This is a genomic window from Sporosarcina sp. SG10008 (assembly GCF_044569405.1).
Classification (GTDB): Bacteria; Bacillota; Bacilli; order Bacillales_A; family Planococcaceae; genus Sporosarcina; species Sporosarcina psychrophila.
The window spans coordinates 2118753-2176423 of the sequence record NZ_CP172607.1 but is presented as its reverse complement, the minus strand read 5'-3'; the positions used below and the strand labels follow the sequence as shown (position 1 = coordinate 2176423).

At 41.6% G+C, this 57671-nt stretch carries 59 protein-coding genes and 1 riboswitch (2 of these 60 cut by a window edge); of the genes, 49 read left to right on the top strand and 10 right to left on the bottom strand.

Going from position 1 to position 57671, the window contains the following annotated elements:
* Together ACGLYD_RS10585 and ACGLYD_RS10580 are read left to right on the top strand one after the other, a co-directional pair.
* Positions 1–507, top strand: partial view of a VWA domain-containing protein gene (locus ACGLYD_RS10585; protein WP_399632846.1) — the 3' portion only. Its footprint begins 228 nt before the window's first position; the window shows 507 of its 735 coding nt (coding positions 229–735); its start codon lies beyond the left edge, outside the window; the stop codon is at positions 505–507.
* Between the two features lie 312 nt (positions 508–819).
* Complete coding sequence (locus ACGLYD_RS10580) at positions 820–1635, top strand: Cof-type HAD-IIB family hydrolase (RefSeq protein WP_399632843.1); 816 nt, start codon at positions 820–822, stop codon at positions 1633–1635.
* 247 nt (positions 1636–1882) lie between these two features.
* Here the strand turns inward: ACGLYD_RS10580 and ACGLYD_RS10575 are convergent, their stop codons facing one another.
* Positions 1883–2212, bottom strand: a complete 330-nt coding sequence (locus tag ACGLYD_RS10575; protein ID WP_067210521.1) for a DUF3889 domain-containing protein — start codon at positions 2210–2212, stop codon at positions 1883–1885.
* A 460-nt stretch (positions 2213–2672) separates the two neighbouring features.
* Here ACGLYD_RS10575 and ACGLYD_RS10570 point away from each other — a divergent pair, with 460 nt between their 5' ends.
* On the top strand, positions 2673–3887 hold the full coding sequence (locus ACGLYD_RS10570) for a NupC/NupG family nucleoside CNT transporter (RefSeq protein WP_187045160.1): 1215 nt from the start codon (positions 2673–2675) through the stop codon (positions 3885–3887).
* Positions 3888–3974: 87 nt separating this feature from the next.
* On the opposite strand, the gene ACGLYD_RS10565 is transcribed toward ACGLYD_RS10570, so the two are convergent.
* The 3 genes from ACGLYD_RS10565 to ACGLYD_RS10555 all read right to left on the bottom strand — a co-directional run bounded on the left by ACGLYD_RS10565 (position 3975) and on the right by ACGLYD_RS10555 (position 6986).
* Complete coding sequence (locus ACGLYD_RS10565) at positions 3975–4253, bottom strand: DNA primase (protein ID WP_338656303.1); 279 nt, start codon at positions 4251–4253, stop codon at positions 3975–3977.
* A 140-nt stretch (positions 4254–4393) separates the two neighbouring features.
* Positions 4394–6202 (bottom strand): sensor histidine kinase, encoded by a 1809-nt coding sequence (locus ACGLYD_RS10560; RefSeq protein WP_399632841.1) that lies wholly within the window; start codon positions 6200–6202, stop codon positions 4394–4396.
* Positions 6203–6206: 4 nt separating this feature from the next.
* Positions 6207–6986: a response regulator gene (locus ACGLYD_RS10555; RefSeq protein WP_340763869.1), complete on the bottom strand. Its 780-nt coding sequence runs from the start codon at positions 6984–6986 to the stop codon at positions 6207–6209.
* Positions 6987–7356: 370 nt separating this feature from the next.
* Between ACGLYD_RS10555 and ACGLYD_RS10550 the strand changes: the two genes are divergently transcribed.
* The 6 genes from ACGLYD_RS10550 to ACGLYD_RS10525 all read left to right on the top strand — a co-directional run bounded on the left by ACGLYD_RS10550 (position 7357) and on the right by ACGLYD_RS10525 (position 13320).
* Positions 7357–8730 carry an ABC transporter substrate-binding protein gene (locus ACGLYD_RS10550; RefSeq protein WP_399632837.1) on the top strand — a complete coding sequence of 458 codons (1374 nt, stop codon included), beginning with the start codon at positions 7357–7359 and terminating at the stop codon, positions 8728–8730.
* 115 nt (positions 8731–8845) lie between these two features.
* Positions 8846–9694, top strand: coding sequence for a carbohydrate ABC transporter permease (locus ACGLYD_RS10545; RefSeq protein ID WP_187047913.1), 849 nt, complete (start codon positions 8846–8848; stop codon positions 9692–9694).
* A gap of 15 nt (positions 9695–9709) precedes the next feature.
* Positions 9710–10591, top strand: a complete 882-nt coding sequence (locus ACGLYD_RS10540; RefSeq protein WP_399632834.1) for a carbohydrate ABC transporter permease — start codon at positions 9710–9712, stop codon at positions 10589–10591.
* Positions 10592–10679: 88 nt separating this feature from the next.
* The gene (locus ACGLYD_RS10535) at positions 10680–11597 is read left to right on the top strand and encodes a dihydrodipicolinate synthase family protein (RefSeq protein ID WP_187045155.1); all 918 of its coding nucleotides are present in this window, start codon (positions 10680–10682) and stop codon (positions 11595–11597) included.
* Positions 11598–11615: 18 nt separating this feature from the next.
* Positions 11616–12602, top strand: a complete 987-nt coding sequence (locus tag ACGLYD_RS10530) for an SGNH/GDSL hydrolase family protein (RefSeq protein ID WP_399632831.1) — start codon at positions 11616–11618, stop codon at positions 12600–12602.
* Between the two features lie 28 nt (positions 12603–12630).
* The gene (locus ACGLYD_RS10525; RefSeq protein ID WP_067210503.1) at positions 12631–13320 is read left to right on the top strand and encodes an N-acetylmannosamine-6-phosphate 2-epimerase; all 690 of its coding nucleotides are present in this window, start codon (positions 12631–12633) and stop codon (positions 13318–13320) included.
* Between the two features lie 285 nt (positions 13321–13605).
* Here ACGLYD_RS10525 and ACGLYD_RS10520 read toward each other — a convergent pair whose 3' ends face one another.
* A complete protein-coding gene (locus ACGLYD_RS10520; protein ID WP_399632830.1) occupies positions 13606–14508 on the bottom strand; it encodes an aldo/keto reductase in 903 nt (300 codons plus the stop codon).
* A 70-nt stretch (positions 14509–14578) separates the two neighbouring features.
* Between ACGLYD_RS10520 and ACGLYD_RS10515 the strand changes: the two genes are divergently transcribed.
* From ACGLYD_RS10515 to ACGLYD_RS10490, 6 genes are all read left to right on the top strand, one after another.
* Positions 14579–15124 carry an NUDIX domain-containing protein gene (locus ACGLYD_RS10515; protein ID WP_067210499.1) on the top strand — a complete coding sequence of 182 codons (546 nt, stop codon included), beginning with the start codon at positions 14579–14581 and terminating at the stop codon, positions 15122–15124.
* A 369-nt stretch (positions 15125–15493) separates the two neighbouring features.
* Positions 15494–16009 (top strand): hypothetical protein, encoded by a 516-nt coding sequence (locus ACGLYD_RS10510; protein WP_399632827.1) that lies wholly within the window; start codon positions 15494–15496, stop codon positions 16007–16009.
* Positions 16010–16103: 94 nt separating this feature from the next.
* Entirely contained in the window at positions 16104–16562 is a 459-nt protein-coding gene (locus ACGLYD_RS10505) for a Fur family transcriptional regulator (protein WP_067210494.1), read from the top strand.
* 204 nt (positions 16563–16766) lie between these two features.
* Complete coding sequence (xerD, locus tag ACGLYD_RS10500) at positions 16767–17666, top strand: site-specific tyrosine recombinase XerD (RefSeq protein ID WP_187047911.1); 900 nt, start codon at positions 16767–16769, stop codon at positions 17664–17666.
* Positions 17667–17705: 39 nt separating this feature from the next.
* On the top strand, positions 17706–18899 hold the full coding sequence (gene deoB, locus ACGLYD_RS10495; RefSeq protein ID WP_067210491.1) for a phosphopentomutase: 1194 nt from the start codon (positions 17706–17708) through the stop codon (positions 18897–18899).
* A gap of 14 nt (positions 18900–18913) precedes the next feature.
* Positions 18914–20212, top strand: coding sequence for a pyrimidine-nucleoside phosphorylase (locus ACGLYD_RS10490; protein WP_231885839.1), 1299 nt, complete (start codon positions 18914–18916; stop codon positions 20210–20212).
* A gap of 64 nt (positions 20213–20276) precedes the next feature.
* Here ACGLYD_RS10490 and ACGLYD_RS10485 read toward each other — a convergent pair whose 3' ends face one another.
* Both ACGLYD_RS10485 and ACGLYD_RS10480 read right to left on the bottom strand, forming a co-directional pair.
* The gene (locus ACGLYD_RS10485) at positions 20277–20765 is read right to left on the bottom strand and encodes a hypothetical protein (protein ID WP_399632824.1); all 489 of its coding nucleotides are present in this window, start codon (positions 20763–20765) and stop codon (positions 20277–20279) included.
* Positions 20766–20886: 121 nt separating this feature from the next.
* On the bottom strand, positions 20887–21255 hold the full coding sequence (locus tag ACGLYD_RS10480) for a hypothetical protein (protein ID WP_399632821.1): 369 nt from the start codon (positions 21253–21255) through the stop codon (positions 20887–20889).
* Positions 21256–21662: 407 nt separating this feature from the next.
* On the opposite strand from ACGLYD_RS10480, the gene ACGLYD_RS10475 reads away from it, so the two are divergent.
* The 6 genes from ACGLYD_RS10475 to ACGLYD_RS10450 all read left to right on the top strand — a co-directional run bounded on the left by ACGLYD_RS10475 (position 21663) and on the right by ACGLYD_RS10450 (position 26966).
* Complete coding sequence (locus ACGLYD_RS10475) at positions 21663–22016, top strand: anti-sigma factor antagonist (protein ID WP_067210483.1); 354 nt, start codon at positions 21663–21665, stop codon at positions 22014–22016.
* The gene (spoIIAB, locus tag ACGLYD_RS10470; RefSeq protein WP_067210481.1) at positions 22006–22452 is read left to right on the top strand and encodes an anti-sigma F factor; all 447 of its coding nucleotides are present in this window, start codon (positions 22006–22008) and stop codon (positions 22450–22452) included. The genes ACGLYD_RS10475 and spoIIAB overlap by 11 nt, the downstream gene beginning before the upstream one ends.
* A gap of 3 nt (positions 22453–22455) precedes the next feature.
* Positions 22456–23244, top strand: coding sequence for a SigF/SigG family RNA polymerase sporulation sigma factor (locus tag ACGLYD_RS10465; RefSeq protein WP_067210478.1), 789 nt, complete (start codon positions 22456–22458; stop codon positions 23242–23244).
* Positions 23245–23248: 4 nt separating this feature from the next.
* Entirely contained in the window at positions 23249–24700 is a 1452-nt protein-coding gene (locus ACGLYD_RS10460; protein ID WP_067210476.1) for a spore germination protein, read from the top strand.
* A gap of 66 nt (positions 24701–24766) precedes the next feature.
* Positions 24767–26095: a diaminopimelate decarboxylase gene (lysA, locus tag ACGLYD_RS10455; RefSeq protein WP_340742330.1), complete on the top strand. Its 1329-nt coding sequence runs from the start codon at positions 24767–24769 to the stop codon at positions 26093–26095.
* Positions 26096–26600: 505 nt separating this feature from the next.
* Positions 26601–26966, top strand: coding sequence for a GNAT family N-acetyltransferase (locus ACGLYD_RS10450; RefSeq protein ID WP_335339500.1), 366 nt, complete (start codon positions 26601–26603; stop codon positions 26964–26966).
* On the opposite strand, the gene ACGLYD_RS10445 is transcribed toward ACGLYD_RS10450, so the two are convergent.
* The gene (locus ACGLYD_RS10445; RefSeq protein ID WP_067210470.1) at positions 26967–27479 is read right to left on the bottom strand and encodes a DUF309 domain-containing protein; all 513 of its coding nucleotides are present in this window, start codon (positions 27477–27479) and stop codon (positions 26967–26969) included.
* Between the two features lie 45 nt (positions 27480–27524).
* Between ACGLYD_RS10445 and ACGLYD_RS10440 the strand changes: the two genes are divergently transcribed.
* The 12 genes from ACGLYD_RS10440 to ACGLYD_RS10385 all read left to right on the top strand — a co-directional run bounded on the left by ACGLYD_RS10440 (position 27525) and on the right by ACGLYD_RS10385 (position 40393).
* A complete protein-coding gene (locus tag ACGLYD_RS10440) occupies positions 27525–28274 on the top strand; it encodes a segregation/condensation protein A (RefSeq protein WP_354313885.1) in 750 nt (249 codons plus the stop codon).
* 1 nt (position 28275) lies between these two features.
* Complete coding sequence (scpB, locus tag ACGLYD_RS10435) at positions 28276–28887, top strand: SMC-Scp complex subunit ScpB (RefSeq protein ID WP_067210465.1); 612 nt, start codon at positions 28276–28278, stop codon at positions 28885–28887.
* Positions 28884–29885: a D-alanyl-D-alanine carboxypeptidase family protein gene (locus tag ACGLYD_RS10430; RefSeq protein WP_399632814.1), complete on the top strand. Its 1002-nt coding sequence runs from the start codon at positions 28884–28886 to the stop codon at positions 29883–29885. The genes scpB and ACGLYD_RS10430 overlap by 4 nt, the downstream gene beginning before the upstream one ends.
* A gap of 322 nt (positions 29886–30207) precedes the next feature.
* Positions 30208–30939 (top strand): pseudouridine synthase, encoded by a 732-nt coding sequence (locus ACGLYD_RS10425; protein ID WP_067210459.1) that lies wholly within the window; start codon positions 30208–30210, stop codon positions 30937–30939.
* Positions 30940–31198: 259 nt separating this feature from the next.
* Positions 31199–31729, top strand: coding sequence for a thiol-disulfide oxidoreductase ResA (resA, locus tag ACGLYD_RS10420; protein ID WP_067210457.1), 531 nt, complete (start codon positions 31199–31201; stop codon positions 31727–31729).
* Positions 31730–31746: 17 nt separating this feature from the next.
* Positions 31747–33396 (top strand): cytochrome c biogenesis protein ResB, encoded by a 1650-nt coding sequence (locus tag ACGLYD_RS10415; protein ID WP_399632810.1) that lies wholly within the window; start codon positions 31747–31749, stop codon positions 33394–33396.
* Positions 33396–34580, top strand: a complete 1185-nt coding sequence (gene ccsB / locus ACGLYD_RS10410; protein ID WP_067210451.1) for a c-type cytochrome biogenesis protein CcsB — start codon at positions 33396–33398, stop codon at positions 34578–34580. The genes ACGLYD_RS10415 and ccsB overlap by 1 nt, the downstream gene beginning before the upstream one ends.
* Before the next feature lie 510 nt (positions 34581–35090).
* Entirely contained in the window at positions 35091–35810 is a 720-nt protein-coding gene (locus tag ACGLYD_RS10405; protein ID WP_067210448.1) for a response regulator transcription factor, read from the top strand.
* Positions 35803–37587, top strand: a complete 1785-nt coding sequence (locus tag ACGLYD_RS10400; protein WP_187045147.1) for an ATP-binding protein — start codon at positions 35803–35805, stop codon at positions 37585–37587. Before ACGLYD_RS10405 ends, ACGLYD_RS10400 begins: the two co-directional genes overlap by 8 nt.
* A 45-nt stretch (positions 37588–37632) precedes the next feature.
* Complete coding sequence (gene sigX / locus ACGLYD_RS10395) at positions 37633–38196, top strand: RNA polymerase sigma factor SigX (RefSeq protein ID WP_338656332.1); 564 nt, start codon at positions 37633–37635, stop codon at positions 38194–38196.
* Positions 38162–39394 (top strand): hypothetical protein, encoded by a 1233-nt coding sequence (locus tag ACGLYD_RS10390; RefSeq protein ID WP_399632806.1) that lies wholly within the window; start codon positions 38162–38164, stop codon positions 39392–39394. The genes sigX and ACGLYD_RS10390 overlap by 35 nt, the downstream gene beginning before the upstream one ends.
* Before the next feature lie 76 nt (positions 39395–39470).
* Positions 39471–39602, top strand: a riboswitch (FMN riboswitch).
* A gap of 209 nt (positions 39603–39811) precedes the next feature.
* Positions 39812–40393 carry an ECF transporter S component gene (locus tag ACGLYD_RS10385; RefSeq protein WP_067210434.1) on the top strand — a complete coding sequence of 194 codons (582 nt, stop codon included), beginning with the start codon at positions 39812–39814 and terminating at the stop codon, positions 40391–40393.
* Positions 40394–40596: 203 nt separating this feature from the next.
* Here the strand turns inward: ACGLYD_RS10385 and ACGLYD_RS10380 are convergent, their stop codons facing one another.
* Positions 40597–40848, bottom strand: coding sequence for a ferredoxin (locus ACGLYD_RS10380; protein WP_067210431.1), 252 nt, complete (start codon positions 40846–40848; stop codon positions 40597–40599).
* Positions 40849–40957: 109 nt separating this feature from the next.
* Here ACGLYD_RS10380 and ACGLYD_RS10375 point away from each other — a divergent pair, with 109 nt between their 5' ends.
* The 5 genes from ACGLYD_RS10375 (at position 40958) to ACGLYD_RS10355 (ending at position 46291) form a co-directional block, all read left to right on the top strand.
* On the top strand, positions 40958–41998 hold the full coding sequence (locus ACGLYD_RS10375) for a helix-turn-helix domain-containing protein (protein ID WP_342538542.1): 1041 nt from the start codon (positions 40958–40960) through the stop codon (positions 41996–41998).
* Positions 41998–43434 (top strand): ATP-dependent DNA helicase RecQ, encoded by a 1437-nt coding sequence (locus tag ACGLYD_RS10370; RefSeq protein ID WP_067210425.1) that lies wholly within the window; start codon positions 41998–42000, stop codon positions 43432–43434. Before ACGLYD_RS10375 ends, ACGLYD_RS10370 begins: the two co-directional genes overlap by 1 nt.
* Before the next feature lie 193 nt (positions 43435–43627).
* The gene (locus ACGLYD_RS10365) at positions 43628–44290 is read left to right on the top strand and encodes a LysM peptidoglycan-binding domain-containing protein (protein WP_067210423.1); all 663 of its coding nucleotides are present in this window, start codon (positions 43628–43630) and stop codon (positions 44288–44290) included.
* A 222-nt stretch (positions 44291–44512) separates the two neighbouring features.
* Positions 44513–45298: a metallophosphoesterase gene (locus tag ACGLYD_RS10360; RefSeq protein WP_067210420.1), complete on the top strand. Its 786-nt coding sequence runs from the start codon at positions 44513–44515 to the stop codon at positions 45296–45298.
* 18 nt (positions 45299–45316) lie between these two features.
* Positions 45317–46291, top strand: coding sequence for a YpdA family putative bacillithiol disulfide reductase (locus ACGLYD_RS10355; protein WP_067210418.1), 975 nt, complete (start codon positions 45317–45319; stop codon positions 46289–46291).
* A gap of 67 nt (positions 46292–46358) precedes the next feature.
* Here the strand turns inward: ACGLYD_RS10355 and ACGLYD_RS10350 are convergent, their stop codons facing one another.
* Positions 46359–47297, bottom strand: coding sequence for an asparaginase (locus ACGLYD_RS10350; protein ID WP_340742323.1), 939 nt, complete (start codon positions 47295–47297; stop codon positions 46359–46361).
* Positions 47298–47356: 59 nt separating this feature from the next.
* On the opposite strand from ACGLYD_RS10350, the gene prsW reads away from it, so the two are divergent.
* From prsW to ACGLYD_RS10295, 11 genes are all read left to right on the top strand, one after another.
* Positions 47357–48040 carry a glutamic-type intramembrane protease PrsW gene (prsW, locus tag ACGLYD_RS10345; RefSeq protein ID WP_067210413.1) on the top strand — a complete coding sequence of 228 codons (684 nt, stop codon included), beginning with the start codon at positions 47357–47359 and terminating at the stop codon, positions 48038–48040.
* 101 nt (positions 48041–48141) lie between these two features.
* Complete coding sequence (sleB, locus tag ACGLYD_RS10340; RefSeq protein ID WP_370570005.1) at positions 48142–48906, top strand: spore cortex-lytic enzyme; 765 nt, start codon at positions 48142–48144, stop codon at positions 48904–48906.
* 102 nt (positions 48907–49008) lie between these two features.
* Positions 49009–50286 (top strand): PepSY1/2 domain-containing protein, encoded by a 1278-nt coding sequence (locus tag ACGLYD_RS10335; protein ID WP_399632800.1) that lies wholly within the window; start codon positions 49009–49011, stop codon positions 50284–50286.
* 125 nt (positions 50287–50411) lie between these two features.
* A complete protein-coding gene (locus ACGLYD_RS10330; RefSeq protein ID WP_340742321.1) occupies positions 50412–51053 on the top strand; it encodes a flagellar brake domain-containing protein in 642 nt (213 codons plus the stop codon).
* Between the two features lie 257 nt (positions 51054–51310).
* Positions 51311–51988 carry a (d)CMP kinase gene (gene cmk, locus ACGLYD_RS10325; RefSeq protein ID WP_067210405.1) on the top strand — a complete coding sequence of 226 codons (678 nt, stop codon included), beginning with the start codon at positions 51311–51313 and terminating at the stop codon, positions 51986–51988.
* A complete protein-coding gene (locus ACGLYD_RS10320; RefSeq protein ID WP_067210403.1) occupies positions 51985–52569 on the top strand; it encodes a 1-acyl-sn-glycerol-3-phosphate acyltransferase in 585 nt (194 codons plus the stop codon). The genes cmk and ACGLYD_RS10320 overlap by 4 nt, the downstream gene beginning before the upstream one ends.
* A 78-nt stretch (positions 52570–52647) precedes the next feature.
* A complete protein-coding gene (gene rpsA / locus ACGLYD_RS10315) occupies positions 52648–53796 on the top strand; it encodes a 30S ribosomal protein S1 (protein ID WP_187045137.1) in 1149 nt (382 codons plus the stop codon).
* Positions 53797–54088: 292 nt separating this feature from the next.
* Positions 54089–54778, top strand: coding sequence for an N-acetylmuramoyl-L-alanine amidase family protein (locus ACGLYD_RS10310; RefSeq protein ID WP_187045136.1), 690 nt, complete (start codon positions 54089–54091; stop codon positions 54776–54778).
* Between the two features lie 236 nt (positions 54779–55014).
* On the top strand, positions 55015–55242 hold the full coding sequence (locus ACGLYD_RS10305) for a transcriptional regulator (RefSeq protein WP_335339499.1): 228 nt from the start codon (positions 55015–55017) through the stop codon (positions 55240–55242).
* A gap of 415 nt (positions 55243–55657) precedes the next feature.
* A complete protein-coding gene (der, locus tag ACGLYD_RS10300; protein ID WP_067210395.1) occupies positions 55658–56968 on the top strand; it encodes a ribosome biogenesis GTPase Der in 1311 nt (436 codons plus the stop codon).
* Between the two features lie 33 nt (positions 56969–57001).
* Positions 57002–57671 carry the 5' portion of an NAD(P)H-dependent glycerol-3-phosphate dehydrogenase gene (locus ACGLYD_RS10295; protein ID WP_067210392.1) on the top strand. The gene runs 353 nt beyond the window's last position, so the window shows 670 of its 1023 coding nt (coding positions 1–670); its start codon is at positions 57002–57004; its stop codon lies beyond the right edge, outside the window.

The following is a 57671-nucleotide window of genomic DNA, read 5'->3' as shown; positions in this document are numbered from 1 at the left end:
TTTGTTGGTACAGCAACAGAAGCGAACCATGCAACATTTGTAAAGGACACTAAAATGACTGTAAGTGGTGGAACGAAATATGCTCCAGTTATGGAATTGATAGTGAGTAAATATGGAATTGCACTGAGTGGGAATCAAGAACCTGCTAAGAAAAGTTTGTTTGGTGGTTTATTCAGTAAGAAAGCAATAGAAATTCCTATTAAGCCTGAACATCCTACTTTTGTACTCTTTATAACGGATGGGAATAACTCTGATAAAAGTGAGGCAACACGGATTGTGCGTGAAAGCGCAAATCAACCTATTTTCTGGCAGTTTGTTGGGATTGGTAAAGAAAAATTTGCTTTCTTGCAAAAGTTAGACGACCTTAAAGACAGGTATGTAGACAATGCAGATTTCTTTAAAATCAGTAATGTTGCAAAGGTTTCCGATGAAGAGCTGTATGATAAGTTGCTTACAGAGTTTCCAGACTGGTTACTTCAAGTGAAAGCCAAGGGGATGCTAAGCTGATAAATTACATCTATTAAGAATACTAGAATTATAGGGGAGAATACAATCACGCAACAGGAACTGTTGGTGAATGGAGTGGGTATAGTAAAATATCAACGAACATCAATTAGAGAATTTCAATGAAATAATGTTGACGTATCGTGACTCGAGGTAGCCACAAAAAAACGCCTGTAAGTTAGTGACATAACTATTTTATTTTCCACCTCTCGATTTTAACATGCAATTATTGCGAGATGAAAAGTATCTTCACTAGACAGTGTAAGTCACAACATGCGACGATAACTAGATAGCATTAAGTAAAGGGGGAATTCCATGTATAAACTAATTGCGATTGACCTTGATGGGACATTACTTACGGATGAATTACTGATTACGCCAAGAACAATCGAGGCTATTCAAAAAGCGGTGGAATTAGGAACAGTTGTCACGATTGCGACAGGGCGTATGTTTCCATCTGCGAAATTATTTGCACAGCAACTTGGCATCAATGTACCAGTTATTACGTATCAGGGTGCAATCATTAAAAGCATTGATGACGATGAAGTGATGTATGAACGACTTATTCCTCCTAACATGGCACAAAAACTAGTTGAGATTGCTCGTGATAAAAAAATACATTTGCAAGTTTATCAAGATGATATTCTTTATGCTGCATCAGAAAATGACAAGATTATTGAGTACTCCAAAAAATCGAAGGTCCCGTATAAAATAGAACCGGATCTTGGCAAACTTGCGAAACTAGGATTTACGAAAGCACTCTTTATCGAAGAGCCTGCCTACCTTGCAACCTTACAGGATGAATTGCGGGCATTGTTTGGAGGGAGTGCACATATCGCCAAGTCTTTAGTAAACTATCTTGAAGTGACGCATCCGGAAGCTAACAAAGGAAGTGCTTTATTGCACCTAGCGAGTAATCTTGGTATCGATCGTACAGAAATTATCGCTATAGGCGACAATCACAATGATATTGAACTGATTAAGACGGCTGGTTTAGGTATCGCGATGGGTAACGGGGTCCAGGAATTGAAAGACCTTGCGGATTATATCTCACTGACGAACAATGAAGAAGGAGTGCTCCATGCAATCGAAAAATTTGTTTTAGAGCCTTTGGGAGCAATGATAGAATGATGGTGAGGTAACTTCCTTTGGTGTTGAAAATAGTTGAATAGGGCTACTTAATGAAAAAACGCCTACGATAGATGCACTTTTAATAAGTGTGTCAATTACGTAGGTGTTTTATATTGTCTCAGTAATTTAGGTAAGGGCATAGTTTTTCCATTTAATTAAGCCTCTTGATTATTTGGATTTAAAAATAATATCCCTTGAAAAATGGGGATTATCAAATTCCGAAAAAAATGGCCACGACTGTGAAGTTTTACCTAGAAGTTTCTTCAAATTCAATAGTAACTACTTTTTCAGTTTCGGTAGTATACTCAATTCTTACAAAAACGCCGAATTCGTGGTCACCATCTTTTAACCATAGCTTAAACTTTTCAATTGTTGAATCCTTTCTAGATTCGCTTCCTTCATGAAGGTAGTCAATAATAGTTGCATTGGGATATTTTGATTGTGTTTCTTTTATAGCGAGTTTACCCCACTTAGCGTAAGCTGGAATTTCTGGTGGTGTATGAGCAATGGTTGGGATATATGTTGGTGCTGAATTAACTGTAATAATAATTCCAAGTGCAATAAATGTTTTTCTCATAATTGATGACATCTCCTTTTTTATAGGATGGGTAATTTTTTGAAAGTCATTCTAAGACCAACTGCTTACCATCGTTTAATCCATTTTTTTGATTACAGTTATTTCTTTTCTTCGTAAAAATAGACATTGGTAACAGGATATAGAAGATGATTGTACTAAGACTTTCTTATAGGTCAGCTGTATTGACTTAAAGGGTAGTCTTTTTTTGTTGTCTTAAAATGTGAGCGTATTCAAAAAACGACGAGTAATTTCGGATAAATGTGGAATACTAACTGCTGAATCATTTGGAAAACATAGTTTTTCCTATTTTCCGCACAATTTATTTACTTATGTCATTTCGTTTGCTAAACTCATTTAGTTGTATGACGTCAGACAACGAAAATGAGCTTTCCATAGTGCGAATTGGCGTATTAGTAACAAAATTATAAATGGAAAACTTCCATATGAAGAGGTGTACTAGTTGAATTTATTGTGGGGGCTTTTAGGGATAGTTGTGGTATTAGGAATTGCATTTCTTTTATCTAATGGAAAGAAATCGATTAATTACCGGACTATCGTTGTTGGTTTAATCATCCAAGTGACATTTGCATTCGTCGTCTTGAAATGGGAGGCGGGGAGAGCTGGATTAATATGGTTTTCTGGACTCGTGCAAAATGTCATTGACTACGCTGGCGAAGGGGTTGCATTTCTTTTCGGTCCGGTAGCGGACGTTGAAGGATTCGGTTTCGTCTTTGCATTCCAAGTGTTGACGATCATCATTTTCTTTTCTTCCTTGATTTCCGTGCTATATTATCTTGGAATTATGCAGGTGGTTATCAAACTGATCGGAGGCGCATTATCGAAACTGCTTGGCACGAGTAAAGCAGAATCGGTTTCTGCGGCCGCGAATATATTCGTCGGACAGACGGAAGCTCCACTTGTCATCCGACCTTTTTTGGCAAACATGACGAAGTCAGAGCTTTTTGCAGTCATGACAGGAGGACTTGCATCTATTGCTGGTTCTGTTCTCGCGGGTTATGCACTCCTGGGTGTTCCACTTGAGTATTTAATTGCAGCAAGCTTCATGGCTGCACCTGCAGGATTGATTATGGCGAAAATATTTATACCGGAAACGGAGAAGTCAGAAGTTGAAGATTTTGAGATGGGTAAGGATCAGGAATCTGTGAACGTTATTGATGCAGCAGCACGTGGGGCAGGAGATGGATTAAAACTTGCCTTGAATGTCGGTGCCATGCTATTGGCGTTCATTGCGCTTATCGCTATGATGAATGGCATGTTAGGCGGAATCGGTAAATGGGTGTTTGGCTTTGAATCGTTGACCGTTGAGGGGATTCTCGGCATTCTATTTGCACCCCTCGCATTCGCCATCGGTGTTCCTTGGTCAGAGGCAGTAACAGCAGGTGGATTCATTGGTCAAAAACTTGTGTTGAATGAGTTTGTCGCGTATGCATCATTCGCACCTGAAATTGCATCACTCAGCCCTAAAACAGTCATCGTCGTGAGCTTTGCACTTTGTGGCTTTGCGAACTTAAGTTCACTGGCAATTCTTCTTGGCGGATTAGGTTCTCTTGCACCAAGTCGACGTCCTGACATTGCAAGACTGGGTGTTCGTGCGGTGGCAGCTGGGATGTTAGCCTCGTTATTGAGTGCCGCTATTGCAGGGATGTTCATTTGAAAATGAAAATTTGAATTCCAAAAAGGACTGGACGGCTACGATGCCATCCAGTCCTTTTTGGTTTAAGTGCTACAGCAGATTATCTAATTAACCGTCGCTGCCATCTTCGATATGGTCGTCATCTTTCTTATCATCAACGACGCCATCGTCATCAACCTCAACATCTTTATCTGTTTCATCATCAGTATCTAAATCTACATCCGTATTTGTTCCATCCTCAGGGTTGACATCTTCTACAGGTTCGTTAACATCCACGTCAACATCGTCGTCATCCCCATCGCCACATGCAGCAAGCATTCCGACTGAGAGCAATGTTGCCGCTCCTAGCTTTAACCATTTCTTTTCGCCTTTAAGTTTTAAATCCATTTAAATCTCCTCCAAGAGTATGTCTAAGATGAATGGTGCATGTTCTTGTAATACCCACATTTTATCGTGTGAATCATTTAGATTTTTCAGATAGGTGAAAGAAGCATAGTAATTAGAGTCCTGTTTCCTAACTAGTAACTTCATGTTCTTGCTGGAATTCGTATGGTTACCGTCGTGCCTACTCCGAGCGAGCTATCAATCTCAATGCCATATTGATCACCAAAATAGTACCGTATTTGATCATGGACATTTTTAAGCCCGATATGTTCTTCGGTTAATGTACTGGAGGATTGTGCAAGGCGATTTTTCAAGTATTGTAGCTGTTCTTCATCAATACCGACCCCATTGTCACTCACCGTTATTAGCATATCCTGGCCGGAAAAAATAGATGAAACTTCAAGTATTCCAGCTCCATATTTACGCTCTAACCCATGGACAATACCATTTTCGACAAGGGGCTGAAGGGAGAAATGCAAAAGTCGTATAGATTCACTAGTTGGAGCTAAGTTTTCGACGTACTGAATTTTATCTCCGAATCGCATTTGTTGTACTTGGATATACAGGCGAATGTGGGTCAATTCTTCTTCCAATGTGATTGTTTCTTTCCCACTTTGGATATTAATTCGAAATAACTGTCCGAGTACCCCAATCATTTCAGCAATATCCCGTTGTTTGTTTAACACCGCTTTCATTTGAATCGATTCAAGTGCGTTAGCTAAAAAGTGCGGATTGATTTGACTTTTTAGCGCGCGGTAATGTGCTAGCTTTTGTTGAGCTTTTAACACAGAGGACCGTTCAATGTAATCTTGTATGTCCGTGACCATTTTGCTAATTCCCTGATAAAGTCCGCCAAATTCATCCTGACGTTTGCTAGTCAAGTTAACATCGAATTTTCCGCGACCGATTATTTTCACCTGCCTACTTAAAAAGATAATTGGTTCAGTTACACGTATGTATAAGATCACCATAAATAACATCGCCATACCAATCGAAAAGAAAGCTAACCCTAAAATAACTTTGCGAAGCATTTCCGCATGCTTAGTCATTTCCTGTTCTTCTATATATTGAATAACTGTCCAGTCTGAGTAGGGAGAAGTGACAAAATTGAAAAATGAATTAACCCCGTCTACCGGTGCGTAAAAATTCCCAGATTCCTTATTTGAATCGGAAAGGAAAGGCTGGATAGCGGGTTTAAATGTCATATTGGAGTCGATTTGATCTAGGTCAGAAGCGTAAATAACACTGCCAAGAGCATCCAAAATAACGAAATTCCGATTATGATTTTCTGATAAATTTAGAATGTTACGTAATGAATCTAAACGGATATCAATAAGCAAAACACCTAACGGTTGTCTGCTTCCATTTTTATTAATTACCCTTGCGATTGATATTACTGATTCATTGGAATTTACCCTATTAAATGGTTGGTGAGTACCAAATAAGACGATTCTACCTTTTTGCTCAATGGTTTGTTTATACCATTCTTCGTTTGTTAAGTTACTCACATCGTAAACGGATTTTTTTAGTGTCGAATAAAATACATGGTCACCTATATAAATTTGGACGCTATCGATATTCTCAATTGTTATTTCAATTGTACTGATAAAATGTTCAATCGCATTTTCGTATTCTAAAATTTGAACATAGTCTCGTTCTGAGTCATCTCCTTGCCAATTTTCAAGCGCATTTTGTAGTTTACTGTCCATCTGTGCAGTAAGCGCCCCCATCTCGATGCTCTGCAAATATTGATCGAAATTAAAAGATAGATTATTAAGAATGAGATTCGAACTATTTTGATACTCTTTTTTAGCTGATTGATTTGAAAACATGTAAATCATTACGGATAAAATCAGCAGCGGGATGGTAATCGTCAAAATCATAAGGACAAAAATTTGATGATTCACATGTTTAAATTGGAAAAATGGTAAGAAGCGCTTCAATTGGTTCATAATATCATAGCCTTAACTGTTTTCTATATTCTGTTGGTGTCATTTGGGTAACACTTTTAAATACTTTTACGAAATGTTTATAACTTTTATACCCACATAAACTTGCCACGTCGGCGATGGAATGTTGCGACACCTTCAGGCATTGTAGCGCATAATTAATTCTTATTTCGCTTACAAAAGTCATGTAGTTTTTATTTAATTTTGTTTTGAATAGCCGACTTAAATAAGAAGGATGATAAAAGAAATGTTCGGCAACCATATTGAGTGTTAATTCTTGATCCAAATGCAGTTTGATATAGGACTCTATTTTTTCGAAAAGTTGAAGGCCTTCTTCAGGCGCAATTCCAACCCCTTGATTTGTACCTGGATCTGTCAGCCGTTCGAAAGATTGTGGCATAAGTTGCTTTAGGCGTATTTTTTCTAAGCAATTTACAATAACTGAAAAACTTTTTTCGTATTGCAATGGTTTTAGTAAATAATCATATACACCGCCATAATGAATGGCTTTTTGCGCGTACTCGAATTCATTGTGGCCAGTCAAAATAATAAAAAGGGTATCGGGCAGTTTTGATCGGAGCTGTCCAATCATTTCAAGTCCATCCATTACAGGCATACGAATGTCTGTAATCACCAAGTGGGGGAGCTCGATTAAAGCTCTATCCACTCCGTCTTTCCCGTTTTCCGCCTCAATAATTGTATGGACCCCTAGCTCTTTCCAATCGAAGTACTGTTTTAATCCAGAACGTATGAGAGGTTCATCCTCAACAATCATCAATTTATACATCGTATTCCCCCAAAAATAATTTGATAGTAGTTGTTGTTTTTTAGGAATGTGTTAAATGACCTCTAAATTTCTATTACTTACTTAAACAGCCATTTTGTGAATCTATTTTAAGTGTACACGATAAAAAAAGTTTCCCCAACAAGGAATTGGGAGAAGATTCAAACATTTTGTGGAGATTAATCTTTAATGGCAGTGTATTGGAGTTGGAATTATAAAATAATTTTAAGGGGTGTGGAGCATTTATGTCAGAATAGGGCTATGAATGTAAAGTTCATGGGATTGTCATGTCTGGTTATTGACTTTATGCTTAAAACAGGAAATGAAAGCGCTTCACCACTATTTCCGGAAATACAAGGAGGGGGGAGATATTATGCGAGGTTCGAAAAAGGTTTCTGTCTTGTTAGTTGTAATGGCTCTTGTATTATCACTATTTTTGACCGCTTGTAGTCAAGATACAGCCGAGGAAAGCGAAGGTGGCAAAGACACAGACAAAAATCCAAGTAACGAAAAACAGGTGGAAATAACGTGGTGGAATTTCCCGAACTTCCAAGCATTAGATGGAGAAGTAGGTAAGTATGAGAAAGAAATTATTGCCGCATTCAATGAAAAAAATCCAGACATTAAAGTGAAGTTAGAGATGCTTACTTTTGAAGGTGGGCCTGAAAAGCTGAATGTAGCAATCGCTACGAACACAGCACCAGATATGATATACGATGCTCCAGGGCGCATCATTGATTGGGGTAAGAAAGGGTTACTTGCACCACTAAATGACATGATGCCTGACGATGTGAAAAATGATATATCTCCAGCGTTAATGAAACAATCGATGGTTGGAGATCAGGTTTATATGTATCCATTCAATACAGGGCCATTCATGATGGCTGTCAACAAGACTTTATTTGAGGACATTGGCGAACTTGATTTGCTACCATTAGATCGACCAGATCGGACATGGACTGTAGCGGAGTATGAGAAAGCGTTACATGCAGTTAAAGAAAAGGCTCCGGGTATCATTCCATCTGGTTTCTATGCAAAAAGCGTTGCGGGAGACCAAGGGACACGAGGATATATTACTAATCTAGGAACTAGTCGGTTTTTGAATGAAGATTATAGCGCTGTTGCGATTAACTCAGAAAGCGGGATTAAAGGGCTTGAATGGGTTGTTCAAGCTTCAAGAGATGGACTGGTGGCACCGGGAGCTGCTTCATTAGATGCTGGGGATCATAATGATTTATTCTTGCAAGGTAAAATGGCATTTGCTATTAACTATTCTGCTGTACTTAAATCACTTTTTGCTCCAAATAAAACAGAGGACTTTGAGGATGTTTTACTTCCTTATCCAACACCGGATGGATCCGATCCGAAGCTTGAACCATTTCTTGGTGGTCTAGCAGTCTTTAATAATGATGACGATAAAAAAGCTGAAGCAGCAAAAAAATTAGTTGACTTCATCGTGAACGATTCTGAATGGGGCGAGAAAAACTTGATTCAAACAGGAGGTTTGTCAGCGCGGAACTCAGTTACAGGCCTATATGAAGGGTCTGAGTATGAGTATTCAGAGCTGGCACGTAAATTCATAACAGATCCACCAACGATTGCAGACGGCTATGCAGAAGTGCGTACTTTCTGGTTCCCAGCACTGCAAGAAGCAATCCTTGAAACGAAATCAGCTAAAGAAGCATTAGATGAATTTGCGGAGAAGTCCAATGCCGCGATTGAGAAAGCGAAAGCAGCGAATAAATAAAGTGAAGAGGAGCAGCATTATTTATTCGCTGCTCCTTTCCATAAAGAATTAGATTGGGGTGAAACAATTGTTAGCTACCATTCGTAAACCAAACAAAAACAAATTACGTGATTGGATGATGAGTTATTTGTTTTTATTACCTGCGTTAACATTTTTCCTCATTTTCGTTGTGTATCCCATGCTGCGAGGAATATACATGAGTTTTTTCGATTACAACATTACGAGTTTTGAATTTATTGGATGGGATAATTATGTAACTCTTTATCATGATAAAACGTTCCATAAATCTATGATTAATACAATTGTACTTGTTGCAGTTGCTGTTCCTATCGTTATTGGTTTTTCTATTTTTGTAGCGATGTCCATCTATAAGAAAAGTGAATTTATAAGATCATTTTGTAGGGGGATATTCTATCTACCTGCTGTAACCTCAGTGGTGAGTGTTACTGTCGTATGGGGTTGGATCTATCATCCTAACTTTGGAATTCTTAATTATATTACTAGTTTTTTTGGAATAGAGCCGGTCTCCTGGCTGGGAGATCCTAAAACAGCTTTGATGGCGATTACAGTTATATTAATCACGACTTCCGTTGGACAGCCAATTATTCTGTACGTTGCTTCACTCGGTAACATTCCGACTACGTATATTGAAGCAGCCCAGATTGATCGAGCTACACCGTGGCAAATTTTCCGGAAAATTATATGGCCATTACTGATGCCGACAAGTTTATATGTGATTGTCATTACGACAATTAATTCGTTTCAGTGTTTCGCTCTCATCCAATTGCTAACCTCTGGAGGTCCAATTTATAGTACATCGACCGTGATGTATGGCGTATATCAACAAGCATTCCTACTTGGTAATTTTGGCTTAGCTTCTGCAATGGGGGTCATTTTAGCTTTAGTCATTGGAGTGATTTCTATCATTCAATTTAAATACTTAGGCAATGATGTTGAGTATTAGGGGGAGGGAAACGTCGTGAAAGCACAATCCCAGTTAAACATGAAGAAAAAGTTTAATCGATCTAGTAATAAAAAATGGTTTCGTGAATTAAGCGCATTCAAAATAATAGCTACACTATTACTGATTCTCTCTGCACTATTCTTTGTTTTTCCGTTTTATTGGATTATCACGGGGGCATTCAAAGCTCAAGTTGTTGCGATAACGATACCACCAGAATGGTTTCCACTAAAACCAATATTGGATAACTGGGTAACACTATTTAGTAATCCGGTTTGGCGCTGGACATTTAATAGTTTCTTTATTGCAAGTAGTGAAATGATTGCTGTCTGTTTTGTAAGCGCTACAGCGGGCTTTGTTCTTGCCAAAAAAGTATTTCCTGGGCGCAAGCTGATCTTTATTGTACTTATTGCTGCAATGGCACTACCTAAACAAGTTATTCTTGTTCCATTGTTCACAATGCTAGCGGATTTCGGTTGGGTAGATACATATAAAGGGTTAATCATTCCGGCAATCGGCTGGCCATTCGGTGTATTCCTTATGAAACAGTTTTCTCAAACGATACCCAATGAACTTTTGGAAGCTGCTAAAATAGATGGCTGTGGTGAAATTCGTACGTTTTGGCATATTGTTATTCCGATGCTAAAACCAGCTCTAGGTGCTTTGGCAATCTTTACATTCATGTTAAGTTGGAACGATTATTTCAGCCAACTTGTTATCACTCGTTCGACGGAAATGATGACCCTACCACTAGGTATTGCTACGATGCAGGGTGAGCATAAGACTGATTATGGGGTCATGATGGCTGGAGCAGCACTTGCATCTGTACCGATGATCGTCATATTCACATTGTTCCAAAAGTCCTTTACACAAGGAATTACGATGGGCTCAGTCAAATAAACACCCGCTTCGTCGCTCTGCGAAAGGCTGCCTCTTGTAGAGCGCCTTCGCTCAGTATACATAGATAGTCAAGAGGGGAGAAAAGAATATGTTACTTGATAAGTATAAAGGAATTATTCCAGCATTCTATGCTTGTTATGATGAAGCAGGAGAAATATCACCAGAGAGAATTAAAGCGTTAGCGATTCATCTTTATGAAAAAGGAGTACAAGGTCTCTACGTTGGTGGCAGTTCGGGGGAGTGTATTTATCAAAATCTTGAGGAGAGAAAGGCGACATTGAAATATGTTGCCGAAAGCCTGAAAGGGCAACTTACGTTGATTGCCCATGTTGGAGCACCATCAACAAAAGAAAGCGTTGAATTAGCGAAGTACGCGGAAGAATTAGGGTATGATGCGTTGTCTGCTATACCGCCAATTTATTTTCAACTGCCTGAAAGTGCAATTGAAAAGTACTGGACGGAAATTATGGATTCAACGGACCTGCCGTTTATTATTTATAACATCCCTCAAACGACCGGATACAATCTTTCCATTAACTTACTCAAGAAGTTATTACAGAACGACAAGCTAATTGGTGTGAAAAACTCTTCGATGCCAGTCATGGATATTGAAAGATTTAAAGCGGCAGCACATGACGACTTTATTGTTTTTAATGGCCCAGATGAGCAATATGTATCCGGAAGGTTAATTGGTGCGGATAGCGGGATTGGCGGAACTTATGGTGTGATGCCAGAGTTGTTCCTAAAAGCGGAAGAGTTTGTATCAGCCGGGGATTTCTCAGAAGCGCGGAAAATTCAACATGACATTAATGATATCATTATGGCATTATGTTCATTGAATGGTTCAATGTATTCCGTTATTAAAGAAATCTATAAACTAAAGGGCGTAAATATTGGTAGCGTTAGAGGCCCATTAGAGCCGGTATCTGGAGACGATATTGAGAAAGTTGAAGGTATTAAGACTAGGATTGACGAAGTAATAATGAACTATCAGACTCAAAATTAAAATGTTGGCGGTGGATAAATGAAACCAATTGTATTGAATTCAGAAACGATTTTGGGCGCTATATCACTTGAAAAAAGTGGAGGGCTTATTAGTCCTTGGAGAATTTTTCATGAAGATAAAGATTTTTATACGCCAAATCAACTTAACCGAACAGCAGAGATACCTGCCGGCGTTCGAATAACGTTTGAAACAAACTCCCCAACGATTAAAGTGGAATTTGCAGCATCTGAAGTTGAAGTAGAATTCGATGTCGTGATTGATAGGGAATTAGTGAAAACGATAATAGTTAGATCTAAGGATACGTCTTTTACAGTGGATGGTCTTTTAGCAAGTAATAAAGTTGTTGAAATTTATTTATCGCAACGACAAAAAATGGCCGTAAGGAATGTTTATATTGCTGAAGAAGCGAATTGGAACGCTTACCCTTCTTTAAGGAGGAAATGGCTGGCCTATGGGAGTTCCATTACTCAATGCCAGGCGGCAGAAAGCCCTTCACAGACATGGCCGGTTATTACCGCGGCCGAATTAGATTTGGATTTAACTTGCCTGGGATTCAGTGGGCAATGCCAGTATGAACCAATGATTGCTAGAACGATTAGGGATACGCCCGTTGACTTTATTTCCCTCTGTGCGGGCATAAATATATACGGTGCAAACAGTTATAATGAACGAACATTTCAAGCGATTATCATTGGATTTATTAAAATTATTCGTGAAAAACAGTCGAAAGTTCCAATAGTTTTAAGTTCTCCTATTTATGGAGCATTTAGAGAGGGGACCCCTAATCTAGTCGGCTTTACGCTTATTAAGATGAGACAACAAATACAAGAAATTGTAGAGATATTTAGAAGAAATGGTGATTATCATCTTTTTTATGTGAACGGGTTGGATATCCTGGGGGAAGACTACGCCGGCTTACTACCGGACGAACTTCATCCGAATGCAGAAGGCTATAAGCTGATGGGGCATAATTTTGCAAATGAATTTAAGGAATATTTTAAATGAAAGCAGGGCTACATGGAGGTGTATTTAACTGAAAACTAAAGCGGAAATTTTTGCTGCTATAGAACATGAACTTATTGTTTCTTGTCAGGCACTTCCAGAAGAACCAATGCACAGTTCGTTTATAATGGGGAAAATGGCATATTCCGCAATGAAGGGCGGGGCTAAAGGAATTAGAGCGAATAGCGTTGAAGATATTAAAGAGATTAAAAAAAATGTGGAATTGCCGATCATTGGCATCATTAAAAGTGTTTACAAGGGATCTGATGTTTTCATCACACCAACTCTAAAAGAAATAGATTTACTTTATCGAGAAGGTGTGAACATTATTGCGTTAGATGCAACTAATAGAATCAGGCCGGACGGTAAACTCATAAGCGAGGTTTTCCCTACTATTCGCGAAAAATATAGTGATCAACTATTCATGGCTGATTGCTCAACGTATGAAGAAGCGAAAGAAGCTTATGCATTAGGATTTGATTGCCTAGGAACAACACTTAGTGGCTATACCGACTATACGCGAGGGACAAGTTTGCCGGATATGGAGTTAATTGAGAGGCTAGTGAAGGATTTTCCTATCCCGATTATCGCAGAAGGCGGTATTTGGACACCAGAACAACTTAAGCGCGTGTTCGAACTAGGGGCTTACTCTGCTGTTGTTGGAACAGCAATAACAAGACCTATGGATATTACAAAAAGGTTTGTTGATGCTATTAAATGAGAGATGTTAATTGAACAGTAAAAAGGAGCTAAAACCATAGCGGTTTATAGCTCCTTTTTGTGTAGGTAACCCGTGGCGGTGATAATACGGCAGATGCCAGTCATAATCGGAGCCATGGCGAGCATAACAGGTCTCATGCCGGTCATAAGTGTGTCTATGGCGAGCATAACGAGCTCTATGCCGGTCATAATCAGATGGACGGTCGCTTTTCCAGCAAGAAATGCCTTGAATCTGAGGTGCAGTAATGTATTTAGTTAATTGTTTGTTTGTTCCTTCAGAAGAGAATCAAACGCGATGCTCTTTGTAATTGTGTATTTTTGCGATATGCCCTAACTGAGTGATTTCTTCGTCAGTCGTTTTTTTCTCGTAAGCGATGATTGAATCGAGCAATTGCTCAGTTGTGCGCGCACCAACGAGGGCTGACGCTACTGTTTTATCATGAAGGGCGAAAGCAATTGCCGCCGCGTGCAGGTCTTCTGATTGTTCACTCAGCGCTTGGACTGTTTGTGTTAATTCACTCGCATTATATTCGACAAATCCATTCGCTTTTGCAGTTCTTGATAAACCTTCCGATGTTAAAAAACCTTTGGCTATGGTCCCACGCGTAATAACAGAGGCACCGGCCTCGTGGATCGTTGGAAACCATTCTTCTGGTCTGCGGTCAAGCAGGTTATATTGCATCATTACAGAGACTGCTGAACTAGTATCCAAGAATCGATTAATAACATTCGGACGAATCGAAGAAATGCCATATTGACGAATAAGTCCATCTTTTTTTAAGCTTTCAAATGCATCAATTGTCTCCTCCACATTGTCTTCCATTGTCCCGCCATGAAGCTGGTAGACATCGATATAATCTGTGTCGAGGCGCAATAGACTCCGTTTGACTGCCTCCATAATATGCTCTTTTGAAGAATCCCATGTCCATCCTTCACCATCCGGATTCATCTTATTGCCGGCTTTCGTCGCAAGGATAATATCATTCCGTCTTCCTTTTATCGAAGACCCCAGGAGTTCTTCATTTTTACCGCTATTATACAAATCGGCTGTATCAAAGTAATTGATGCCTGAGTGAATCGCAGCGTCGACGATGTTTTTCGATTCGGTTAAATCATCTGGCAGTGACATACATCCGAGTCCGATTTCGGAAATGTATAGACCGCTTTTACCCAATTCTCTTTTCTTCATGAAAGCACCCCCTGTTTTGTTCATGGTACAATGACGTCACACTATTATCCATAAAAAGGAGTCGGAAATGATGAATAAATATGAAGAAAAAACAATTTCAGGTGAAACACTTTATGAAGGTAAAATTATCACACTGCGTGTTGAGGAAGTGGAACTTCCGGATGGTAAGAAAGCGACACGTGAATTGATCAAACATCCGGGGGCAGTTTCCATCATTCCGATTACTGCTGATGGAAAAATTGTACTCGTTGAACAATATAGAAAAGCGCTGGAACGTACGCTGATTGAAATTCCAGCGGGGAAAATTGATCCGGGAGAGGAACCGGCAGTGACGGCGGTCCGCGAACTGGAAGAAGAAACGGGATACGGCGCGAAAGAATTTACTTATATCCAGTCCTTTGCAACGTCCCCTGGTTTTGCAGATGAAGTAATTCATATGTATTTAGCACAAGATCTATATAAAATCGAAAACCCGGCAGCGGGAGATGAAGATGAATTCATTGGACTACTAGAAGTGACACTCGTAGAAGCGCAAGAAATGGTTGTGTCAGGAGAAATTTTCGATGCAAAAACTGCGTTCGCTGTTCTTTATGCCAAAAACCTTTTAACAAAGTGACCTAATTTTGCACGGACAAGCATATGTTGTATAAGGTGACACTTCAATCGATGGGGGAAGTCTTATCCCCCCGCGGATTGAGGCAGGACTCAGACTTATTACGCCGTGTTCTATGGCAAAAAGGAGGGATGAATTTCAATCCCTCCCTTCTGAGTGACCGACAGGGAGGAATGAACTGCAATTCCTCCTCGTTGGCCCGAACCAATCGGGCTTTTACGGACAGTTGACCCCCATTTACGTTTATTCTTACGCCAAAACTTAAATGGGGTTCTTTTGACGTACTAATGCCGATGATGCCACAGGAAGTGGTGTTTCTAGTCGGCTTGTCTGTCATCGTTAATGCAGGATAAACTATGCGGAGGTGAAGCTTTGGTCCGTTCTTTATCGTTCATCCACTTATTTGTCATTCTTGCAATTGGCTTTATCGGTGGAGCGCTCTTATTTCGCGAGATGCCTACAACTGCGGTAGAGAGGGTAGTTACATTTTATGATGCTCGGGTCGTTCTAGGGCATGATGCAGGTTATATAAAACCTGTGGGTATGGCAGCACTCTTTTTTATCATTGCGTTTATACTGGCGATGTTTAGGAAAACAAGATTCACCGTATTACTTTTCGGAGCAGTGAAATGTGTTCTTTTCGGATTGTCTTCTTCCTATTTACTAGCTTCAGGCACGAAAATAATGGCTTATTCAATTTGGTGGTTTCCGTTTCAGTTTCTTATTTGTTTTCTGTTTTTAGTGTATTGCGCAATCCTAAGTCCACCTTACTTTATGCGTTCAACGATGGGGAAAGGCCCTAATACACGCGCATTACCGATGATTGTCGGCATTTCGATTGCCATACTTGCTATCGAAATTATCGTCTTTCAATTCATTTTAAAGTAGAATATTTTCGTCTTTAATTATCTGTCTGCTCCCTTTCTGTTGTCATAAGGAAAGCCCATTTGTTATAATGGATACAGTTTGAGGGGGGCGTCGTATGGAGAGCCGAATCGATCGGATAAAAAAACAATTGCATGGGGCCAGCTACAAGCTGACACCTCAGCGCGAAGCGACGGTTTTGGTCCTCCTTGAGCATGAGGAAGATCATCTGAGTGCTGAAGATGTATTTTTGCTAGTCAAAGAGAAAGCACCGGAAATCGGGCTTGCTACCGTGTATCGTACGTTGGAATTGCTGACAGATCTTAAGGTAGTCGATAAAATCAATTTTGGTGACGGTGTATCGAGGTATGATCTGCGGCAGGAAGGTGCTGCCCATTTCCATCATCATCTTATTTGTATCGAATGTGGAACAGTGGATGAAATTCAAGAAGATCTTCTCGGAGATGTCGAAAAGATTGTTGAAAGTCGCTTTGAATTCGCTATTAAGGACCATTGGTTAACGTTTCACGGTATTTGCAAAAGATGTAAATCGGATGTAGATGAAGGTGAGAAGTAAGAAGAGGGATGGCATAATGCTGTCCCTTTTGTCGTTGGGTAGGAAATTATAAAATTTAGGTCTGTAGAAAACTTGAGGAAAAGCTATTCCACGTTCAGATTCCAGCACTTTTGTCTTGGACTCAAACCTGTAACAATCGAAGGGGGGAAGGGATTTGTTCAAATTAAAGGCAAATGGAAACGGTTTTTCTGTTTCCCGCTTGTTATGAAAGACATCCGTTTTGCGCTTGAAGATTACATGCACTTTTTACAAGTGGAGCGGCAGTTGTCAGGAAATACAATTATTTCATATAAGCGTGACCTTGCCGAATATCTAGACTATATGGAACAGGCAGGTTACGAATCATTGGATGACGTAGATCGTCCTGTTATAGTGGGGCATTTACATCGATTGAAAGAAGGCGGGAAATCGGCTAGGACCATATCCAGACATATTTCATCAATCCGTTCATTTCATCAATTCCTTCTTCGGGAAAAGGTCACGACCCAGGATCCAACAGTCCATTTGGAACTGCCGAAACTTGAGCAGAAATTACCACGTGTTTTGTCAATGGACGAAGTAGACAGACTAATCGAGGCGCCAGATCGTTCAAAGCCACAGGGTGTCAGAGATACTGCGTTGCTCGAAATTTTGTATGGGACAGGTATGCGTGTAAGTGAACTGATTGGACTTAATATGAATGATATTCATCTCACGATGGGGTTTGTCCGTGTATTCGGTAAAGGTGGGAAAGAAAGAATTATCCCTCTCGGGGGGAAATCAATTACGGCGTGTAAGCGTTATATCGAAGAAGCACGTCCAATTTTTATAGAAAAACAAAAAGGTGCCGATGCATTATTTGTCAACATGAGGGGAACAAGACTTACTAGACAGGGTTGTTGGAAACTGTTGAATGGACATGCCCTAAAAGCGGGTATACAGAAAGAGTTGACGCCACATATATTGCGTCATACTTTTGCTACTCACCTCATCGAAAACGGGGCGGATCTGCGGGCAGTACAAGAAATGCTCGGACACGCCGATATTTCCACTACGCAAATTTATACACATGTCAGCCGTTCGAGGTTGAAAGAGGTCTATGTGAAATTCCATCCAAGAGCATAGAATTCTACAGGAAAGATTATTTTTAAGGAGGACTAACTTATGGGGAAACAACAATTCAAACGTATCCATCTAATCGTGCTCGACTCTGTGGGCATCGGAGAATCACCGGATGCTTCTGCATTCGGCGATGAAGGTGCTGATACGCTGGGACACATCGGGGAAGCAATGGGAGGCCTGCATATGCCGAACATGGGCAAACTAGGTCTTTCTAATATTAGGGAAATTCAAGGTATTTCCGTTGCGGAAGAACCACTTGCTTTTTACGGTAAAATGCAGGAAGCATCTGTAGGGAAAGATACGATGACGGGGCATTGGGAGATCATGGGTCTTAACATTGACACGCCATTTAAAGTATATCCAAACGGCTTTCCGCAGGAATTGATCGCGGAACTTGAACAAAGAATAGGACGTAAAGTAATCGGCAATAAACCGGCTAGTGGCACCGCAGTCATTGATGAATTTGGCCAGGAACATATGGAGACGGGCGCAATTATTGTCTATACGTCTGCAGATCCTGTGCTACAAATTGCGGCGCACGAGGGGATTATTCCAATTGAAGAACAATACCGGATTTGTGAAATCGCACGTGAGTTGACATTGGAACCAGAATATTTAGTTGGTCGCGTCATTGCACGTCCATTTATTGGAGAACCGGGCAACTTTACACGAACAACAAATCGACATGATTATGCACTTAAACCATTTAATCGTACAGTGATGAATGAATTGGTGTCTGCGGATTATGATGTTATGGCGATTGGCAAAATTGCTGATATCTTTAACGGTGAAGGCATTACCGAATCCGTTCGCACTGTGAGTAATATGGACGGCGTCGACAAATTACTTGATGTTATGAAAAAAGATTTCAAGGGCCTCAGTTTCACGAATCTCGTTGATTTTGATGCGTTATTTGGACATCGGAGAGATCCGCTTGGTTACGGTAATGCACTACAAGAATTTGATGTCAGGTTGCCAGAAATTTTAGAATCACTGCGTGATGACGATCTACTTATTATTACAGCGGATCACGGTAATGATCCAACTTATCCTGGAACGGATCATACCCGTGAATATGTCCCACTCGTGGTCTACTCGCCTTCATTAAAAACTGGTGAGGAAATGCCACTGAACGAGACTTTCTCAGATATTGGTGCTACGATTGCGGAAAACTTTGAGGTGGAAATGCCTGAGTTTGGTAAGAGTTTCTTGCGTTTATTAAAAGAAAAGGTGTGATGAAATTGTTCAGAATGGTAGATGTAATTGAGAAAAAACGAAACGGTGAAGTCCTTACAAAAGAAGAAATCACCTTTTTTGTGAACGGCTATACAGTTGGTTCGATTCCGGACTATCAAGCGAGTGCATTCCTTATGGCAATTTACTTTAAAGGGATGACTGCAGAAGAACAGGGATATTTGACGATGGCGATGGTCGAATCTGGAGATCAGATTGACTTATCCGCAATCGAAGGGATTAAAGTCGATAAGCATTCTACGGGCGGAGTTGGCGATACGACTACGTTAATCCTTGTCCCTCTTGTCGCGGCGTGTGGCGTTCCTGTCGCGAAAATGAGTGGTAGGGGTCTTGGTCATACAGGCGGGACACTCGACAAGCTAGAGGCCATAGAAGGGTTCCATATCGAATTGACAGAAGAGCAGTTCGTCAAGCAAGTGAATGATTTAAAATTAGCGGTCATCGGCCAAAGTGGCAACTTGACACCTGCTGATAAAAAACTCTATTCATTGCGCGATGTGACAGCAACTGTTGACAGTATCCCGCTAATTGCCAGCTCAATTATGAGTAAGAAAATTGCTGCAGGTGCAGATGCGATTGTCCTCGATGTTAAAACGGGTGACGGTGCATTCATGAAGACTGAGGCAGACGCAAGAGCTCTGGCTCATTCGATGGTGGCGATTGGTAAACAAGTCGGTAGAAATACGATGGCGGTTATTTCGGATATGAGCCAGCCGCTTGGGTTTGCAATTGGGAACTCGCTTGAAGTGATTGAAGCGGTTGAAACGCTAAAAGGGAATGGTCCTGAAGACTTGACGGAACTATGTCTAGTTCTTGGTAGCAAGATGATTGTTGCAGGCGAAAAAGCTACTTCAGTTGAGGAAGCTAGGGAAATGTTAAAAGCGGTCATTACTGACGGTTCAGCACTTGAACTGTTTGGTAAACTGATTGAAGCGCAAGGCGGAAATGGGGCAATCATTCATGATACATCTCTATTACCGACAGCGAAATATCAGATTGAAGTACCTGCACTTTCATCGGGTTATGTAACGAAGATGGAAGCGGATGACATTGGTGTTGCCGCAATGCTTCTTGGCGCGGGTAGAGCAACAAAAGATGATGAAATCGATCTTGCGGTAGGTATTGTGCTTACTAAAAAAATCGGAGATGCTGTGCAAGAGGGAGAACCACTTGCCATTATCCATTCGAATACTGAAGCTGTAGAACAATCCATGACACTGATCCAGAAACATATTACGATTGGAAAAGAAGCTGTGGAAAGCCCGCGCCTTATAGGCGACATGATTACAGGCTAAATAGTAGTTGAAAATAAAAGCTACCCTATCAACCGAGTTTGGTTGATAGGGTAGATTTTTGAAATTAATCATACCCGGAGCCAACCGAGCATATCCGGCCCACCCAATCATACCCCCAGCCAACCGAGCATATCGGAGCCCACCCAATCAAACCTGCAGTCTGGCCGAGCATATTCGGCCCAAACCAATCATACCCCCAGCCAACCGAGCATATCGGAGCCCACCCAATCAAACCTGCAGTCTGGCCGAGCATATTCGGCCCAAACCAATCATACCCCCAGCCAACCGAGCATATCGGAGCCCACCCAATCAAACCTGCAGTCTGGCCGAGCATATTCGGCCCAAACCAATCATACCCCCAGCCAACCGAGCATATCGGAGCCCACCCAATCAAACCTGCAGTCTGGCCGAGCATATTCGGCCCAAACCAATCATACCCCCAGCCAACCGAGCATATCGGAGCCCACCCAATCAAACCTGCAGTCTGGCCGAGCATATTCGGCTCAAACCAATCATACCCGCAGCCCGACCGAGCATATCCGAGCCAAATCAATCATACCTGCAGCCCAACCGAGCATATCCGGTCCAAACCAATCATACCTGCAGCCAACCGAGCATATCCGGTCCAAACCGATCATACCTGCAGCCAACCGAGCATATCCGGTCCAAACCGATCATACCTGCAGCCCAACCGAGCATATCCGGTCCAAACCAATCATACCTGCAGCCCAACCGAGCATATCCGGCCCAAACCAATCATACCCGCAGCCAACCGAGCATATCCGAGCCCACCCAATCATACCCTCAGCCCCACCGATCATATCCGTCCCCACCCGATCATACCCGCAGCCAACCGAGCATATCCGAGCCAAACCGATCATACCCACAGCCCAACCGATCATAATCGTCCCAAACCGATCAAACCTGCAGCCAACCGAGCATATCCGTCCCCACCCGATCATACCCGCAACCCAACCGAGCATATCCAGCCCAAACCAATCATACCCGCAGCCAACCGAGCATATCCGAGCCCACCCAATCATACACACAGCCAACCGAGCATATCCGAGCCCACCCGATCATACCCTCAGCCGACCGATCATATCCGTCCCCACCCGATCATACCCGCAGCCAAACCGAGCATATCCGTCCCCACCCGATCATACCCGCAGCCAAACCGAGCATATCCGTCCCCACCCGATCATACCCGAAACCCAACCGAGCATATCCGAGCCCACCCAATCATACACACAGCCAAACCGAGCATATCTGCCCCAAAACATTTCTTTTTTTATCGGATGTGTAAATCGTATGGAAGACGTACATACTTTCATCAGTAGTGGGCAATGTCGAAACATAAGAACTTTACGCTGACTGTGACTAGTTCTGTCAGGCGAAAGGGTTTCGGCCTCCAAATGTGGAATATTTCGCAGGAAGGAGGGGGTTCAGCATGGCTGACATCGAAATTATTGACAATGGGATTTTAATTGCAACACTGCAAGGGGAATTGGACAATCATGAGGCAAATCGAATCCGGTCCCACATTTCTTCATCTATTTATAGCGGACAAGTCCGAGCGATTATTTGGGATTTGTCGAGGCTTGGTTTCATGGATAGCGCAGGAATCGGGCTCATTCTTGGAAGGATGCGCGATTTAGCACCTGTGGAAGGGGAAACGCTCATTTTGAATCCGTCCACGACAATGGAGAAGATATTCACATTTTCCGGTCTTGGACCAAATATAAGACATAGTACGGTCGATTTAGCGATCGGTGAAATCGGAGGGGTATTACATGAACAATGAAATGACGTTATCATTCGTCGCAATTGAGGAAAACGAAGCACTGGCAAGGATGGCAATGACTTGTTTTATAACGCCGTTGGACCCAACTATTGAAGAAATTTCAGAATTTAAGACCATTGTGTCGGAAGCCGTGACGAATGCAATTATTCATGGCTACGAATGTGATGGGAAGAGTCTTGTCACAGTCCGCGCTGTGATTGAAGAAAACAAAGTTACAATGACGGTCCGCGATGAAGGAATGGGTATTTTTGACGTAGAACAGGCGATGGAACCGATGTTTACGACACGCCCCTTCATGGAGCGTTCAGGAATGGGATTTACGATAATGGAAAGCTTTGCCGACAGTTTGTCCGTCGAATCAGTATTGGGAAATGGAACAATCGTCAAGTTCGAGAAAACGTTTTCTCCGGTCCCGGAAGCAAGCAGAATGAGGTGACCCATGGACGCATCCGTTGAAGTGAAACCTGCATTGTTGACCCAAGAAAAGATGAGAGAACTCATTAAAGTTTCTCAAGAAGGTGATAAAGAAGCGAGAAGAATGATGGTGGAGGGAAATACGCGGCTTGTCTGGTCTATTGTCCAGCGGTTTGCTTCCCGTGGCGCAGATCCCGAGGATTTGTTCCAAATTGGTTGTATTGGGCTTATGAAATCAATTGATAAATTCGATTTGTCGTATGAAGTGAAATTTTCTACTTATGCGGTACCTATGATTGTCGGAGAAATTCAGCGTTTTCTAAGGGATGATGGAATGGTGAAAGTGAGTCGATCCATCCGTGAACTTAGTTTCAAAATCCGGCATGCAACTGATGATTATATTAAATTGCATGGAAAATCGCCATCGATTTCAGAGGTTGCAGCAGTCTTGGAGGTATCCGTCGACGATATTGTTCTCGCATCTGATGCTTTACGTGATCCTGCATCACTTCATGAACAGCTATATGAAAGCGAAGGGGATAGCTTAACGCTGATGGATCAGTTGCGAGATGATCGGTCTGAAAGAGTGTTCGACCATATCCCACTTCGGGATGTCATTTCTAAATTAAATAAACGAGATCAAACGATCATTTATATGCGTTACTATTTGGATTGCACGCAAAGTGATATTGCAGAAAGAATTGGCATATCACAAGTCCAGGTGTCACGGCTTGAAAAGAAAATTTTAGCCCAATTGAAATTATGGATGGGCGTTGATTCGGAAGAAATTATACTAAATGTGAGGACGGATTGAACTAATGGAAAAGCTATTCCAATCGGTGAATGAAGGGGAAGAGTGGTTCTATACCTGTTTCGGTAAAGACAAGACGTTCGATGCTACTGCCAGATCATTGCATCTTTGGGATATGCCTGCTCTGTTGCTTTATATTAATGGACTCATAGACAGTGAAACAATCACGACTTTATTGACTGAAATGCAAGGGGCTAGAGGAAAAGAGGACGAAAACCAGGAGGATGGAGGGGAACGATTCCTCTCCTTTTTCCCGTATCACGCCGTTTCCAATGTGAAAGATAGGGACGAATTACTTACTTCAATATTAAGTGGACAGGCAGCCTTCATCACGCCTGATGGCTATGTGTTTACCATTGATATTCGGTCTTATCCAGGCAGGCAACCTGAAGAGCCTGACAATGAAAAAGTCGTCAGAGGATCGAGAGACGGATTTACGGAGAATCTTATTCAAAATACCGCGCTTATTAGAAGGCGGCTTCGTACTGAGGATCTACGATTTGAAATGCATAAAGTGACGATGAATGGGAAAACAGATGTTACAATCACCTACATGCAAGGGGCAGCAAGTAAAGAACATCTTGATTATATTCGTGAAAGACTGGATGCTATTCACCATGATGGGCTGACAATGACGGATAAGTCGCTTGAAGAATTTTTGTTCAAACAGCGGTTTCATCCAATGCCTTTCGTTCGTTTTACAGAGCGTCCTGATATATGCGCTGCGCATTTATTGGAAGGGCATGTCGCTATCATCGTGGATACATCACCTTCTGTTATACTTGTTCCGGCTCCACTATTTCATCATTTACAACATGCTGAAGAATACCGTCAAGCCCCGCTTATTGGAACATTTGTCAGGATTATGCGTTTGTTTGCAGCTACCATGAGTCTTGTTCTTTTACCATTTTGGTACTTGCTCGCAACGAACCAACACTACTTACCCGATTTCCTCAGTTATATAGGACCGAAAGATATCGGGGAAATCCCATTACTTGTTCAGCTTCTTATCGCAGATGGCGGAATCGAAATACTTCGAATGGCGGCTATTCATACACCGACACCGATGTCGACCGCGATGGGGCTTGTTGCAGCGATTGTCATTGGACAAGTAGCGATAGACGTTGGTCTTTTCACCCCAGAAGTTGTTTTATATGTGGCGGTAAGTGCAATTTTCACATTCTCAATACCTTCTTACGAATTAAGTCTTACGACAAAAATCTTCAGGATTTGTATTCTGTTGTCGACTGCATTATTAGGAGCACCCGGATTTTTCTTGTCCATCACCGTACTTTTCTATTACTTATGTGCATTGAAGCCAATGGGGGTACCGTATTTGTGGCCCGCTGTACCATTTTTTCCAAAGGCAATGTTACGTGTTCTTATTAGGTTTCCAATGACTGCCGATGCACCTAGACCGTTTATAACGGATTCTCCTGATCGAGACCGTGTCTCTTAGATCATTGCCTCAACCCTTCTTTATATGATAAAATTTTAGTTATCTAATTCGAGAGGGGCAGGCAACATGCATTTATATGGAACACAATCAGTCAACGAACGTGGCCATCTGACAATTGGTGGCACAGATACGGTTGATCTCGCACATACTTATGGAACACCACTTAACGTCTATGATATTGCCTTGTTCCGTGAACGGGCAAGCGCCTTTAAGAAAACATTTGAATCGATGGGCATCCGTGCGCAAGTCGCTTATGCGAGTAAGGCATTTTCGTCTATTGCTATCTACGAAATCGCCGAACAGCAAGGACTTTCTCTAGATGTTGTTTCTGGAGGGGAATTGTTTACAGCGGTGTCTGCGGACTTCCCGCGTAATCGAATTCATTTCCACGGTAACAATAAAAGCTTTACCGAATTACAATATGCTTTTGATGAAAAAATAGGATGTATCGTTATTGACAATTTTTCTGAAATCGAACTGGTTAAGGAAATCGCTGAATCTCGTAAAGAGTCTATGAACGTACTTATCCGTGTAACACCGGGAGTGGAAGCTTCTACACATGATTATATTACGACAGGCCAGGAAGATTCGAAGTTTGGTTTTGATTTGAAAAATGGCCAGACAGATGAGGCTTTCCTTCAGTTGTACAATCATCCTTACATCAATTTGTTAGGTATGCATTGCCATATTGGTTCTCAAATATTCGAAACAGATGCGTTTCGTTTAGCGGCAGAGGCGCTTATGAATAAGATGGTTGCCTGGCGCGATAATTATGAATTCATCTGCACAGTTCTGAACTTAGGTGGCGGATTTGGTATTCGTTATACTGAAGAAGACAAACCGCTTGAACCGTCAGTATATGTCGAAGAAATGGCGACGGTTGTTCTTTCAATGACGCGGAGCCATAACTACCCATTGCCAGAAATTTGGATTGAACCCGGCAGATCGCTAGTCGGAGATGCAGGTACAACTTTGTATACTGCTGGTAGCTCAAAAGAAGTGCCTGGTATTCGGAAATATGTCGCAGTTGACGGTGGAATGTCGGATAATATTCGACCGGCGTTGTACGGTGCAAAATATACTGCCGTTTCGGCAAATCGTATGAACGAACCTCACGTCGATAAAGTGACGATAGCGGGGAAATGTTGTGAATCCGGTGATAAGCTTATTGAAGAGGCTCAACTCGCTGATCCAACTGAAGGAGACATCATCGCTGTTTTCTGCACAGGTGCTTATGGCTATTCGATGGCTAGTAATTACAACCGTCTTCCAAAACCGGCAGTTGTATTCAGTGAAAATGGACAACATCAGCTTGTCGTCCGCAGGGAAACTTATGAAGACATTGTCAGATTAGACATTCCGTTGCAACTAGTAAGACGGGAGGAGAGGATTTGAGAAAACGCAACATCCTCCTTTTCATCTTCATTGTAGTTGCAGCTATTATGTGGGGAGCGGTATACTGGAAGTTCGTCATGCCAATTATTGATCCGCGATAAAGTGAAACTTCAATCAGTAGGGGGCTTTTCTTCCACTGATTGTTAGTTGCGGCCACAGGGATTATGTTCCGATTGATCTGGCTTTTCCGGAAGTGGGTCCTCCACTTAATGTGTTAAATCACTATATATATTGAACAAATGAATACCTATATAAACTGAGCGAAGGCGGCCTTTCAAGGGGTAGCAGAAGCCAAAAGAATGGCTGCGCAGCTGCCTGACTGATGGCGGAAGGAATCCCCTAGCGCCGCAGCGAATACGGTGGGATTTCTGTATGTCAATATATATAGGCCTTAAATGGGCTCTTACTGCCCATTTAAGGCGCGATAAAGGAAACTGCTTATCATTGGAAAACGTAGTTAGTTCTATCCAATGACCAAAGTGTTTTCAGAAAAGAAGGGATTCAATTGATACTTTTGCGTTATAAGAAAACGTACGAAAAAATTGCGATGGGGCTGCTTTCTTATATGCCCGGCGATAAAACCGTCAAGAAATTGCAGGAATGGATTCAACGATATGAAACAGATGATAGTTGGCAACTATATCTTTTGAAAAAAGATGAGGACTTCATCGGTTTGATAGGCATCGAATTAGGGGAAGAAGACTACACTTTACAGCATCTCTCTGTCAATCCATCTTTCCGTGGTGAAGGAATTGGTCAAGAAATGGTCATGAAGCTGCAAGCGCTCTTCCCTGATAAAACATGTATTGGAACTGAAGAAACTGATTTATTCATACAGAAATGTAAGCCTAAAGAAGAAGGTTCAGACTAATTAACGTCTGCCCTTCTTCTTTTCTTCGCGTTCCCGAAGAATATCACTACGGTCTCTGAGCATATGTTTATGAATGACAGCATCACTGCCGAATGGTAGAAGTGTCATAGATTGTTCCAACTTACTAGCCAGGTCAGTAACGTTAGCTGATAGGATAGTGATGGGGAACGATTCGAATGGCAGATCTTGCTCCAAACGGTTGACTGCTTTTGTAACATCGTAAACTAATTGGTCAAAATCAATTTCTTCCGTGTATTTAGGGTAGTTAGCAAGGAAAGTCGGAAACTTTGTCATTGCTTTGTTAAGTGTACGGGATGCTCCTGGTTTATTGCCTCTACGCCAATGATACATTCCTGTCGCAAGGAGGATATAGGCTGTCAACGGGTGATCTTTATCGCTGTCAGGAATAGACTTCCAATACTCCTCCAGTACTTCGTGGCATTCAAAATAGTCTTGATTGCCATTGAAATAAACAATAAAATTTACGAATAGCGGATGATGATACGGATGCATGTAATCAGCCCTTTCCATAGTCTGAAAGATAGGTAGGTGTCACGAATGACATATCAAGTAAAATTAGAGGCTTTCGAAGGGCCACTAGATCTATTATTGCATTTAATCAACCGACTTGAAATTGATATATATGATATCCCGATGGCGGAACTGACAGCGCAGTACATAGAACACCTCCAAGCGATGCGAGTACTGCAATTAGATGAGTTAAGTGAATACCTCGTCCTCGCTGCGACGCTGATTGAAATTAAGAGCAAAATGCTTCTACCAGTCCACGAAGGAGATGAGTTTGATGACGACTTTGATTTTGACATGGAAGACGATCCACGTGACGAGTTAGTTGCGCGCCTGATTGAATACAAAAAATATAAAGAGGCAGCAATTAGTCTGAAAGAGTCTGCAGATGAGCGATCCGGTCATTTTACCAAACCACCCGAAGATCTTACGGAGTTTGGTGAAATTGTGGCGAGTGAATTAGATGAAAGTTTGAACGTTTTCGATTTAATTGGCGCGTTTCAAAAGATGCTTAACAGAAAACGTTTGAAGGCACCTATGATAGCAAGTATATCTAAGACGGAAGTTTCTATCAGTGAAAAGATGGATGAAATTATGGCAATACTAGAAAAGGGCGGCGGGAAATGTGATTTCTACTCCTTATTCGACAAAGGCGAAACAACAGATCTTGTCGTAACTTTTTTATCGTTGCTTGAATTGATGAAACGGCGGGACATCATTGTCAATCAGGAAGGTAATTTTGACGATTTGACAGTATCGTACCGACGGGAGGATGAGTGAAATGGAATTTAAAGACCGTTTGCCTGGGATGATCGAAAGTTTTTTATTCATAGTAGGGGATGAAGGGTTAACGATTAAACAGTTAACATCTCTAGCTGAGCGTAAAGAATCAGAGGTTACTGAGGCAATTGACTGGCTACGTATGAGTTATGAAGAGCGCAAAGAGAGCGGCATTATGCTGAAGCAGTTTGGAGGGGCATATCGTCTTGTGACGAAAGCTGACTTCGCGGAAGATATAAAACGGTTGTTGGAAAATCCATCTCCGAAATCCATGACCCAGGCATCACTTGAAGTATTGGCAATTATCGCATATAGGCAACCTGTGACACGTGTTGAAATTGACGATCTTCGGGGTGTTAAATCCGAGGGACCTATCAATACGCTAATTGCCAAGGGACTCATAATGGAAAAAGGTCGATCGGAAGGAAGTGGACGAGCGATTCTCTTTGGCACAACAGACTTGTTCCTGGACCGTTTCGGTTTGGCATCACTAAATGGATTGCCACCCCTTTCGCAGGAAGAAGAAGGCGAGACAGTTGAAACAGACTTGTTCATGACAAAGTTCCAAGAAGCGTTTGCGATGGAAAATGATGGAGGAGGAAGCATTTCTTGAAACGGGCGATAATCGTTGTCCTATTTTTCACGTTACTAGTTGGCGGAGGTTTGAAAGAAGTCGCTGCGTCCGGCCAAGCATGGGCTGTTATTGACGCTGATACAGGCAGATTGTTGGAAGGTCATAATGAAAACGTTAGACTGCCGATAGCCAGTCTAACAAAAATCTGGACGGCTTTTACGTTCCTTGAAAGTGTTACAGAGCCCGGAGACGTCATAATTTCGCCACAAGCTGCTTCGGCCGAAGGTTCGTCCCTTTATTTACCGCAAGGGATGAAGATTGAAGCAGATGCCCTGCTAACTGGTCTAATGCTACGGTCAGGCAACGATGCAGCGCGTGCGTTAGCAGAACACGCGGGCGGTTCAATGGACGGCTTCGTGGACCTGATGAACGACAAGGCACTGTTGTATGGATTGAATGATACTGTCTTTTCGAATCCGTCAGGTCTGCATGATGAACGTCACTTGTCTACTGCATACGAAACAGCGCTCATGCTACATTATGCTATGGAAAATGACCAGTTTCGTACTATTGCTACCACAAAGAATTTTAGTTATCAGGGGAAGGTTCAAGCTTATAGCTGGCGTAACAAACACCGCCTCCTACATTCCGAATCGACTGCGATTGCAGGAAAGACTGGTTTTACAAAAGCCGCGGGCAGAACGCTTGCAACTTATTTCGAGAAAGATGGCAAAAACATCATCGTTGTCACTCTGAACGATGGTGACGACTGGAATACACATAAAAGTTTGGCCAATAACGTGTTTTCCTCATTCAAGTTGGTGACTGTCGCTAAAAAAGGGGTATATGATATTCTACCCGGTGTAGAAGCAGAACTGTCCAAGCCAATCCGTTTGTTATTGAAAAAAGGGGAGAAATCGAAACTATCAAATGTTATTATTATCCCCCGTGGAAAAAATGAAAAAAGTACAGGGCATTGGACCGTGTCACTCAGTAATGAGCCACTTATTACGACGGAAGTACTTATAAAACAATGAACTTGTTACCAATGGCAAAAAACACAGCAAACTTCAAGCGAATATTAATCGAAAATATGCAATTGTGACGGTTTGGGGAAGACTGACGCCATATAGGTCAGTCTTCTTTTCATTTGCTACAAAGTGTGACATAATTTTTTCAAAGGTAAGAAAGTATAAGTTTCTTGACATGGAACAGTGTCTAGACTTCAGGCGCCAGCCGCTTGGCTCATAAGCAATCCAGCTATGTGGCAAAGAGTGCCACGTCGCTGGATTGACTTATGACCATCGCGTCTAGCGGGCGCCTTCCGCTTTTCTTACAGAATGAAGATGGGGTGACTTAATGGAAAGATTACAGAAAGTGTTGGCACAAGCAGGCGTGGCATCACGTAGAAAATCAGAAACACTAATTGTTGCAGGAAAAGTGAAAGTGAACGGTGTCGTCGTAACAGAGCTTGGAACAAAGGTATCTAGTTCGGATCGTGTAGAAGTTGAAGGAGTTCAGCTTGTTAAAGAGACTTACGTCTATTTCTTATTATATAAACCAAGAGGAATCATTTCGACAGTGGATGACGAGAAAGGCAGGAAGACGGTGTTAGACCTATTCCCGCAAATCGAACAACGGATTTTTCCGGTTGGACGTCTAGACTATGATACATCCGGTGTTATTATCATGACGAATGATGGCGATTTCTCTTACTTAATGACGCATCCGAAATTCGGTATTAAGAAAAAGTATATTGCAAAAGTAAAAGGAATCCCTAGTCGTGAAGCGTTGCGCAAACTTGAGACTGGAATTGACCTGGAAGACGGTAAAACTGCCCCTGCACATATAAAAATGCAGTCAGTAGATAAAAAAACTGAAACTGCGCTTATTGAGATTACAATACATGAAGGAAGAAATCGTCAAGTACGCCGTATGTTCGATGCAATTGGATGTCCGGTCCAAAAACTTCGCAGGGAATCATTTGGTAACGTAACAACTCACGGAATGAATGCTGGAGAAGCTCGGGAATTAACAAAACATGAAGTGAAACAGCTACGTGTACTCGCGGAAACAGGTAAAATAGGCTGATTGTGAGTCAATTGCGCCTCGATTTAATTGCGCCTAAATTTTGAATTGCGCTTGTAGCCGCAGGACGCGGCGAACTCAGGTTGCCTTCCCAAACTCCTGTCAAAATTTGTGACATCCGCCTGGGGCTTGCCGTAACTAGTAGGAGACTTCTACTGATTACGGCAATTGTTCACAATCCCTTCAATTATGATGCGTTTATACAAAGGTCTATTTGTTATAATTAAAGGCAGAACTTATTTATTGTAAGGAGGCATTACGTATGGCTAAGGCGGATCAAAAGAAAACACGTCTTATTATAAGGACAATCGTCCTGTTACTTCTCGTCTCGGCAGTTGTCTATACAATCGCTTCAAAAGATAAAGTGAAGGTATTAGCAGTTGGAGATAAAGCACCCGATTTTGAGCTTGTCGATTTGGAAGGTAACAAACAACGACTTTCTGATTATAAAGGTGAGGGAGTTTTCTTGAATTTTTGGGGAACTTGGTGCGGACCATGTAAAAAAGAAATGCCATACATGGAAAATCAACATAAAGCATTCGAAGAAAAAGGTGTCAATATCCTTGCCATCAATATCGCAGAGTCTAATTTGAAGGTTGAAACGTTCAGAGACCAGTATGGCCTGTCTTTCCCAATCGCTATTGATAAAGATAAGAGCGTTAAGGAAGTCTATAATATAGTGCCACTTCCTACGACCTTCCTTATCAATAAAGACGGCAAAATCGAACAAATTATAACAAGGGAAATGTCTGAAAATGAGATAATTTCACTCATGGAAAGCATTCAACCCTAATAAGGAGTAAATCCAAAATGAGCAAAATCAAATGCCAGTGCGGTCATGATAATCCATTTGGCACAGTGCTTTGTGAGCGATGTGGTAGACCGCAGACTGAAGAAGCGAAAGAAAGCAAACTTGTCGACATGCGTTACGAAGGTGCGGCAAGAAGATCGCAGACATATAAACGGTCGATCATCGATAAAATATGGAATTTCTTTTCGAGTGTAAAAATTGGAATTAGTATTATCGTTGCCGTTCTCGCAACTGCTGCGATAGGTACTATTTTTCCACAGAAACTGTATGTAGCCGCGTCAACTGAGGCGGAGTATGCAGCTTACTACGAACGGCTTTATGGATTGGCAGGCACGATTTATTACAAACTTGGTTTTCATGACATGTATAATAGCTGGTGGTTCATCACGTTGGTCGGGATGCTTGGAACTTCCATCATTATTGCCAGTGTCGACCGAGTTATACCGCTTTATAAATCATTGAAAAGGCAACGTACAAAACGCCATCCTTCATTCATGAAAAAACAACGAGTCTATGGTGAAGGACCGTCGGAAGACCCAGAAGCTGCACTTATAAAAGCTGAGGGGAAACTGAAGGAACTTCGTTACAATGTGAAAATCGAAGACGGAGCTTTGCTTGCAGAGAAAAACCGTTTTTCAAGATGGGGTCCGTACGTCAATCATTTAGGACTTATCATTTTTCTGTTTGGTATTCTACTGCGCGGTATCCCTGGGTTTTATGTTGATGAAACAATGTGGATTCGCGAAGGGGAAACACGCTCTATTCCAGGTGCAGAAGGTTATTATTTGGAAAGCAAAAATTTCATTATGGAAAACTACACGAAAGAGGAAGCTGATGAGGTATTCGGCGATGCGCTTGAACGTGTCGGCATGATTGCGAAAAACTATCAGACGGATGTCGCTCTATATCAGACACCTGAAGGCGGTCTTCCAGGATCTGATGAAATGGACTTCGTTAAAGAATACTCTATCATTGTTAATAAGCCATTGAAATTTGATGGATTCAACGTTTTCCAAATGGATTTTCGTTTAGATGAATTAAAATCGATGACATTCCAATTAACTGAAAAAGCTACGGAATCTTCACTTGGGGAGTTTACAGTCGATCTTACTAATCCGGAACGTGAATATGAACTTGATAATGGCGCGCGCGTTATTTTGAGCGATTATTATCCGGATTATGACGGGATTGAAGACGGAGAACCGAAATCGAAATCTCCAGTACCGAATAATCCAGCATTCATCTTTAAAATGGTGACCCCAGCCAAGCCGGACGGCGAGATGAGTTTCGTCGCCATCAAACAAACGCTTGAAACGGAAGTCAACGATTATAAGGTGAAATTCGTTAGTGCAGAAACCCGTGATATATCTGGGCTGACAGTACGCAAAGATAAAACATTATATCTCCTTTTACTAGGAGGAATTATCTTTATGATTGGTGTTTCGCAAGGATCTTATTGGAATCATCGACGAATCTGGATTCAAAAAGGACCTAATGGAGAGCTACTAGTTGCAGGACATACGAATAAAAACTGGTTCTCCTTGAAAAAAGAGTTAGATCAAGTGAAAGACGTTGCTGATTTACCGTCCTATGAAGACAGACAGGACAAGGAATCTATCTTGCGAGATAAGGAAGTGGACAAAGTATAATGGGACTTGCATCGTTAAGCGCTAACTTGCTGTTAGTTTCATTTATCGCTTACCTCGTCGCGACGCTATTTTTTGGCGGCGCGGTGAAAGGCGCTAAATCTGAAGCATCTTATAAAAATAACCGTTGGGGAAAAATTGCGATTACCATCACGGTCATCGGATTCATTACCCATGTAGGTTACTTCATCACACGCTGGATTGCATCAGGTCACGCACCAGTAAGTAATATGTTCGAATTTACGACTGCCTTTGGGATGATGCTCGTTGGGGCATTCATTCTTCTGTATTACTTATATAGAACACCATCACTCGGCTTGTTTGCTTTGCCGATTGCGATTATTATTATCGGCTATGCAAGTATGTTCCCGAAGGAAATTACACCACTTATTCCAGCACTGAAAAGTTACTGGTTGACAGTTCATGTAATTACAGCTGCACTTGGTGAATCGATCCTCGCGATTAGTGCCGTAGCTGGGTTAATCTATTTATTGAAGAATATCGATTTGACGAAAAAGTCGAAACAGCGGTTCTGGCTAGAGGCGGTTATTTTCACGCTTATCTTAGTAGTCGGTTTCGTATTATCTTCGTCAACGTTTAAATTGACTGGCTATGAAGCACATTTCACTTATATTGATAAAAATGAACAAGCTGCTAAAATTGAGTACAATTATCCACCACTTTTCGGTATGTCTGGCTATGAATCGCTAACACCGGACGCGATGACGCCTTGGGCTGAAATGCCACCAATCGTCAATGCGAAGACGCTGACGACGTTCGTCTGGTCAATCGCAAGCGGAATCATTCTCTACTTGATTCTTAGACTCATTTTCCGTCGTCCAATTGCGGCATTGTTGCAGCCATTCGCTAAAAAAGCGAATTCGCAACTAATGGATGAAATTGGATACCGTGCGGTTATGATTGGTTTCCCTATCTTTACACTAGGTGCTCTCATTTTCGCAATGATCTGGGCTCACGAAGCGTGGTCAAGGTTCTGGGGATGGGATCCAAAAGAAGTATGGGCCCTTATCACATGGTTATTCTATGCTGCATTCCTTCACGTGCGTTTATCACGCGGTTGGGATGGCGAAAAATCGGCATGGCTTGCGGTTATCGGTTTCGTCATCATTATGTTTAACCTGATTGCCGTGAATTTGATCATCGCAGGGTTGCATTCATACGCTTAAGCGAGAACTGCCTAGTAGTTAACTACTAGGCAGTTTTTTTGTTTTATAAGTGGAAATAAAAAATCCCTTCAAATCTACTTCGGTGCTTAGTTTATGCTATACATTGGCTCAACATATATAAAGGGGGATTATAAGATTCGGTAATGTCAATGTGTTGTAACTTCGAGGTATCAAGTTAAGTGCTTGGGGCCGTTTATGATCGGTTGGTAAGGGTATATGGTGGGTGTGTGTCGATTATGATCGGTTGCAAGGTTATGCTCGTTTGTGTGTCGTTTATGATTGGTTGCAAGGTTATATGCTCGTTCATGTGGGGTTTATGATCGGTAGTCAAGAGTATATGCTTGGTCATGCGTCGATTATGATCGGTTGTGTGTTCACTTTTGATCTTACTAGACACCGGTTCGCCATTTTGAAGTTGCGCTTAAGAACGTCGCTACGGCTTTTCTGTTTCTTTTTTGCACAACGACTTGTACAATGAGGATAGTAGCTAGTTGAAAGGGGTAATCATTTATGGAAGAAAAAGTGACGTTGTTAGTAGTAGACGACGAGGAGAGAATCCGTCGTCTGTTAAATATGTATCTTACTCGTGAAGGGTATGAAGTCGAAGAGGCTGTCGATGGCGCGGATGCACTCGAAAAAGCGCTTGTGAATAACTATGATTGTATTTTACTCGATTTAATGATGCCTGAAAAAGATGGATTAGAAGTGCTAGAAGAACTGAGAGAAAAGAAAATTATGACGCCTGTCATGATGCTGACGGCAAAAGGCGAAGAGTCAGACAGAGTAACTGGTTTTGAGTCTGGTGCTGATGATTACATAGTGAAGCCTTTTAGTCCGCGTGAAGTTGTTCTGCGGGTTAAAGCAATTCTTAGAAGGTCTGTTACGTTTCCAGGTGCCGCTTCATCATCTACATCGAAGGACTTGGTCGTCTTCCCTCAATTAACGATAGATCACGATGCACACCGGGTTACAGCTGAAGGAGAAGAAGTTGGGCTGACGCCGAAAGAGTACGAATTGCTCTATTTTCTTGCGAAGTCGCCTGACAAAGTATTCGACAGAGAGCAGCTATTAAAAGAAGTGTGGCATTATGAATTTTTCGGAGATCTCCGTACAGTAGATACGCATGTCAAACGGCTACGTGAAAAGCTAAGCCGCGTTTCTGAACAAGCAGCAAAAATGATTGTTACTGTTTGGGGAGTCGGTTACAAGTTCGAGATTCCTAATGAATAGAATATGGAATTCAATTGTCGGGAAGCTATGGGCAACCATATTGCTTCTCGTTTCTTTTGTATTATTTATTGTTACGGCCTTGCTCCTTGAATTCCTAGATGACTTCCATACACAACAGGCTGAGGAATCATTGCGAAGGGAAGCAACAACGATCGGGAAAATTGTTAATGATCACGAAAGTCAAACTTCGATGAACTTGATTATTGATGACATTCTTGACGACGAAACGAATGCGATGATCGTCGATACCAATGGGGAAGTTACGCATTCATTCCATAAAGGATTGAACAAGGATAGAATAGAAAATAAAGTGCTCTATGAATCCATGTTTTACGCCGCTGAAAAGAATAATAAACAAGTTGTAAAAGAGATGATCTTACCTTCGATTAATGAAGAGAATGTCATGGAACAATACCTTGTTCTATCCTATCCACTTGAAAAAGGAGAGCAACTCGGTAGCTCAGTTATCATTTATCAAAGCCTTGAAGCCGTCCATAGGACAACAGAAAGTACTACACGTATCGTATTCTTATCAGCATTTATTGCCTTTATTTTAACAACATTTTTCGCCTTTTTCCTGTCAACAAGAATTACTTCCCCTTTACGTGGATTGAGGCAGGCGGCATTTGAATTATCGAAAGGGAATTTCGATACAAGATTGCCTGTAATGCAAAATGATGAAATTGGCCAGCTTGCAACTGCATTCAATCAGATGGGTAGACAGCTTAAATACCACGTTGAACTTATTAATCAGGATAAAGAGCAGCTTTCAAGCATCCTTACATCGATGACTGATGCTGTCATTACATTTAATCGAGATTATACAATCCTGCTAAGTAATCCACAAGCTGAACAGTTATTGCAGAATTGGTATTTTAAAAATGGCGCACAAGAGGGTAACCATCATATCCCACCGGCGATTTTTCATATGCTTGAACATGTTATTACGTTCGCTGAGGAAGTTGAAGATGAATTAGAATTAGGTGGACAGTTTTATGGAATCTCTATTAGCCCGTTGTATAGCGGAAATAGTATTCGTGGGGCAGTTGCTGTCTTACGTGATATGACAGATCAGCATAAGCTTGAGAAACTTAGATCCGACTTCATAGCAAACGTATCCCATGAACTTCGGACACCGATATCTATGTTGCAGGGGTACAGTGAAGCCATTATTGATGGAGTTATAACAAGTGATGAAGAGCGCGACGAAATGGTACAGATCATACACGATGAATCGAAAAGGATGGGCCGACTTGTGACGGATCTTCTCGATCTCGCAAGGATGGAATCAGGACATATGCGACTTTACAAAGACGATCTATCGATGATTCCTTTTCTCGACCGGATAGTCAATAAATTCATGCAAGTTGCGCGTGAAGCAAATGTCGATTTGACTTTCGAATTCTTGGAAGATACAGTACTCATTTCAAATGTAGATGAAGACCGTATGGAGCAAGTATTGACGAATTTAATAGACAATGCAATCCGCCATACACCTGATGGGGGAAGTGTTAGACTTGGAATACAAAAACAAGTTGATATGATTGAAATAACAGTGACAGATACAGGTGTTGGAATTCCGCAAGAGGACTTACCGTATATCTTCGAACGTTTTTACAAAGCAGATAAAGCGAGAACTAGAGGAAAAGGTGGAACAGGTCTTGGACTCGCCATCGCGAAAAGCATTATCGACTCACATGGTGGCAAGATCGCTGCAACAAAAGGCGACACTGAAGGAACGATTTTCAGTTGCATATTGCCCTTAAAAAAGATGTAACTTAATAGCTTGAAATACGACTAATTGATAGAACGGGGGTATTTCATGGACGACTCCGTTTTCCATCGGCTTTACGAACAGTACCATCAGGATGTGTTCAAGTTTCTTATCTATTTGACGAGAGACCGTGACCATGCTGAGGACCTCATGCATGAAGTCTATGTGAGGGTACTGCGTGCCTACGCCGGTTTTGAGGGGAAAAGTTCCGAGAAGACATGGCTCTTTTCAATTGCTAAAAATGTAGCAATCGACCATTTCAGGAAAAATACAGTTCGTAAAAAGCATCTGTTCGATAAATTCGACTGGGAAAAGAGCGAACTCGTATCGACAGGTATCCTGCCGGAAGAAATCGTAACACTCAGTGAAGAGATGCAAGAGCTGCTGCAAGCACTTAATACATGTACTGGTGATCAGAAAATGGTTATCATCATGCGCTATTTCCAAGATCTTTCCATAGCTGAAACAGCCGAAATTCTTAGCTGGACAGAAGGCAAAGTGAAGACAACACAACATAGGGCGATCAAAGCATTACAAAAGAAATTGAATGCTCTTCCGACAGAAGGGGGGAAACTAGATGACCCACAAAGATTGGAACGACAACAAGATTGAAAAACTCCTCGGTGATGTGCCTGACATATCAGATAATCGTCCAATGTCGGAAATACTGGCACGGCTGAAGCAAGATGAACGGCTGAATACGCCTCACCGTAAAAAATCAAAGAAATGGATGCCAGCACTTGTCGCTGTTGCTGCTTTGCTTGTTATCGGCCTGTTGGTTCCTTCTATGTTTGGTGAAAATGAATTGTCAATGAAGGATCAAAGTACCGACAATAAAATGATGCAAAGTGAGGACGCCGAGCCTTCTGCAAGAGGTGCGAGTTTGGAAAATGAATCGAGTACGGATGAAGAAGCGGAAATGGGCACAATGGATGGATTTTCTACTAAGATGGCATCTGAAACAGGGAGGACACACCATTTTGCTGTCTACTCCGAAGACGTTATCGATAGTACACTATTCCATTTAGGTCTTGCAGGTGATCAAGCTTTAAGCATTCCCATTACATTTATCATTCCGAACAGTCAAATCAAGAAGGATATTGGTTTCTTGGAGCCAACGAGTTATGATTTGTACAAAAAGTATGCGAGTCGTCTCGATGAAAGTGCACTAGGTTTTCAAGAGTACCATCCTTATAAAGGCAATATAGCCGCAGAGGATCATGTAATTATCCACCAGCTACCGCAAGGTCATGGTTATGACATAGGTTCGGGATCGATGGAAGTCTATCTCGACTCTTTACAAGATACGTTTTACGGTTATCAGGAGGTCCGATTTGAGAACGAGGATGGAACTGCGACCATGTTCTCTGAAGTAGGTCAACCGAGCACACCGTTGATTTTGAAAAGTGGTCGTAATCATTTGAATTACTATATGTTTGAACAACAAGATGGACAGCAGTTTCTTACATCGAACTTTTCCCAACCGCAGCCATCGTTGAACGAGGCATTACAGCAGATGAAAGTGAAGCCGAATGATGTTTTCAAGCCAGTCATTCCAAGTACTTTAAATTTTGAAGTAAAGGCAGATGACAAATTGACGACCATCAAATTCACACAACCACTGGATTTGGACGCGATGGAGCCGGAAAAAGCGATGCAAATGGTTGAGGGCATGCTCCTGACAGCAGCTGATTTTGGTGAACAGCTTCAATTCGAAAATGTCGTTCAAGAAGAATGGAACGGTTTTAACTTCAGCCAGCCTTTACCGGTACCGGTTGGATCTAATCCACTTCCACTTATATTGAAGTAAATAGAAAGACCTTTGTAAACAGCCTTGTTTACAAAGGTCTTTTTTTTGTATACAATAAGGTTGTAACAAAATATTGATTCATCTTCGGGGCAGGGTGTAATTCCCGACCGGCGGTAAAGGAAAGTCACTTTCCAAGCCCGCGAGCTTAACAGCTGATACCGGTGTAATTCCGGAGCCGACAGTATAGTCTGGATGGGAGAAGGTGAAGGTGCGGCCATCTTTTTGTGTTGTCTACAAAAAGAGGTGCTTATTTAAATGTGGGTTAAAAGAGAAAGAAATAGTCTCTTTTCTACTCTCTATTTGAGTATACCTTTCAAATCCCTCGAGCTTATTTGCTTTTGGGATTTTTTGTCGACATATACAAGATGGAACGGCCTTTCCTCTTTTGAAGTGAATCGCAAAAGGAGAGAGGAACAAATGAATAACAAAAAGTTGCGAAAGATGATTCTCATCGCGATGTTAGGGAGTATTGCAACTGTTTTGATGCAGTTTAACTTCCCACTACCTGCACTACCTGGATTCCTGAAAATTGATTTCAGTGAGATTCCAGCGGTTTTGGCAATAATGACGATGGGACCTGTAGCAGGTATTGCGGTCGAACTGCTTAAAAATATAATGCACTGGTTCATGTCAGGTAGCCCGACAGGTGTTCCTGTTGGTGAAATTGCAAACTTTGCAACAGGCGTGCTTTTCATAATGCCGATTTATTTTATCTTTAATAAATTTAAAACATCTATTGGTCTAGCGGGAGGCCTCATTGCTGGAACTGTCTCGATGGCTATTGGCATGAGTGTCTTGAATTACCTACTGTTTTTACCAATGTATACGTATTTCATGAATTTCCCAGCCATGGCAGGGAATGAGTTAGCTACTTTTATTGTTTTAGGAGTTCTACCATTTAACTTGATCAAGGGAATTATGCTAATGATTATTTCCATGCTGCTTTTCAAGAGTATGAAAAAATGGATTGCACAACAGCGTACCCAATTAACTTCATAATATAAAAAAAGGTCGTCCCGGGATTTTCCAGGACGACCTTTCCACGTTCGATTTATCTAGCTTCGTGACAGTGGTCTCTCAGCCAATTGGTAGAGCCACTCACGTGTCTTTAACACTATTGTAGAGTAACGTCTGTCTGGGAACCCTCACGACAGGTTGTCGTAGTTTTAAAGCGACTTCTGTTATCGACAGCGCTTGCCTAGTTAATCTTCGTATTTAAGTGCATCGCCATCAAATGGTGCGTCGGCGGTTTTGATAGAATCGGTTGGACAGCCATCGAAAGCGTCTTCTAGGTCTTCCATCAGTTCTTCTGGAACTTCAGCTGTTCCCATGTTATCATCGAGGATAACATAAGCAATTCCTTCATCATCATAATCGTATATATCCGGGGCAGCAGCTCCACACGCACCACACGCTATACATGTATCCTGATCAACGATTGTATATTTAGGCATAGTCTTTCTCTCCTCTTTTCTCCGTACAAACAATTTACTTCACCTTTCATTCTAATGATGTTGACAAGAGTTTTCAACAAAAAACATTTGTTAATCGGAGGAATTCAAAATGAAACTATCTTCAATACTATTAACCATCATAGGCAGAATAGACGGTGAACGAACAATCTATGCGGGACTTCACCTATTACGCGGCAAACGATCGGGACAAACACTGCAAGATGTTGAATACTACGGTTTGAAGGAATTCTTTGGTATTGTACCAAAACTGACAGCTGAACGATTCGATGAGGCGGCTAAACAGTTAAGTGATAGGGGTTTCATCTCAACAATGGATGATTCTTTCGTCAAACTGACGGAGCAAGGTCGCGTGGAAGTTGGCAAATTACCGTCCTACCGATTTAACGGCTGGGATTATAGAGGAAGGGAAATGATTTTTTTCGGAAGGTTATCGCTTGTTGTGCAGACGGTTTCGAATTTCAAAGCAAAGGAAAAATCGTTTATGCCCGCTCAAAAAGACCGTGATATTCAAACTTTTGTTAAAATGCTACTACATAATCAGCGAATCAGTGATCCAGTATTTGCTAAAGGCGTCAGCGAAGAAATTCGGCTATGTATTACTCGAAGTGAAATGGATGAAAGACAAAAAACAATTATCACTCATCGCTTAAGTGGTTTCGGACTGACAGGCTGGACATGGGATCAGTTAGCAGATAATTTGAAACTAAATCCATTCGATATCCGTCTACTATTTATAGAAGGTCTACATATGATGCTTGCTGTCATTATTCTGTCTCCTGATTTGCCTTTTTTGCGAAAAATAGCTGAAAGCGTCAAGGTTTCGACATATTTGACGGATTCCTCTGTAAAAACGAAGCAACTTTTTGATTGTGGCTTTTCTCTTGAAGAAATTGCGATGGCGCGCAACTTGAAACAGAGTACAATTGAAGATCATTTTGTAGAAATGTCTATTAATGATACAGAATTTCCGCTAACACAGTTTGTTTCTGAGGAAGATGCAGAAGCAGTAGCTGGAAAAGTGAAGGAAATTGGAACCCGTAGACTTCGCTTGCTGAAATCTGAATTCGAAACGCTTTCCTATTTTCAACTTCGTCTCATCTTAGGTGCGCGGACGGGAGGGGGCAACTAATGGCTATTCACAAATTATTAAAAGAGAGATTCGGTTTTGATCAATTCAGGGCAGGACAAGAAGATGTCATTCGAGATGTGATTGCGGGCAAGGACACGATTGCAATTTTACCTACAGGTATAGGGAAGTCACTTTGCTACCAATTACCTGCCTATGTACTTGAAGGTACTGTCTTAATCGTTTCACCACTCGTTGCGTTGATGGAAGACCAGGTGGCAATCATGAAAAGGAACGGTGAAAAAAGGGTTGTTGCGTTAAACTCATTTCTTTCTTATTCGGAGAAAAACAGAATAATGGGGGAATTAGGCAGCTATAAATTCATTTTTATATCACCTGAAATGTTGTTGCAAAAAAATGTGACTGCTCATTTTCGTAACATTCAGTTGTCGTTAATTGTTGTTGATGAGGCTCATTGTATTTCTCAATGGGGATTTGATTTTAGACCAGAATATTTGAGGCTAGGAGAATTTTTTGAAGGATTGAATCGACCAGGTATTTTGGCTCTTACCGCAACGGCCGATGATAAAGTAAAGGCTGATATTTGCAGGTATCTGCAACTTCAAATGCCTGCAATTCATCAACATTCGTTGGACCGCCCTAATATTTCTTATTCAATTGTCAAAGTTGATAATGGGATGATGAAAACGGAGTGGATTAAGAATCGTATAGTAACGACGGCGGGTCCTGGAATCATTTATGTGGCATCGCGAAAGCGGGCTGATGAACTATCTCAGCTTCTTCAGCTGGAGGGTGTTTCTGTGGCATCTTATCACGCCGGCAAAGAGCAAGAAGATCGAGCGTTCATTCAGGAACAATTTATCACTGGTGAAATTAGCTGGATATGTGCTACAAATGCGTTTGGAATGGGTATACATAAAGACGATATCCGTCAAGTGATCCATGAACATGTACCTCAAGCTATCGCAAGTTACATTCAGGAAGTGGGGCGTGCGGGACGTGATGGTGATTTAGCGGCAGCGACGTTACTTTTTTCGTCCGATGACGAAGGAAGAACGCGTTTCATTATCCAAGACGATCTCCCTCAAGAATGGGAAATCAAGCACTATAAAAGTCTTCTCGTAGAGAACTATCCGCCTGCTGAAGCAGCTGAACTGGCACGGATTAGCGAAACAGGAAAACGTGTCATAGACTACTACATCGAACGGATGCCGATTGAAGATGTCATTATTCGTATGTCTGAATTGATACGTGAAAAAGAAGCGCAACTACAGACGATGCTTCGATTAGTTCATTCTGAAAGATGTATTCGGGAAGAGATTTTAGGTTTTTTCGGCGAGGCATGTGGAATGAAACCGAAGTTTTGCTGTTCGGTTTGTGGAACAGCGGATGGTCTAAAGCTTGATGTACAAAAAACAATCGTGTTGGATAAACGAATGGTGGATTGGGAGGAAAGGTTGACGGGGCTTCTTGGATAACAGATCCGTTGTCCATTTAACTTCATTCTGAAGAACTATGCCTGATGACTCGTGGAACAAGGAAAGTTGCAGTTCAATCGCCCCTCTGAGTAACCAATATCCTGTTGGTGCAAATACAGCAAGGTGTATTTGATTTTTACGACAAAATTCGTCATAATGAAAGAATAGCACGATGTGATAGGAGAATGTAGCGATGAAAAATGATGATTATAAGACTGACTTTGAAGAGCACAGGAAGGAAATCGGTCTAGACGATGGTCATGAGGTTAGCAAGCTTCCATCGCGTAGCGAATTGCATAGGAAAGGTCGTAAACCTAAAAAGAAATCCAGCCATACGATGATTAATGTTATTCTTGGGTTATTCACACTTATTCCGGTACTCATTTTAGTGTATATTATTTCCGATTTTTATACTCCGGGTGATCGTACGTCAGCAAAAGGTGGGGAAACCGGCACGCTCTTTGAAATGAACAGTGAAAAGCCAGTTGAAAAAACTGCTGATGCTGATAAAGACGATGAAAAAAAAGCAACTAGTAATGAGGACGAAAAGAGTGCTGTGAAAACTGAAGCTGAAGCAAAAGTTGAGGAGAAGCCAGTATCTAAACCAGTAGTGAATGTCAATCCAACACCAGAAAAGAAACCAGAAGTAAAAGTAGAAACGAAGCCGGAGAAGAAACCGGAAGTAAAACCGGAGTCTAAACCAGTAGCAAAAACGCATACGGTTGGTAGTAATGAAAACCTTTATCGTATTTCTTTGAAATATTATGGTAACGGTGGAGGCGTCGAAAAAATCAAAAGCGCAAACGGCTTAACATCGAATGAAATTGGGGTTGGACAGAGACTTGTCATTCCTTGAGGAATAGCAGTATGAAAAAGGCGAAGTATAGATTCTTTGCCTTTTTCTTATGATAATAGGGAAATCTGGGTTTTTTGACACGGAACTGTGTCAAGCTCCAAGCGCCAGACGTTCGGGTCATAAGTGAACCCGGCTAATCGGCAAAAGAATGCCGCTTCGCCGGTCCGCCCTGTGCCTGTCGCATCTACACGGCACTTTGCGCTTATCATATGAAAGGTGGGCATGATTACGGTTAATAAAATGATATGGTCATCTGTTTCGCTGATGATTGGATTTTTAATATATATGTTTATGAGTGCTAGAAGACGGAATGTTATTTACCATAATATGAATGTCGCGTCTGATAGTCAGGCTGACAAAAAAATGTCGGTATTTTTCATTTCAGATATCCATCGGCGTAAAATCGATGATAAATTGCTAGCGAAAGTTCAATCTGCCCATGATATCGATATTGTTATCATTGGCGGTGATCTAGCTGAAAGAGGAGTACCACTAGTACGGATAGCTGAAAATATCCGTAAGTTAGCGCAATTGGGACCGTTATTTTATGTTTGGGGTAATAATGACCGTGAAGTTGGAGAAGAAGAAATGCGAGAGATTATTACTCGTTATGGCGGGAAAATCCTTGACAACGAAAGTAGTGTTATTCCTGGACATCCGCGTTGGGGTATAGCTGGAACGGACGATCCGTCAAGTCGTAATGTCGATATTGACTCGACCCTCCGTGTTGTCAGTCAGTATGACAATGTTATTTTGGTCACGCATACGCCTTCGCTTTTTAGGAAAGTGGAGCAGTTATATGAGCCTCGATTGATGCTTGCGGGGCACACACATGGCGGACAAATTCGAATCGGGAAATACGGTCTACAGGAAAAAGGATCGTTCCGATTGAAGAAGGGTAGAGCGAAGCTAATCAGTAATGGATACGGCACGTCTACGTTGCCACTGAGGCTTGGTGCGGCGCCTGAATGTCACGTCATCGTCATAAATTATGGAGAAGTGTACTAAAGGAGTGTATTAAATAAAATGATACAAAAAGATGTAATAGTGGTAGGGGGAGGTCCATGTGGCCTGTCAGCAGCAATAGAACTGCAAAAACAGGGACTGGATGTTCTTGTTATCGAAAAGGGCAATATAGTCAATTCGATTTATCATTATCCGACGCATCAGACGTTTTTCAGTTCAAGTATGAAGTTGTCTATAGGGGATATTCCATTTATAACGGCTATAGATAGACCAAAGCGGAATGACGCACTTGTTTATTACCGGAAAGTTGCGGAACTGAAAGAAATTCCTATCAATAGTTTTGAAAAGGTAGTTGATGTTGCGAAAATAAGTACGGGATTCCATGTTTTGACGGATAAAGACGAGTATTTAGCAACTAATGTGGTAATCGCGACTGGCTACTACGACAATCCAAATCATCTCGGTATTGAAGGGGAGGACCTCCCGAATGTCTTCCACTATTTTGAAGAGGCACATCCTTACTTCAGAAAAAAAGTGGTTGTAATTGGAGGGAAGAACTCTTCCATCGATGCTGCTCTCGAATTGGAACGTGCTGGGGCACTGGTTTCAGTTGTTTACCGCGGTTCCGATTATTCACCAAGTGTTAAGCCCTGGATTTTACCTGGTTTCGATAGCCTTGTTCGTAGTGGTGAAATTGCTATGCATTTTAATGCGGATGTTGTCAAAATCACGGATGTTTCCGTCACGATTGATATCGCAGGGGAATTGTTTGACATTGAAAATGATTATGTCTTCGCAATGATTGGCTATCATCCCGATCACACTTTCCTAAAAAAGGTTGGTATTTCGATTGAAGAAGAAAGCGGTCGCCCTTCTTTTGACGAAGAAACAATGGAAACGAATGTCGAAGGGCTCTTTATTGCAGGTGTTATTGCTGCGGGGAATAATGCCAATGAGATTTTCATCGAAAATGGTAAGTTTCATGGTGAAATAATTGCGCGTACGATTGATGCAAAACAAAATAGTATAAAATAAAAGCTACCCTTCAATCTAGGAAAACAGGTTGAAGGGCAGCTTTTTGACATTTACATCTACAACAATTTTACTTCGTACAAAGTTCGAGTAATAGTTTTAAGCGTGCTTTCTGGCCACTGAGCCCGTGTTCAAAGCGCACACCCATATCTTTCAGCATCTTACCTCCGCCTTCATACGCATAAATATCCTGTGCAATCCCATTGAAGCATCGGGAAACTAGGATGACTGGAAGACCTTCAGAAAGTAGACGTCTGATTCCGCCGACCACATCAGGTGGGACGTTCCCTTGTCCTAGTCCTTCAAGTACGACACCGTCATAGCCAAGAGAAGATATCGAAACAAGCAAGTCGGATTCCATTCCCGCATAGATTTTAAACATGGCTACTTTTTTGTTGATGGACACGACAGGGAGATAGGTTCTTGATAATGGTGCATGGTGGAAATGAATGGCTGACTTCGTTACAATGCCGATGGGTCCATATTGCGGACTTTGAAAAGTAGAGACACTGCTGCTATGTGTTTTCGTCACATTCGTCGCTGTGTGGATTTCATCATTAAGTACGACGAGTACCCCTTTATCGTTTGCGTCGTCTGCTGCGGCAACTCTGACAGCTGACATCAGGTTATAGACGCCGTCCGATCCAATTTCATTGGAAGAACGCATTGCACCCGTCAATACAATTGGGATATTGAAATTTGTTGAGAGTTCAAGGAAATACGCTGTCTCTTCAAGCGTGTCTGTGCCATGTGTAATGACAATACCATCAAAGGAATTATTCTCCGTCAGACGGGAGATCAGCTCTTCGAGTTCAAGCATTCGTGCTGGTGTAATATGTGGAGAAGGTAAATTAAAAGCTTCCACTTCTGTTATGTTGGCGAATTGCTGGATGTTGTCTATTTCTAATGCGAGAGGATTTGCAGCACTTAACATTACTCCGCCGGTTTTGGTATCCAGTTCCATTGAGATCGTACCGCCTGTATGAACAAGCAGAATGTTTTTCTTCATAGTAGTTCCTCCTGTTTAAGGGAAATCATGGTATAATAAAGCAAAATGGGGGCCGGCCGATGTTCATATTGTTCACTGTAGCGATTGCGCCGGGATTGGCGCTCTTTAGCTATTTTTATTTGAGAAAACAGATTGCGAAAGAACCATCACTTACATTATTTCATACATTCATATACGGCGCTATCATGACTTTTCCGATAATGTTTATCCAACACGTATTTGAAGAGGAAAACATCTTCTCCCACTTTTTCATCCGGAATGTTATTTTTACAAGTGGACTTGAGGAGTTCTTTAAATGGCTCATCCTGTTGCTTGCCATTTATAGGCATGTTGAATTTGAAGATGCATACGATGGGATCTTATATGGTGCCAGCGTGTCATTAGGTTTTGCGACGGTTGAAAATATTATTTATCTACTTACATTTGGAGCGGACACCGCATTTCTTCGGGCTTTATTGCCGGTTTCCAGTCATGCACTATTCGGTGTAGTAATGGGCTATTATTTTGGCCGAGCAAAATTTGCAGTAGAATCAAACATCAATATGTATTTGTTTCTAGCATTCCTTGCCCCATATAGTCTTCACTTCATCTATAATGGCATCCTCGCTGTAGATAATCTCTGGCTCTATCTGATTATTCCTTTCATGCTGTTTCTTTGGTGGTTTGGCTTAACTAGAGTTAAATATGCACATACGTTCGCAATGCAGCAATTCAGACGCAAAGCACGAACAAACACAAAATGATTCAGCTTTAGCTGGATCATTTTTTATTTGTTAATAATATTGCTGATTTTGGACAAACTATAGAAAAAGGAGGAATGAAAGTGAAAAAACTGGTCATCCGTATGATAACAATCATCTTGCTCCTTGGATGTGCTTATGCAACCTCACCTGTCCAAATAAAAGCATTCAGTTCCCAAAATGTCGCACGCGGCGCATTTGGAGATGATGTAATCGAGCTGCAGTCGAGACTTCAGTATATTGGTTATTACACTGGGACGATTGATGGAACATTTGGCTATGGAACCTATTGGGCATTGCGCAATTTCCAAGAGAAGTATGGACTTCCGGTAGACGGAATTGCAGGATTGAAGACTCGGAAAAAATTGGTGGATGCATCACAGTATGATGAGAAGTTCGTAAAAGATAATTTGAATAAAGGGAATAAGTTCACGTATTACGGAAGTAAACCGCTTGCATCTCAGGTAGGTCAAGGAGCGGGTAAAACGGAAAATATCCAATTGCCAGCAAAATATTCGGATCAGGATCTTAAGCTGATGGCGAATGCTGTCTATGGTGAGGCAAGAGGAGAACCGTACGAAGGGCAAGTTGCAGTAGCTGCAGTCATATTGAACCGGGTTGAACATCCAGATTTTCCAGATACAGTTGGCGGTGTCATCTTTCAACCGCTTGCTTTCACAGCGGTCGCTGACGGGCAAATTTGGCTAACACCGAACGAACGGGCAAAAGAAGCCGTTCTCGATGCTATTAATGGATGGGATCCTTCCGAAAATGCAATTTACTACTTCAATCCAATTACAGCGACGAGCAAGTGGATTTGGTCACGACCTCAAATTAAAAAAATTGGTTTGCATATATTTGCCAATTAATCAATACGGAAAAGTATTGAAAACTAGTGATAAAGGAGGGGAGGCGGAATTTTCCGGAAACAACGAAAGTTTCCGGCGATATTTTGCCGAAATATGAAAAAAATGATTTTTGTATTAGTGTACTCAATAGCAGCACTTTCAATCTTTTCTTACGGTAAAGCAGCTGAAAATGAACAATTATCTATCGCACTAAGTGGACAATACGCCAGTAAAATGACAGATGCATCGGAGAAACTGGAAGAATTGGATAATGCGGTGAAAAAGACTTTATTATTTAATGAGGCGGATGGATCCTCAAAAGCGCGAGATGACATTTGGCGTCTGTCATCCGATATTAAAAACTCTGTTTCTTCATTACCGATGGATCCAAGCTTTTCAACATCGTGGTTGAATTATCTTGGACGTCTTGGTAATTATGCCAAGGAAGCAACTCGTGTAGCCGATAACGTCGAATATCACCGGGTTATGGAGCTGGCTTCTAAGAACCTTCGCTCAATGGCGGATGAGTGGCAAGTGGCAACTGCGGGCATGGTAAGTGGGAATTTATCGATAGACGGTTGGAAACAGAGATTGGATGTTGCTGATTCAGGCCATGATTGGACCGCTATGGGTACTAGTGTTAAACAGTATACGGAGAGTGATTTCCCACTGACAGCAAGTGAGTCGGATTCTATGAAGAAAAAAGATTTGAAAAATATTGCGGATCCTGAAGTGACTCGTGAAGAGGCCATAGCTGAGTTCAAAAAACTTTTTCCACACCTATCTAATGAGACTATCGGTGTAGAAATGAGTCAACCAGGCTCACCTTATCCGTTTTATCACATTCGTTTTGCCGAAGCTGAGTCAGTCGGTTATATTGATATCACGGAAAAAGGGGGGCATGTCCTTTCATTCCTTACAGAAAGGCCATTTGGCAAGGAGATTCAGCCGTTTGACGAACTTAAAAAGAAAGCAGAGACGTTTTTAAAAGATGCAGGTTATAAGGACCTTGTTTACGAGGAAGCAAGGGAAAATAATACGGCTTGGCATATGGTATTTGTCAGAGTAGAACCGGAATATGGAGCGAAAGTATTTTCAGATGTAATCCATTTAAAGATTGCAAAAGATAATGCGGGCATCGTTGGTCTGGATGCTTCCGAGTATATTCGGAAAGAGAAGACTGAACGACAGCCGATCACGAAGAAGAATTGGAAGACATTTTTCCATTCGGGCGTCGAAATTGTCAAAGAAGAATATGCATATGTTGAAAATGATCGGTTAGAACAAAGGCTAACGCACTATTTGACAGTTACGATAAATGAGAATGGGCAAATAGGCACATATGCAGTAATCGTCGATACGGAGACCTCTGAAGTGATCAAAACCGAGAAATTACAGTAAAATGAAGTGTAAATAGTCATTGGAATTTCCATCCCGTCATGACATAATAGTATCTATGAATAGCGACACGCGCCGATAGCGCCTGAAGCTAGACCATATGACATAGGGATGGCGGGTGCTTTAATATGCTACTTTCGATTGGGACGATTATTGTTATCGATAAAGACTTTACAAAAGATAGCGAAAAGTTCAAAAGTAAAGTGGTTGATATAGGAGACGGTTTCGTAATGATTGACTACCCAAGCCATATTGAGACGGGACGGACAGCATTTTTTATGGATGGCACGCAGTTGCACGTTACATTCATAGATAGTATGAAAATGTCTTATGCTTTCCGGACTGAAGTGAGCGGCCGCCTTAATAAGGGAATTCCAATGATTAAATTATCCTATCCTGGTGATGAACAGCTTATCAAGATTCAACGACGTGAATTTGTACGGGTAGAATCAGCAATTGATATTGCTGTTGAGAAAGATGGACGCTTCAGCCAGTTTGTGGCGGCAGACCTTAGCGCAGGCGGAGTCGCGCTAACTCTCCTTAACCCCGACACTTTCAAAGAAGACGAGCTGTTATCGCTGACCATCGTGCTCCCTTTCATGAACCGTGAAATTAAATATGTCAAAGCTGATGCACGGGTTATAAGGGTTTTTGAGAAAGATGGCAGACTAATTGCCTCATTACAATTTGAGACAATCAATCAAGTTGAGCGTCAATACGTTATCCGATTCTGTTTTGAACGGCAGTTGCAAATGAGAAATGAAAAATAGAATTTAGTTGGGGAGAGTCTGTGTGAATGAGACTTTTCCCTTTTTAATTGCCCAAACTCCAGCCAGTTAACAAAGGCGCTTACGCTTTTCTTGGTGTCTAGACTCTAGGCGCCTAGACCCTCGAGTCGCTTCAGTCCTTAAGTTAAAGGCAAAAAGCGCCTTTATCTTAAGGCCCTCCAGCGCTTTTCGGGTCTACCCAGGCGCTTACGCTTTTCTTGTGATACAATATTGTCTAATTGACTACGGGGGTAGATGAAATGGCATTAGAGATAAAAATCGCGATTGATGGTCCGGCTGCGGCTGGAAAAAGTACAATTGCTAAAATCACAGCTGAAAAATTGGGCTATACGTATATCGACACAGGTGCTATGTACCGCGCACTAACGCATAAAGCGTTAGTTCACAACATAAATACTAGGAATGGACAAGAACTTGAAAAGTTATTGGAAGAGACGGAGATAGTTCTTAGGCCATCAATAAACGGCCAAGCGGTCATTGTAGATGGTAAAGACGTAACAGAAGACATCCGTTCACAATTAGTGACGGCTTCTGTATCCTCTGTCGCTACTCATATGGGTGTCCGTCAGCTGATGGTTGATAAACAGCGGATTCTAGCTATAGGTGCAGGTGTTGTAATGGACGGGCGCGATATCGGGACGGCTGTCCTGCCGGATGCAGAACTAAAGATTTTCATGACAGCCTCTGTTGAGGAGAGAGCGATGAGACGTCATATTGAAAACGAAAAACGTGGCTTCACAACGTCTCTTGAACAATTGAAAGCTGAAATTGCTGAACGTGATCGCGCGGATAGTGAAAGAGAAGTGTCTCCACTCAGACAAGCGGAAGATGCTGTTCTTATCGATACGACTTCGATGTCAATTACAGATGTGGCGGAAAAAATCAGTGAACTTGCAGAAAAGAGGATGAACTTATGAACTTATATCCACTTGGTAAAATGCTCTGCAGTGCAATATTTTATCCGTTATATCGCATTAAAGTAATTGGTGCGGAGAACTTCCCGAAAGAAGGGGGTGTTCTGCTTTGCACGAATCACATCGATAATGTCGATCCTCCGGTTGTCGGTAGTACTTGTCCTAGGCCTGTTCACTTCATGGCAAAAGAAGAGTTATTCAAAATGCCATTGCTAAAAAGTATTCTTCCGCAAGTGAATGCATATCCTGTGAAACGGGGTATGAGTGACAGGGAAGCATTCCGGAATACATTGAAAATCCTTAAATCGGGAAAAGTTGTCGGGATGTTTCCAGAAGGAACGAGAAGTAAGACGGGGGAACTTGGTAAAGGGCTTGCAGGCGCAGGATTCTTCGCGCTGAAGGGTGGCGATGCGGTCGTTATGCCTTGTGCAATTATAGGGCCTTACAAAGTGTTTAGAAGATTGAAAGTTGTCTATGGTAAACCGTTAGATCTGACAACTTATCGTGAAAGTCGGACTTCAGCTGAAGACATGACAGAGATCATCATGAGTGAAATTCAAAAACTTATCGAACAAAATAAATAAGATAAGGGTAATTTTTTGTTATTTTGAATAGATTCGAATAATATAGAAGTAGGATTCTTTATGAAGGAGGACTACATAATGACTGAAGACATGAACTTAGAAGCAGCGAACATCTACAATGAAGGTGACCGTGTTACTGGGAAAGTGACTAAAATCGAAGAAAAGTCTGTGACAGTTGAAATTGCGGGAGCACCTTTTGATGGTGTTATTCCAATCAGCGAACTATCGAGCCTTCACATTGAAAAAGCTGAGGATGCAGTTGCAGAAGGCGATGAAATTGAACTGATTATCACTAAAGTGGAAGAAGATAATTATGTCCTTTCAAAACGTAAAGTCGATGCAGAAGATGCATGGGGTTCTCTTGAAGAGAAATTCAATAATAAAGAAACAATCGAAACGGAAGTAAAAGACGTTGTTAAAGGCGGACTAGTTGTTGACCTTGGTGTACGTGGTTTCATTCCGGCATCACTTGTCGAAGATTATTTCGTCGAGACTTTTGAAGAGTATAAAGGTCGTATGATGACATTTAAAATTGTTGAAATGGATAAGGAAAAAAATCGTTTAATTCTTTCTCATCGTGCAGTTATCCAAGAAGAAAAAGCATCACAAAAAGGTGAAGTTTTGGATAATCTCAAAGAAGGTGAAGTACTGGAGGGGACTGTTCAACGTCTTGCAACATTCGGTGCTTTTATTGATATCGGTGGCATTGATGGACTTGTTCATATATCTCAACTTTCTCATGATCATATCGAGAAAGTTTCAGACGTTCTAAAAGAGGGCGACAAAGTGAATGTGAAAATCCTTTCAATCGACCGTGATTCAGAACGAATTTCACTATCCATCAAGGATACATTGGCTGGTCCGTGGGAAGGAATTGAAGAGAAGGCTCCTAAAGGATCTAAGTTTGAGGGGACTGTGAAACGTCTCGTCTCATATGGTGCATTTGTAGAAGTGTTCCCTGGCGTCGAGGGCCTTGTCCATATTTCGCGTATTTCCCACCAACACATCGGTACTCCGCATGAAGTGTTGAAAGAAGGTCAAAAAATCAATGTCAAAGTACTAGAAGTCAATACGGACGATAAACGTCTATCTTTAAGCATTAAGGATCTTATTGAAAAAGAAGACAATAACTCTTATGGAAATTATGAGATGCCAGAAGAAGCATCAGGTTTTTCACTGAGTGATGTCATCGGAGATCAGCTGAAGAACTTTTCAACTAAAGATTGACTAAGAAATGTTGTTTAATTTACTTGATGTGACTAATTTGTGAACTTAATGAACGAGAATTTGAAAAGATGATGATGCCCCTTATGGGCATCATCATCTTTTTTGTTGCATAGGAAATGATACTATTCCCGATCCCGGGATAATTAATAACGTAGGAATTGTCATAGGGGTTGTCTAAATAGTTGCATATAATAGTAAGCAAGGTATTTTCTTGTCGGCGTGATAAGTGGGGGATTAGTAAGAGGCCTTTATTCCGCCGACAGGGCTTTAGTAAAAAAAGAAGGTGAATAATATGCCATATACAATAATCAACAACTACATTCCGACGTCTCTTTATCCTCTGAAAGCAACGTATCCGATGACGCCGGAATACATCACCATCCACAATACAGCCAATGATGCGACGGCAATCAACGAGATTGCTTTCATGACGCGGAACACAACTGCGACGTCGTATCATGTAGCAATCGATGATAAACATGCAGTGCAAGCTATCCCGTTTACACGCAACGGTTGGCACGCTGGGGATGGTCAAGGGGCAGGTAATCGGAAATCCATAGGGATTGAAATCTGTTACTCACAATCAGGCGGTCCAAAGTATGTTAATGCGGAAGCGAATGCCGTCGACTATATAGCACGCATACTTAAGCAATACAGCTGGGGTATAGATCGTGTTAAATGGCATCGGGATTGGAGTGGTAAAGAATGTCCGCACCGTATCATAGATGAGGGGCGTATGACGACCGTTCGCAATGCCATAGTTAAACGTCTGGCAGAATTGAATATCCCAACGCTACCAAAGGAGGATGCACGCATGTTTAATCCAAGCTCAGCAACGTTAAAAGTTGCTTATGAACAATACTTGTCGGATGCCGTAAAAGAAGGTTTAATTTCCGACAAATGGTTAACGGACTTTAGGGCAGGTAAGTTGTCACTAGATGATGCACTCGCACTAAAAGTCTTTATTGACCAGCGCAGATGAGGTAATTAAGGTAGGGAAGATCAAAAGGCGGTAAATCCATCAAGGACAGTCGTCATTTTCAAAAGAAAAGAACGTATAAGATTTCAGCGGAGCGGTGTCTAGATTCCAGCACCTAGCCTTCCTTTATCTTAAGGCTCTCTAGTGCTTTTCCGGTCTACCAAGCGCTTGTGCTTTTCTTATTTGTCATAATAAGAACGTTCGCTCCATATGTTGGTGGAAAGGGAGGGGGGGAGGGAATGAGTGTGCGTAATCAATTGGTCAAGTCGATGAAGTATAATGAGTCATTAGATATGATGTACCAGGCGAATGACGGTCAAATTAGTAAGAGGCGAATAAGGGTGCTGGATGTCGGTGAGGTATCGTTCAGAGCATACTGTTTTCTGCGTAAGTCGAATCGTACGTTTACAAACGACAACGTGTTGGCGCTTGTTCCCATCATTATAAAAGAAAGATCCGTGATCTAACAGTTAGACGTTTACAGATTGTAGTATGAAGTGTTGCGTTATTAATAGAAGAAATAAATTTAAAATTCGCAAAGTATAGCGCTGCAGGTTTCATTTATGCTTCGCGAAAATCAGTAGCAGTGATAGTGGATATGCGGAAAATTAATTGGTAATAATAAGAAAGAGCGACTTCTCAGAAATGGGATAGTCGCTCTTTCGATTATTAATATGAATTGTAGGACTTACTTCATTTTCAAAGTTCTCAAAAAGCCCCACATACAAATAGTTTAGTCTTGCGTAAGTTAAATTCACGTAAAAATGATATACTGTCGTAGTGTGACAAAGACAGTGTTTACAGTTATAAATGTGCCTGTTTAGACGTGTTAATGATTATTGTGTATAATATGCAGAAGATAAGCTGGAAGGATGTTAGATTATGAATAAACCAACAGTAGCGATCGTCGGTAGGCCGAACGTCGGGAAATCGACAATATTTAACCGAATCGTTGGTGAACGAATTTCAATCGTAGAAGACGTTGCGGGTGTTACACGTGACCGTATTTACAGCTCCGCAGATTGGCTCGCACATGAGTTCAACCTTATTGACACAGGAGGAATCGATATTGGAGATGAGCCTTTTCTTGAGCAAATCCGATTACAAGCGGAAATTGCAATAGACGAAGCGGACGTTATCATTTTCCTTGTGAATGGTCGTGAAGGGGTAACAGATGCTGATGAGCAAGTTGCCAAGATCTTGTACAAAACGAAAAAACCTATTGTACTTGCTGTAAACAAAGTTGATAATCCAGACATGCGGGACATGATTTATGATTTCTATTCCCTTGGATTCGGAGAACCGTATCCGATTTCTGGTGCGCATGGACTAGGTTTAGGGGATTTGCTTGATGCAGTAGCGAATGATTTCCCAGAACCAGGTGCTGAAGAAATTGAAGATGATGTCATCCGGTTTTCGTTAATTGGGAGACCTAACGTTGGTAAATCATCACTTGTCAATGCATTTTTAGGTGAGGAACGGGTCATAGTTAGTGACATACCTGGAACAACAATAGATGCTATCGATACGGCTTATGAATATGATGGACAGAAGTATAAAATTATTGATACTGCTGGTATGCGTAAAAAAGGGAAAGTGTATGAAAATGTAGAGAAATATGCTGTTCTTCGTGCACTAAAAGCGATTGATCGCTCTGATGTCGTTCTTATCGTTATCAATGGTGAAGAAGGCATACGTGAGATGGACAAGCGCATCGCCGGCTACGCAGAAGATGCTGGAAAAGGCGTCATGTTTGTTGTTAATAAGTGGGATGCTGTCGAAAAAGATGATAAGACGATGAACAAGTTTATTGCGGATATCCGTGATAATTTCCTATTCCTCGATTATGCACCGATTGCTTTTGTTTCAGCAAAAACAAAACAGCGTGTTAATACGTTGTTTGAAAAAGTTAAATTAATTAATGAGAACCATGCACTACGTATTCAGTCAAGTGTCTTGAACGAAGTGATTGAAGACGCTGTTGCAAGAAACCCTGCACCTAATAATAAAGGACGCAGATTGCGTATTTATTATGCTACGCAAGTAGCTGTTAAACCGCCAACTTTCGTCGTCTTTGTGAACGATGTAGAAATCATGCACTTCTCTTATGAACGCTTTTTACAAAACCGTCTTCGGGAGTCATTTGGCTTCGAAGGAACTCCGATCAGGATTATTACTCGAGCAAGAAGCTGATCGACGTTACGGGAGAAAGGATGTCTGTATGAAATGGAAAAAGTAACTGTTATCGGAGCCGGAAGCTGGGGAACTGCGATTGCTTTTGTTCTTGCTGAAAATGGTCATGATTGCTTACTTTGGGCGAGGCGTTCTGACCAGTCCGCTGAAATTAACGAAAATCATACAAATAAGTCATATTTACCAAGTATTTCTTTACCTACTAATTTGAAAGCAACATCAGATTTGGAAGCGGCGGCGATGCATAGTGATACTGTCATCATCGCTGTTCCGACCAAGGCGATTCGTGATGTCTGTTCTGAACTGAATGCAATGGCGATTAGCCCTAAATTAATTGTCCATGTTTCAAAAGGTATTGAACCAGATTCGTTAAAACGAATCTCAGAAATGATTTCGGAAGAGCTAGATTCCTCGAAAACAAAGGCTATTGTTGTTCTCTCGGGTCCAAGTCATGCTGAAGAAGTTGTTCTGCGTCATCCGACGACAGTAACGGCTGCATCATTCGATTTGGAAGCGGCAGAAAAGATTCAGGACCTATTTATGAACCATTATTTCCGTGTCTATACAAATCCGGATATAGTTGGTGTGGAAATCGGAGCTGCGCTTAAAAATGTAATTGCATTGGCAGCCGGTATTTCTGATGGACTAGGTTATGGTGATAATGCCAAAGCTGCGCTTATTACGCGCGGATTAGCGGAGATTT

What these genes read in the sequence shown, in the direction of transcription:
- ACGLYD_RS10440 (WP_354313885.1), top strand. Translation starts at nt 27,525, where the DNA reads ATGACATATCAAGTAAAATTAGAGGCTTTCGAAGGGCCACTAGATCTA.
- ACGLYD_RS10310 (WP_187045136.1), top strand. Translation starts at nt 54,089, where the DNA reads ATGCCATATACAATAATCAACAACTACATTCCGACGTCTCTTTATCCT.
- ACGLYD_RS10330 (WP_340742321.1), top strand. Translation starts at nt 50,412, where the DNA reads ATGCTACTTTCGATTGGGACGATTATTGTTATCGATAAAGACTTTACA.
- der (WP_067210395.1), top strand. Translation starts at nt 55,658, where the DNA reads ATGAATAAACCAACAGTAGCGATCGTCGGTAGGCCGAACGTCGGGAAA.
- ACGLYD_RS10490 (WP_231885839.1), top strand. Translation starts at nt 18,914, where the DNA reads ATGGTAGATGTAATTGAGAAAAAACGAAACGGTGAAGTCCTTACAAAA.
- prsW (WP_067210413.1), top strand. Translation starts at nt 47,357, where the DNA reads ATGTTCATATTGTTCACTGTAGCGATTGCGCCGGGATTGGCGCTCTTT.
- spoIIAB (WP_067210481.1), top strand. Translation starts at nt 22,006, where the DNA reads ATGAACAATGAAATGACGTTATCATTCGTCGCAATTGAGGAAAACGAA.
- ACGLYD_RS10545 (WP_187047913.1), top strand. Translation starts at nt 8,846, where the DNA reads ATGATGAGTTATTTGTTTTTATTACCTGCGTTAACATTTTTCCTCATT.
- ACGLYD_RS10530 (WP_399632831.1), top strand. Translation starts at nt 11,616, where the DNA reads ATGAAACCAATTGTATTGAATTCAGAAACGATTTTGGGCGCTATATCA.
- ACGLYD_RS10515 (WP_067210499.1), top strand. Translation starts at nt 14,579, where the DNA reads ATGAATAAATATGAAGAAAAAACAATTTCAGGTGAAACACTTTATGAA.
- ACGLYD_RS10555 (WP_340763869.1), bottom strand. Translation starts at nt 6,986, where the DNA reads ATGTATAAATTGATGATTGTTGAGGATGAACCTCTCATACGTTCTGGA.
- sleB (WP_370570005.1), top strand. Translation starts at nt 48,142, where the DNA reads ATGATAACAATCATCTTGCTCCTTGGATGTGCTTATGCAACCTCACCT.
- ACGLYD_RS10380 (WP_067210431.1), bottom strand. Translation starts at nt 40,848, where the DNA reads ATGCCTAAATATACAATCGTTGATCAGGATACATGTATAGCGTGTGGT.
- ACGLYD_RS10480 (WP_399632821.1), bottom strand. Translation starts at nt 21,255, where the DNA reads ATGATTGGGTGGGCTCGGATATGCTCGGTTGGCTGCGGGTATGATTGG.
- ACGLYD_RS10390 (WP_399632806.1), top strand. Translation starts at nt 38,162, where the DNA reads ATGACCCACAAAGATTGGAACGACAACAAGATTGAAAAACTCCTCGGT.
- ACGLYD_RS10365 (WP_067210423.1), top strand. Translation starts at nt 43,628, where the DNA reads ATGAAAAATGATGATTATAAGACTGACTTTGAAGAGCACAGGAAGGAA.
- ACGLYD_RS10475 (WP_067210483.1), top strand. Translation starts at nt 21,663, where the DNA reads ATGGCTGACATCGAAATTATTGACAATGGGATTTTAATTGCAACACTG.
- resA (WP_067210457.1), top strand. Translation starts at nt 31,199, where the DNA reads ATGGCTAAGGCGGATCAAAAGAAAACACGTCTTATTATAAGGACAATC.
- rpsA (WP_187045137.1), top strand. Translation starts at nt 52,648, where the DNA reads ATGACTGAAGACATGAACTTAGAAGCAGCGAACATCTACAATGAAGGT.
- ACGLYD_RS10505 (WP_067210494.1), top strand. Translation starts at nt 16,104, where the DNA reads ATGGAGAGCCGAATCGATCGGATAAAAAAACAATTGCATGGGGCCAGC.
- sigX (WP_338656332.1), top strand. Translation starts at nt 37,633, where the DNA reads ATGGACGACTCCGTTTTCCATCGGCTTTACGAACAGTACCATCAGGAT.
- ACGLYD_RS10415 (WP_399632810.1), top strand. Translation starts at nt 31,747, where the DNA reads ATGAGCAAAATCAAATGCCAGTGCGGTCATGATAATCCATTTGGCACA.
- lysA (WP_340742330.1), top strand. Translation starts at nt 24,767, where the DNA reads ATGCATTTATATGGAACACAATCAGTCAACGAACGTGGCCATCTGACA.
- ACGLYD_RS10565 (WP_338656303.1), bottom strand. Translation starts at nt 4,253, where the DNA reads ATGGATTTAAAACTTAAAGGCGAAAAGAAATGGTTAAAGCTAGGAGCG.
- ACGLYD_RS10360 (WP_067210420.1), top strand. Translation starts at nt 44,513, where the DNA reads ATGATTACGGTTAATAAAATGATATGGTCATCTGTTTCGCTGATGATT.
- ACGLYD_RS10350 (WP_340742323.1), bottom strand. Translation starts at nt 47,297, where the DNA reads ATGAAGAAAAACATTCTGCTTGTTCATACAGGCGGTACGATCTCAATG.
- ACGLYD_RS10305 (WP_335339499.1), top strand. Translation starts at nt 55,015, where the DNA reads ATGAGTGTGCGTAATCAATTGGTCAAGTCGATGAAGTATAATGAGTCA.
- ACGLYD_RS10580 (WP_399632843.1), top strand. Translation starts at nt 820, where the DNA reads ATGTATAAACTAATTGCGATTGACCTTGATGGGACATTACTTACGGAT.
- deoB (WP_067210491.1), top strand. Translation starts at nt 17,706, where the DNA reads ATGGGGAAACAACAATTCAAACGTATCCATCTAATCGTGCTCGACTCT.
- ACGLYD_RS10520 (WP_399632830.1), bottom strand. Translation starts at nt 14,508, where the DNA reads ATGAAGAAAAGAGAATTGGGTAAAAGCGGTCTATACATTTCCGAAATC.
- ACGLYD_RS10445 (WP_067210470.1), bottom strand. Translation starts at nt 27,479, where the DNA reads ATGCATCCGTATCATCATCCGCTATTCGTAAATTTTATTGTTTATTTC.
- scpB (WP_067210465.1), top strand. Translation starts at nt 28,276, where the DNA reads ATGGAATTTAAAGACCGTTTGCCTGGGATGATCGAAAGTTTTTTATTC.
- ACGLYD_RS10335 (WP_399632800.1), top strand. Translation starts at nt 49,009, where the DNA reads ATGATTTTTGTATTAGTGTACTCAATAGCAGCACTTTCAATCTTTTCT.
- ACGLYD_RS10355 (WP_067210418.1), top strand. Translation starts at nt 45,317, where the DNA reads ATGATACAAAAAGATGTAATAGTGGTAGGGGGAGGTCCATGTGGCCTG.
- ACGLYD_RS10460 (WP_067210476.1), top strand. Translation starts at nt 23,249, where the DNA reads ATGGAAAAGCTATTCCAATCGGTGAATGAAGGGGAAGAGTGGTTCTAT.
- ACGLYD_RS10400 (WP_187045147.1), top strand. Translation starts at nt 35,803, where the DNA reads ATGAATAGAATATGGAATTCAATTGTCGGGAAGCTATGGGCAACCATA.
- ACGLYD_RS10575 (WP_067210521.1), bottom strand. Translation starts at nt 2,212, where the DNA reads ATGAGAAAAACATTTATTGCACTTGGAATTATTATTACAGTTAATTCA.
- ACGLYD_RS10560 (WP_399632841.1), bottom strand. Translation starts at nt 6,202, where the DNA reads ATGAACCAATTGAAGCGCTTCTTACCATTTTTCCAATTTAAACATGTG.
- ACGLYD_RS10535 (WP_187045155.1), top strand. Translation starts at nt 10,680, where the DNA reads ATGTTACTTGATAAGTATAAAGGAATTATTCCAGCATTCTATGCTTGT.
- ACGLYD_RS10425 (WP_067210459.1), top strand. Translation starts at nt 30,208, where the DNA reads ATGGAAAGATTACAGAAAGTGTTGGCACAAGCAGGCGTGGCATCACGT.
- ACGLYD_RS10550 (WP_399632837.1), top strand. Translation starts at nt 7,357, where the DNA reads ATGCGAGGTTCGAAAAAGGTTTCTGTCTTGTTAGTTGTAATGGCTCTT.
- ACGLYD_RS10405 (WP_067210448.1), top strand. Translation starts at nt 35,091, where the DNA reads ATGGAAGAAAAAGTGACGTTGTTAGTAGTAGACGACGAGGAGAGAATC.
- ACGLYD_RS10465 (WP_067210478.1), top strand. Translation starts at nt 22,456, where the DNA reads ATGGACGCATCCGTTGAAGTGAAACCTGCATTGTTGACCCAAGAAAAG.
- ACGLYD_RS10385 (WP_067210434.1), top strand. Translation starts at nt 39,812, where the DNA reads ATGAATAACAAAAAGTTGCGAAAGATGATTCTCATCGCGATGTTAGGG.
- cmk (WP_067210405.1), top strand. Translation starts at nt 51,311, where the DNA reads ATGGCATTAGAGATAAAAATCGCGATTGATGGTCCGGCTGCGGCTGGA.
- ccsB (WP_067210451.1), top strand. Translation starts at nt 33,396, where the DNA reads ATGGGACTTGCATCGTTAAGCGCTAACTTGCTGTTAGTTTCATTTATC.
- ACGLYD_RS10375 (WP_342538542.1), top strand. Translation starts at nt 40,958, where the DNA reads ATGAAACTATCTTCAATACTATTAACCATCATAGGCAGAATAGACGGT.
- xerD (WP_187047911.1), top strand. Translation starts at nt 16,767, where the DNA reads ATGAAAGACATCCGTTTTGCGCTTGAAGATTACATGCACTTTTTACAA.
- ACGLYD_RS10370 (WP_067210425.1), top strand. Translation starts at nt 41,998, where the DNA reads ATGGCTATTCACAAATTATTAAAAGAGAGATTCGGTTTTGATCAATTC.
- ACGLYD_RS10320 (WP_067210403.1), top strand. Translation starts at nt 51,985, where the DNA reads ATGAACTTATATCCACTTGGTAAAATGCTCTGCAGTGCAATATTTTAT.